The 57,671-nt window shown below is 35.0% G+C and carries 51 protein-coding genes (2 of these 51 cut by a window edge); 35 read left to right on the forward strand and 16 right to left on the reverse strand.

All coding sequences use genetic code 11. The annotated features are described in order from the left end of the window. The 4 genes from recQ to F6U93_RS11625 form a co-directional block, all read left to right on the forward strand. Nucleotides 1-1,529: the 3' portion of a DNA helicase RecQ gene (gene recQ / locus F6U93_RS11610; protein WP_150939987.1), read on the forward strand. The gene continues 676 nt to the left of window position 1, outside the view; only the last 1,529 of its 2,205 coding nucleotides appear in the window; the start codon falls outside the window, past its left edge; its stop codon occupies nucleotides 1,527-1,529. 132 nt (nucleotides 1,530-1,661) lie between these two features. Beyond that, nucleotides 1,662-2,594, forward strand: a complete 933-nt coding sequence (locus F6U93_RS11615) for a peptidylprolyl isomerase (RefSeq protein ID WP_150939989.1) — start codon at nucleotides 1,662-1,664, stop codon at nucleotides 2,592-2,594. Nucleotides 2,595-2,798: 204 nt separating this feature from the next. After that, a complete protein-coding gene (locus F6U93_RS11620; protein ID WP_150939991.1) occupies nucleotides 2,799-3,341 on the forward strand; it encodes a YfiT family bacillithiol transferase in 543 nt (180 codons plus the stop codon). Between the two features lie 5 nt (nucleotides 3,342-3,346). After that, on the forward strand, nucleotides 3,347-3,832 hold the full coding sequence (locus tag F6U93_RS11625) for a GNAT family N-acetyltransferase (protein WP_150939992.1): 486 nt from the start codon (nucleotides 3,347-3,349) through the stop codon (nucleotides 3,830-3,832). Here the strand turns inward: F6U93_RS11625 and F6U93_RS11630 are convergent. After that, nucleotides 3,829-4,386, reverse strand: a complete 558-nt coding sequence (locus F6U93_RS11630) for a thioredoxin family protein (protein WP_150939994.1) — start codon at nucleotides 4,384-4,386, stop codon at nucleotides 3,829-3,831. The two genes, F6U93_RS11625 and F6U93_RS11630, sit on opposite strands and share 4 nt — an antisense overlap. 47 nt (nucleotides 4,387-4,433) lie before the next feature. On the opposite strand from F6U93_RS11630, the gene F6U93_RS11635 reads away from it, so the two are divergent. Both F6U93_RS11635 and F6U93_RS11640 read left to right on the forward strand, forming a co-directional pair. Next, complete coding sequence (locus F6U93_RS11635; RefSeq protein ID WP_150939996.1) at nucleotides 4,434-4,769, forward strand: tRNA-binding protein; 336 nt, start codon at nucleotides 4,434-4,436, stop codon at nucleotides 4,767-4,769. A gap of 52 nt (nucleotides 4,770-4,821) precedes the next feature. Next, on the forward strand, nucleotides 4,822-5,853 hold the full coding sequence (locus F6U93_RS11640) for a lysophospholipid acyltransferase family protein (RefSeq protein WP_150939997.1): 1,032 nt from the start codon (nucleotides 4,822-4,824) through the stop codon (nucleotides 5,851-5,853). A 184-nt stretch (nucleotides 5,854-6,037) separates the two neighbouring features. On the opposite strand, the gene F6U93_RS11645 is transcribed toward F6U93_RS11640, so the two are convergent. Both F6U93_RS11645 and F6U93_RS11650 read right to left on the reverse strand, forming a co-directional pair. Then, the gene (locus F6U93_RS11645; RefSeq protein ID WP_150939999.1) at nucleotides 6,038-6,421 is read right to left on the reverse strand and encodes a PUR family DNA/RNA-binding protein; all 384 of its coding nucleotides are present in this window, start codon (nucleotides 6,419-6,421) and stop codon (nucleotides 6,038-6,040) included. Nucleotides 6,422-6,575: 154 nt separating this feature from the next. Beyond that, on the reverse strand, nucleotides 6,576-8,339 hold the full coding sequence (locus F6U93_RS11650) for an ABC transporter ATP-binding protein (RefSeq protein ID WP_150940001.1): 1,764 nt from the start codon (nucleotides 8,337-8,339) through the stop codon (nucleotides 6,576-6,578). A 237-nt stretch (nucleotides 8,340-8,576) separates the two neighbouring features. Here F6U93_RS11650 and nusB point away from each other — a divergent pair, with 237 nt between their 5' ends. The 7 genes from nusB to proB all read left to right on the forward strand — a co-directional run bounded on the left by nusB (nucleotide 8,577) and on the right by proB (nucleotide 13,056). Then, a complete protein-coding gene (nusB, locus tag F6U93_RS11655; RefSeq protein ID WP_191963514.1) occupies nucleotides 8,577-9,488 on the forward strand; it encodes a transcription antitermination factor NusB in 912 nt (303 codons plus the stop codon). 98 nt (nucleotides 9,489-9,586) lie between these two features. Then, nucleotides 9,587-10,045, forward strand: coding sequence for a DUF1573 domain-containing protein (locus F6U93_RS11660; protein WP_150940005.1), 459 nt, complete (start codon nucleotides 9,587-9,589; stop codon nucleotides 10,043-10,045). Nucleotides 10,046-10,077: 32 nt separating this feature from the next. Then, nucleotides 10,078-10,368: a preprotein translocase subunit YajC gene (gene yajC, locus F6U93_RS11665; RefSeq protein WP_150940006.1), complete on the forward strand. Its 291-nt coding sequence runs from the start codon at nucleotides 10,078-10,080 to the stop codon at nucleotides 10,366-10,368. 380 nt (nucleotides 10,369-10,748) lie between these two features. Continuing rightward, complete coding sequence (locus tag F6U93_RS11670; RefSeq protein ID WP_225312684.1) at nucleotides 10,749-11,186, forward strand: GNAT family N-acetyltransferase; 438 nt, start codon at nucleotides 10,749-10,751, stop codon at nucleotides 11,184-11,186. A 35-nt stretch (nucleotides 11,187-11,221) separates the two neighbouring features. Beyond that, nucleotides 11,222-11,413, forward strand: a complete 192-nt coding sequence (locus F6U93_RS11675) for a hypothetical protein (RefSeq protein WP_150940009.1) — start codon at nucleotides 11,222-11,224, stop codon at nucleotides 11,411-11,413. Between the two features lie 61 nt (nucleotides 11,414-11,474). Next, nucleotides 11,475-12,281 carry a pyrroline-5-carboxylate reductase gene (proC, locus tag F6U93_RS11680; RefSeq protein WP_150940011.1) on the forward strand — a complete coding sequence of 269 codons (807 nt, stop codon included), beginning with the start codon at nucleotides 11,475-11,477 and terminating at the stop codon, nucleotides 12,279-12,281. Between the two features lie 4 nt (nucleotides 12,282-12,285). Further along, nucleotides 12,286-13,056 (forward strand): glutamate 5-kinase, encoded by a 771-nt coding sequence (gene proB, locus F6U93_RS11685; RefSeq protein ID WP_150940013.1) that lies wholly within the window; start codon nucleotides 12,286-12,288, stop codon nucleotides 13,054-13,056. A gap of 82 nt (nucleotides 13,057-13,138) precedes the next feature. Here proB and cysK read toward each other — a convergent pair whose 3' ends face one another. The 4 genes from cysK to pepT all read right to left on the reverse strand — a co-directional run bounded on the left by cysK (nucleotide 13,139) and on the right by pepT (nucleotide 16,493). Further along, a complete protein-coding gene (cysK, locus tag F6U93_RS11690; RefSeq protein ID WP_150940015.1) occupies nucleotides 13,139-14,047 on the reverse strand; it encodes a cysteine synthase A in 909 nt (302 codons plus the stop codon). A 29-nt stretch (nucleotides 14,048-14,076) separates the two neighbouring features. Then, a complete protein-coding gene (locus F6U93_RS11695; RefSeq protein WP_150940017.1) occupies nucleotides 14,077-14,676 on the reverse strand; it encodes a YdeI/OmpD-associated family protein in 600 nt (199 codons plus the stop codon). Nucleotides 14,677-14,682: 6 nt separating this feature from the next. After that, on the reverse strand, nucleotides 14,683-15,192 hold the full coding sequence (gene eco / locus F6U93_RS11700) for a serine protease inhibitor ecotin (RefSeq protein ID WP_150940020.1): 510 nt from the start codon (nucleotides 15,190-15,192) through the stop codon (nucleotides 14,683-14,685). A 62-nt stretch (nucleotides 15,193-15,254) separates the two neighbouring features. Next, nucleotides 15,255-16,493 (reverse strand): peptidase T, encoded by a 1,239-nt coding sequence (pepT, locus tag F6U93_RS11705; RefSeq protein WP_150940022.1) that lies wholly within the window; start codon nucleotides 16,491-16,493, stop codon nucleotides 15,255-15,257. 165 nt (nucleotides 16,494-16,658) lie between these two features. Between pepT and F6U93_RS11710 the strand changes: the two genes are divergently transcribed. The 13 genes from F6U93_RS11710 (at nucleotide 16,659) to secDF (ending at nucleotide 34,701) form a co-directional block, all read left to right on the forward strand. Then, nucleotides 16,659-17,690, forward strand: coding sequence for a quinone-dependent dihydroorotate dehydrogenase (locus F6U93_RS11710; RefSeq protein ID WP_150940024.1), 1,032 nt, complete (start codon nucleotides 16,659-16,661; stop codon nucleotides 17,688-17,690). 76 nt (nucleotides 17,691-17,766) lie between these two features. Then, nucleotides 17,767-18,630, forward strand: coding sequence for a hydroxymethylglutaryl-CoA lyase (locus F6U93_RS11715; protein ID WP_150940026.1), 864 nt, complete (start codon nucleotides 17,767-17,769; stop codon nucleotides 18,628-18,630). A 130-nt stretch (nucleotides 18,631-18,760) separates the two neighbouring features. Next, on the forward strand, nucleotides 18,761-19,960 hold the full coding sequence (locus F6U93_RS11720) for a DUF4856 domain-containing protein (protein ID WP_150940028.1): 1,200 nt from the start codon (nucleotides 18,761-18,763) through the stop codon (nucleotides 19,958-19,960). A gap of 78 nt (nucleotides 19,961-20,038) precedes the next feature. Then, nucleotides 20,039-21,142: an imelysin family protein gene (locus F6U93_RS11725; RefSeq protein ID WP_150940029.1), complete on the forward strand. Its 1,104-nt coding sequence runs from the start codon at nucleotides 20,039-20,041 to the stop codon at nucleotides 21,140-21,142. Between the two features lie 74 nt (nucleotides 21,143-21,216). Next, nucleotides 21,217-22,575: an HTTM domain-containing protein gene (locus F6U93_RS11730; protein ID WP_150940031.1), complete on the forward strand. Its 1,359-nt coding sequence runs from the start codon at nucleotides 21,217-21,219 to the stop codon at nucleotides 22,573-22,575. Then, complete coding sequence (locus F6U93_RS11735; protein ID WP_150940032.1) at nucleotides 22,556-24,979, forward strand: TonB-dependent receptor domain-containing protein; 2,424 nt, start codon at nucleotides 22,556-22,558, stop codon at nucleotides 24,977-24,979. The genes F6U93_RS11730 and F6U93_RS11735 overlap by 20 nt, the downstream gene beginning before the upstream one ends. Nucleotides 24,980-25,016: 37 nt before the next feature. Beyond that, nucleotides 25,017-25,715: an Insecticidal toxin complex protein gene (locus F6U93_RS11740; protein WP_150940034.1), complete on the forward strand. Its 699-nt coding sequence runs from the start codon at nucleotides 25,017-25,019 to the stop codon at nucleotides 25,713-25,715. Between the two features lie 77 nt (nucleotides 25,716-25,792). Beyond that, nucleotides 25,793-27,265, forward strand: coding sequence for an IMP dehydrogenase (gene guaB / locus F6U93_RS11745; RefSeq protein ID WP_150940036.1), 1,473 nt, complete (start codon nucleotides 25,793-25,795; stop codon nucleotides 27,263-27,265). Nucleotides 27,266-27,439: 174 nt separating this feature from the next. Beyond that, nucleotides 27,440-27,907, forward strand: coding sequence for a DUF6495 family protein (locus tag F6U93_RS11750; RefSeq protein WP_150940038.1), 468 nt, complete (start codon nucleotides 27,440-27,442; stop codon nucleotides 27,905-27,907). Between the two features lie 169 nt (nucleotides 27,908-28,076). Then, a complete protein-coding gene (gene hisS / locus F6U93_RS11755; protein ID WP_150940040.1) occupies nucleotides 28,077-29,453 on the forward strand; it encodes a histidine--tRNA ligase in 1,377 nt (458 codons plus the stop codon). A 273-nt stretch (nucleotides 29,454-29,726) separates the two neighbouring features. Further along, nucleotides 29,727-30,806, forward strand: a complete 1,080-nt coding sequence (locus tag F6U93_RS11760; protein ID WP_191963507.1) for an acyltransferase family protein — start codon at nucleotides 29,727-29,729, stop codon at nucleotides 30,804-30,806. A 104-nt stretch (nucleotides 30,807-30,910) separates the two neighbouring features. Then, on the forward strand, nucleotides 30,911-31,534 hold the full coding sequence (locus tag F6U93_RS11765; RefSeq protein WP_150940044.1) for a hypothetical protein: 624 nt from the start codon (nucleotides 30,911-30,913) through the stop codon (nucleotides 31,532-31,534). Nucleotides 31,535-31,707: 173 nt separating this feature from the next. Then, nucleotides 31,708-34,701 (forward strand): protein translocase subunit SecDF, encoded by a 2,994-nt coding sequence (secDF, locus tag F6U93_RS11770; protein WP_150940046.1) that lies wholly within the window; start codon nucleotides 31,708-31,710, stop codon nucleotides 34,699-34,701. A gap of 315 nt (nucleotides 34,702-35,016) precedes the next feature. Here secDF and F6U93_RS11775 read toward each other — a convergent pair whose 3' ends face one another. After that, complete coding sequence (locus F6U93_RS11775) at nucleotides 35,017-35,703, reverse strand: LytR/AlgR family response regulator transcription factor (protein WP_150940048.1); 687 nt, start codon at nucleotides 35,701-35,703, stop codon at nucleotides 35,017-35,019. Beyond that, nucleotides 35,700-36,734 carry a sensor histidine kinase gene (locus tag F6U93_RS11780; protein ID WP_150940050.1) on the reverse strand — a complete coding sequence of 345 codons (1,035 nt, stop codon included), beginning with the start codon at nucleotides 36,732-36,734 and terminating at the stop codon, nucleotides 35,700-35,702. The genes F6U93_RS11775 and F6U93_RS11780 overlap by 4 nt, the downstream gene beginning before the upstream one ends. Before the next feature lie 234 nt (nucleotides 36,735-36,968). On the opposite strand from F6U93_RS11780, the gene F6U93_RS11785 reads away from it, so the two are divergent. The 3 genes from F6U93_RS11785 to F6U93_RS11795 all read left to right on the forward strand — a co-directional run bounded on the left by F6U93_RS11785 (nucleotide 36,969) and on the right by F6U93_RS11795 (nucleotide 42,044). Continuing rightward, nucleotides 36,969-39,347, forward strand: a complete 2,379-nt coding sequence (locus F6U93_RS11785; RefSeq protein ID WP_150940052.1) for an outer membrane beta-barrel family protein — start codon at nucleotides 36,969-36,971, stop codon at nucleotides 39,345-39,347. 94 nt (nucleotides 39,348-39,441) lie between these two features. After that, nucleotides 39,442-40,413, forward strand: a complete 972-nt coding sequence (locus F6U93_RS11790) for a type I phosphomannose isomerase catalytic subunit (protein ID WP_150940054.1) — start codon at nucleotides 39,442-39,444, stop codon at nucleotides 40,411-40,413. Between the two features lie 101 nt (nucleotides 40,414-40,514). After that, nucleotides 40,515-42,044 carry a hypothetical protein gene (locus F6U93_RS11795; RefSeq protein WP_150940055.1) on the forward strand — a complete coding sequence of 510 codons (1,530 nt, stop codon included), beginning with the start codon at nucleotides 40,515-40,517 and terminating at the stop codon, nucleotides 42,042-42,044. A 281-nt stretch (nucleotides 42,045-42,325) separates the two neighbouring features. Here the strand turns inward: F6U93_RS11795 and F6U93_RS11800 are convergent, their stop codons facing one another. From F6U93_RS11800 to F6U93_RS11820, 5 genes are read right to left on the reverse strand one after another with little or no spacing between them, the layout of a single operon-like run. After that, nucleotides 42,326-42,985, reverse strand: coding sequence for an alpha/beta hydrolase (locus tag F6U93_RS11800; RefSeq protein WP_150940056.1), 660 nt, complete (start codon nucleotides 42,983-42,985; stop codon nucleotides 42,326-42,328). Between the two features lies 1 nt (nucleotide 42,986). After that, entirely contained in the window at nucleotides 42,987-43,319 is a 333-nt protein-coding gene (locus tag F6U93_RS11805; RefSeq protein WP_150940057.1) for a hypothetical protein, read from the reverse strand. A gap of 5 nt (nucleotides 43,320-43,324) precedes the next feature. Beyond that, nucleotides 43,325-44,581 (reverse strand): dihydroorotase, encoded by a 1,257-nt coding sequence (locus F6U93_RS11810; RefSeq protein ID WP_150940058.1) that lies wholly within the window; start codon nucleotides 44,579-44,581, stop codon nucleotides 43,325-43,327. Next, on the reverse strand, nucleotides 44,578-46,503 hold the full coding sequence (locus F6U93_RS11815) for a BatA domain-containing protein (protein WP_150940060.1): 1,926 nt from the start codon (nucleotides 46,501-46,503) through the stop codon (nucleotides 44,578-44,580). The genes F6U93_RS11810 and F6U93_RS11815 overlap by 4 nt, the downstream gene beginning before the upstream one ends. Nucleotides 46,504-46,542: 39 nt before the next feature. Beyond that, nucleotides 46,543-47,550, reverse strand: coding sequence for a glycosyltransferase family 2 protein (locus F6U93_RS11820; RefSeq protein WP_150940061.1), 1,008 nt, complete (start codon nucleotides 47,548-47,550; stop codon nucleotides 46,543-46,545). An 82-nt stretch (nucleotides 47,551-47,632) separates the two neighbouring features. On the opposite strand from F6U93_RS11820, the gene F6U93_RS11825 reads away from it, so the two are divergent. Beyond that, entirely contained in the window at nucleotides 47,633-49,525 is a 1,893-nt protein-coding gene (locus tag F6U93_RS11825) for a M61 family metallopeptidase (RefSeq protein ID WP_150940063.1), read from the forward strand. Between the two features lie 265 nt (nucleotides 49,526-49,790). Here the strand turns inward: F6U93_RS11825 and F6U93_RS11830 are convergent, their stop codons facing one another. Continuing rightward, nucleotides 49,791-50,555, reverse strand: coding sequence for a TIGR02757 family protein (locus tag F6U93_RS11830; RefSeq protein WP_150940065.1), 765 nt, complete (start codon nucleotides 50,553-50,555; stop codon nucleotides 49,791-49,793). Between the two features lie 238 nt (nucleotides 50,556-50,793). Here F6U93_RS11830 and F6U93_RS11835 point away from each other — a divergent pair, with 238 nt between their 5' ends. After that, complete coding sequence (locus tag F6U93_RS11835) at nucleotides 50,794-51,606, forward strand: hypothetical protein (protein WP_150940067.1); 813 nt, start codon at nucleotides 50,794-50,796, stop codon at nucleotides 51,604-51,606. A gap of 158 nt (nucleotides 51,607-51,764) precedes the next feature. Beyond that, nucleotides 51,765-52,937 carry an MFS transporter gene (locus F6U93_RS11840; protein WP_150940070.1) on the forward strand — a complete coding sequence of 391 codons (1,173 nt, stop codon included), beginning with the start codon at nucleotides 51,765-51,767 and terminating at the stop codon, nucleotides 52,935-52,937. Here F6U93_RS11840 and F6U93_RS11845 read toward each other — a convergent pair. Beyond that, nucleotides 52,934-53,599 carry an ABC transporter ATP-binding protein gene (locus F6U93_RS11845; RefSeq protein WP_150940072.1) on the reverse strand — a complete coding sequence of 222 codons (666 nt, stop codon included), beginning with the start codon at nucleotides 53,597-53,599 and terminating at the stop codon, nucleotides 52,934-52,936. The two genes, F6U93_RS11840 and F6U93_RS11845, sit on opposite strands and share 4 nt — an antisense overlap. A 299-nt stretch (nucleotides 53,600-53,898) precedes the next feature. Between F6U93_RS11845 and F6U93_RS11855 the strand changes: the two genes are divergently transcribed. The 3 genes from F6U93_RS11855 to yidC form a co-directional block, all read left to right on the forward strand. Next, nucleotides 53,899-54,171 (forward strand): hypothetical protein, encoded by a 273-nt coding sequence (locus F6U93_RS11855; protein ID WP_150940076.1) that lies wholly within the window; start codon nucleotides 53,899-53,901, stop codon nucleotides 54,169-54,171. 204 nt (nucleotides 54,172-54,375) lie between these two features. After that, nucleotides 54,376-56,016 (forward strand): CTP synthase, encoded by a 1,641-nt coding sequence (locus F6U93_RS11860; protein ID WP_150940078.1) that lies wholly within the window; start codon nucleotides 54,376-54,378, stop codon nucleotides 56,014-56,016. A gap of 120 nt (nucleotides 56,017-56,136) precedes the next feature. Beyond that, nucleotides 56,137-57,671, forward strand: the 5' portion of a protein-coding gene (gene yidC / locus F6U93_RS11865; RefSeq protein ID WP_150940080.1) for a membrane protein insertase YidC. The gene runs 361 nt beyond the window's last position; 1,535 of the gene's 1,896 nt are visible here — the first part of the coding sequence; its start codon is at nucleotides 56,137-56,139; the stop codon falls past the right edge of the window.

Raw genomic sequence — 57,671 nt, forward strand, 5'->3', positions numbered from 1 at the left:
ATATCATTCGATTTATCAAACAAAACGATGGGAAATCTGGTATTGTTTACTGTTTAAGTAGAAAACGTGTTGAAGAATTGGCACAAGTTTTACAAGTAAACGGAATCAATGCTGTGCCTTATCATGCGGGGTTAGATGCTAAAACACGCTCTAGTCATCAAGATAAATTCCTTATGGAAGATGTTGATGTGGTTGTAGCTACCATTGCCTTTGGTATGGGTATCGATAAACCCGATGTGCGTTTTGTCATCCACCATGATATTCCAAAAAGTATTGAAAGTTACTACCAGGAAACAGGTCGTGCAGGTAGAGACGGTGGTGAAGGCCATTGTTTGGCTTTTTACGCGTACAAAGACATTGAAAAACTAGAAAAATTCATGTCAGGTAAACCCGTTGCCGAACAGGAAATAGGGCATGCATTACTGCAGGAGGTTGTCGCTTTCGCGGAAACATCCATTTCGCGTAGAAAATTTATTCTTCATTATTTTGGGGAAGACTTTGATAATGCCACCGGTGAAGGTGGTGATATGGATGATAACGTAAGACATCCTAAAAAGAAAACCGAAGCTCAAACGGAAGTTAAATTATTGCTTGAAGTGATTCGTGATACGAACGCCAAGTATAAATCTAAAGATTTAGTAAATGTTATTGTAGGGCAGGAAAATGCCTTGATTAACTCTCATAAAAGTAACGAGCAGCCTTTTTTTGGTACGGGTAAAAACCATGATAAGAAATATTGGATGGCCCTTCTAAGACAAACCTTAGTGGCTGGTTATCTTAAAAAAGACATTGAAACTTACGGCGTGATTAAACTCACAGATGCTGGTCGAGATTTTATTGAAAACCCAGTATCCTTCTTAATGACCGAAGATCATATTTTTGAAGGTGCACAAGAAGATGGAACTGTGATTACTGCTCAAAAAACAGGAGGAGCCGTTTCTGATGCCGCATTAATGAGTTTACTTAAAGATTTACGTAAAAAGAATGCTAAGAAATTAGGCGTGCCACCTTTTGTGATTTTTCAAGACCCATCCTTAGAAGATATGGCTTTAAAATACCCAATTACCTTAGCAGAATTGGCTAATGTACACGGTGTTGGTGAAGGTAAGGCCAAAAAATACGGTAAAAGTTTTATTGAACTGATTGCAACATATGTTGATGAAAATGATATCACACGCCCTGATGATTTGGTAGTGAAATCTACGGGAAGTAACTCGGTTAATAAATTATACATCATTCAAAATATTGATAGAAAACTGCCTCTTGATGACATCGCTGCGGCTAAAGGCTTAAGCATGGAAGAGTTTATTAAAGAAATGGAGGCGATTGTGTACTCTGGTACCAAATTGAATATCGATTATTGGATTGATGATATTTTAGACGAAGACCAACAGGAAGAGATTCACGACTATTTCATGGAATCAGAATCTGATAATATTACCGAAGCTATTGATGAGTTTGATGGCGATTATGATGATGAAGAGTTGAGGTTGTATCGGATTAAGTTTATAAGTGAGGTAGCGAATTGAGGAGTTCAGGAGTTTAGGAGGTAAGTAGTAAAGGAGTTAAGTAGAGGAAGTGCTACGCTTAAAAAAAAGCTTTACTAAATTTATTAATCTTATTGCAATCACTATCTTTGTGCTTTCTTAAAAAATAGAACAATGCAAGACGGATTATACGCAAAATTTAATACTACAAAAGGAGAAATTTTAGTTGCTTTAGAATTTCAAAAAACACCTGGTACAGTTGGTAACTTTGTGGCTTTAGCTGAAGGGAATTTAGAAAATTCTGCTAAGCCTCAAGGCACAAAATACTACGATGGTTTAAAATTCCACAGAGTTATTCCTGATTTTATGATTCAAGGTGGTTGTCCTCAAGGGACTGGTTCTGGAAACCCAGGCTACCAATTTGATGACGAATTTCACCCAGATTTAAAACATGATGGTCCTGGAGTTTTATCTATGGCTAACGCTGGTCCTGGTACAAACGGGAGTCAGTTTTTTATCACCCACGTTGAAACGTCTTGGTTAGATAATAAGCACACTGTTTTTGGTAAAGTTTTAGAAGGACAAGATGTTGTTGATGCTATTGCTCAAGGTGATAAAATTGATTCATTAGAAATTATTCGTGTTGGTGCTGAAGCCGAAGCGTTTAATGCTGTTGAAGCTTTTAGAACTTTTGAAGGTTCTAGAGAAAAACGTATTGCTGAAGCTAAGGCTGCTGCCGAAGCTGAATTGGATAAAATAGCTGCTGGTTTTAGTAAAACTGATAGTGGTTTACGCTACCAAATCATTCAAAAAGGTGAAGGGGCTAAAGCTGAAAAAGGTAAAACCGTTTCTGTACACTATAAAGGGCAGTTATCTGATGGTACTGTTTTTGATTCGTCATACAAGCGTAACGCACCAATTGATTTTCCATTAGGAATGGGACAAGTTATCGCTGGATGGGATGAAGGTATCCAATTATTAAGTATTGGTGATAAAGCACGTTTTGTGATCCCTAGTCACTTAGGATACGGAAGTAGAGGTGCTGGAGGGGTTATACCTGCAGATGCTACTTTAGTTTTTGATGTAGAATTAATGGACGTGAAATAATCGTTTAAATTATAATTTTATAAAGGCTGTTTAAATGTAACTTTAAACAGCCTTTTTTGTTTTTTATGAATTTCTATTTGCGTAATTTTCAGATGTAATACCAATTATGATTTAAAAGGCGCCCTAAATAGTTTGAAATATGAGTTTAATAGAAACAAATTATAGGGCTCATTTTAGGTTATAATTGGTATATAATCAATGCCTATGACCGACGAAACACTTGAGAAATTAAAATATCCAATCGGACATTTTGAATGTCCTGAAAACATTTCAGAAGAAAGTATTAAGAATTGGATTTCTGTTTTAGAAGAATTTCCAAATCGTTTAGAAAAACTAGTAAGCGGTTTAAATGATGACCAATTGGATACCGTATATAGACCAGGTGGGTGGACCATTAGACAGGTTGTTCATCATATTTCTGATAGTCATCATCACAGTTATACACGGTTTAAATGGGCGCTTACAGAAGACACACCTGTGATAAAAGCGTATTTTGAAGACCGCTGGGCTGAGCTTGTAGATTCTAAATCAGCTCCTATAGAAATGTCTCTGCATCATATCAAGGCTATTCATTTTAAATTGGTATACTTATTGAGAACCTTGTCTATAGCAGATTTAAACAAAAGTTTCATTCATCCTGAAACAAACAGTGAAGTGAAGCTTAATTATCAAATAAGTAATTATGCCTGGCATAGTAATCACCACTATGCACACATTGAAAATACTATAAATCGAAAAAGATTATAATTAAAATGATAAGATCCCTCAAAAAAAAAGACACCCAAGCGGTGTTAGATATTTATAATTATTATGTTTTAAATTCTGTGGCTACTTTTGATATTGATGCGTTAACTTTAGAAGCGTTTCAAATCAAAATAGAGCAAATTTATAAAGATTATCCCTTTATAGTTTTTGAAGAAAACAACGAAATTTTAGGCTATGCTTACGGAAGTCGGTTTCGTCCAAAGGCAGCTTACAACGATGTGGTAGAATCTACAGTTTATGTGAAGCATGATGCCCAAGGCAAGGCTATTGGAACCAAGCTATATGCAGAACTCATTGCCCAATTCATTGAGCGTGATTTTCATACGGTTTTAGGGGTGCTTACCATTCCTAACGATTCAAGCATTAAACTTCATGAGAAATTTGGCTTCGAAAAAGTAGCTCACCTAAAAGAAGTGGGTTATAAATTTGATACTTGGCAGCATGTTGGAATTTGGCAATTAAAGCTTAACTAAGATTTCCATTTAATACTACAACCTATACTTGGTTTTTGTGTCGTGGTATTTTCTTTAGCGTCTATCAAACAATCTAGAGCTTGTCTTAAATCATGACCAGTAACGGGTTTACCGTTTCCAGGTCTAGAGTCGTCTAGTTGTCCGCGATAGGTCAATTTTAAATCCCCATCAAACAAGTAAAAATCTGGTGTGCAAGCGGCATCATAGGCTTTTGCAACACTTTGGCTTTCATCGTAAAGATAGGGGAAGGGGTAGTTTTCGTTCTTTGCGTGTAAGATCATTTTCTCCGGACCATCCTGCGGGTATTTAACAGCATCATTACTTGAAATGGCGATAAATCCGATGCCTTTTTCCGCGTAAGCGTTTGCTAGTGCTACGATTTCCTTGTTGATATGAATCACAAACGGACAATGGTTACAAATAAACATGATAACGGTGCCTCGGTCTCCTTTTAAATCATTTAAGTTTAAGTTTTTTTGACTTATGGTATCAAGAAGTTCAAAATAAGGAGCTGTGGTTCCTAAGGGAAGCATATTTGATGGAGTATCTGCCATAATAATAAAGTTTGCTCAAATTTCGTGAATAATTGTATTTTTAAAAAATGAAAGACTTAATAACTTTTGAAGATTTTACAAAAGTAGATTTACGCGTAGGCACTATTATAGAAGTGCATGATTTTCCAGAAGCTAGAAATCCAGCTTATCAATTATATATTGATTTTGGGTCATTAGGGGTTAAAAAAACATCAGCTCAAATTACCACGCTTTATAAAAAAGATGATTTAATTGACAAGCAGGTGGTTGCTGTGGTTAATTTCCCGAAGAAACAAATAGCAAATTTCATGAGTGAATGTTTGCTAATAGGTGCTGTGAATGCTAAAGATGTAGTACTTTTGAACCCTGAAACTAAAGTGAAAAACGGAACAGCTGTAAGTTAATATGAAAACCAGACTGTTTTTGTAAGCGTTATTAATATAAGAAATAAGATCGTTGAAATATATTTTTTTAAGTATTGTAAGAGGTTATATGAAATTAGGAATGTTTTTCTATTTCAAAAAAATCACTGTTTACAATCAGGAGCGTATGCCAAAGGATAAATCTGTCCTTATATTAAGTAATCATCAAAATGGATTGGTAGATCCGTTGTTAATCGCAGTGACCTGCAAGCGCTTCTTTCACTTTCTAACCCGTGCAGGGGTGTTTAAAAAACCAGCATTAGCAAAATTGTTTCATGTGTTTCAAATGCTACCCGTTTATCGTATTCGTGATGGCTGGGGGAATCTCACAAACAACAATGCTATATTTGAAAAATGCACAAAGCTGTTAAGCCAAGATGAGGCTGTGGTAATATTTCCTGAAGGTGGTCATGATTTAAAGCGAACCATTCGTCCGCTAAGCAAAGGCTTTACAAGAATTGTTTTAGACACCTTAAAAAAGCACCCTGAAACCGATTTACAATTGCTTCCTGTAGGTTTAAATTATGAAGACCCCTTAATGTTTCCAGATAGCGTGTCTATTTTTTATGGAGAGCCCATAAAGGCTAGAGCTATTTGTACCGGAGAAAGAAATCAGGATTTGGTACATTTAAAATCTAGAGTTCAAGCGGAATTATCTGAGCTCACAACGGTGGTGCCACTTGAAACATACAGCGAATCTCTTAGTAAACTTGAAGCTTTAAATGTTGATTATCTTAAACCTCAGGCCGTAAATACCTGTATCAAAAATAATTTTCAATCTCCAGTACCAAAACCTAAAGAAACGTTTGTGGGATTGAAAAAGCTGTTCAGAAGGCTGTTAATTATTAACTATATCATGCCTTATTTGGTTTGGAAGCGTTACGCCCAACCAAAAATTAAGGAGCTAGAGTTTGTGGCGACCTTTAGATTTGCGGTTACCATAGTTTTGGGGCCACTTTGGTTATTGCTTACAGCTTTAATTCTTGGGTTGTGTTTTGGTTGGTTGTTGGCCTTGATCTATGTGGCGCTTAGTTTAACCGTGGTATTGTTGGCTGTAAAATTTTAAATTATAGTATAAAACAGAGCCCTTTAAAAAGTAAATTTACTATCGTCGGAACTTGATACAGATCGACAGAATGTGTGGTTATAAGTATGATGAGATTCTGAATCAAGTTCAGAATGACAAACTATAGCATAAAAAAACCGCTAAACTTAAGCTTAACGGTTTATAATTTTATATTCCTTTAATTTTAGATATCATCAAAACTAATATCGGTAAAGCTATCAGGTGTTTTTAATTCATCTTCAGTAACACGACTTGTAGGGTCGTATTCTTTTTTGAAGTCTTTTTGGTGACGCTCGCTAATAACTTCATCACCTTTTTCTTTAATGATATAATTGGTCATTTCAGCTAAAATCTCTTTAAATTCTGAAAAATCTTCCTTGTAGATATAAATTTTATGTTTTTTGTAATGAAATGATCCGTCGTCATTTGTGAACTTCTTACTTTCTGTGATTGTTAAGTAGTAATCATCTGCTTTAGTAGCTCTTACATCAAAAAAATAAGTGCGTCTTCCTGCTCTTAAAACTTTTGAAAATATTTCCTCTTTCTCCATCATACCGTTATTATTCATAGTTCTATTAAAATTTATTTATCATCATAATAATATCAAAAATCTAAAAAAAACAGTTACTAAACAACAAATTTTGAGCTTTCTTTTTGAAATGTCAGGTTTCGTTGCATATAATTAAAAAAAAGGACTTTTGTTGTTGTTTTAGTGTAAAGATTTACAGTGAGTTAGAGCTGTCCTCGCTAAGTTGTTTTAAATAAAGTTCTTTGTAATACCCCTCTTTATTGATGAGATTATTGTGTGTGCCTTCTTGTACAATTTCACCAGCATCTAGAACGATAATTTTATCGGCATTTTGGGCTGAAGAAATACGGTGACTTACAATGATACTCGTTCTGTCTGTAGAGAGTTTATTGATGTTTTTTAATATTTTTTCTTCCGTTTCTGTATCTACAGCAGACAAACAATCGTCAAATAACAATATTTTAGGTGATTTTATAATCGCTCTCGCAATGGAAACGCGCTGTTTTTGTCCGCCAGAAAGCGTAATCCCACGCTCTCCTAAAACGGTATCATAACCTTTATTGAATTTCATGATGTTTTTGTGAACTTGCGCATTTTTAGCAGCTTCAATCACATCGTCATCAGTGGCTTCTTGATTTCCAAATTTGATATTCGTTTTGATGCTATCGGAAAATAAAAAAGCATCCTGTGGCACGTAGCCGATATTGTTTCTTAAATCATTTAAGTTAAGCTGATTGATTTCAGTGTCGCCAACTAAAATAGAACCCTTGTCAATATCATAAAGGCGACCAACCAAATCTAAAATGGTTGATTTTCCAGAACCTGTTTTTCCTAAAATGGCTAATGTTTCACCAGCTTGAATTGAAAAACTGATGCCTTTTAAGGCCTGTATATTGGTGTCGTCATAAGTGAAATAGACATCTTTAAAGGTAATGCCTCCAGTAATTTCGGTGTGACTTGATACATCGTTTTTAATTTCAGGAACCGTTTTTAAAAACTCATTGATACGTTTCTGAGAAGCTTCAGCCTGTTGTACAATAGACGTTACCCAACCTACAGTTGCTACCGGCCAGGTGAGCATGTTAACATATATAATGAATTCGGCAATAGTCCCAATGCTTTCTATTTCCCCATCAATATATTGCATCCCACCTATATAGATAACGAGTAAGTTGCTCACGCCAATAAGTAAAACCATCATAGGGAAAAACCAAGCTTGCACTTTGGTGAGGTCTATTTGCTTATCTTTACTTTCCTTAGCTAAAATGTTGAAATTTTGAGCGGTTTGTGGCTCCATACCATAAGCCTTAATAACTGAAATACCACTAAAAGATTCCTGCGTAAAAGTAGAGAGTTTTGATAAATACTCCTGAACTATGGTGCTGCGTTTGTGTATTTCTTTACTCAGTTTATAGATGATAACTGATAAAATAGGTAAAGGTAAAATGGTGTAAAGGGTCAATTTAGGCGAAGCATTAAACATATAAATAATCACGATCACAAAAAGCGCGATGGTGTTGATGCTATACATTATGGCTGGACCAGCATACATACGAACACGGCCAACATCTTCGGTAATACGGTTCATTAAATCACCTGTTCTATTTTTTTTATAGAAGTTTAAGGAGAGTTTTTGGTATTGCTCGTAAATTTCATTTTTTAAATCGTACTCGATATAACGTGAAACGTTAATGATGGTTTGCCTCATGAAAAAAGTAAGGATACCACCAATTATTGCGGCGCCAATAATGTATAAAATGGCTTCGGTTAAATCGGCTTTAATTGCAGCCTCGGTAACACCACCTTTGAGGTAGTTTTCAATAATTACGAAAATTTGCTTGACATATCGTGGTGTAAAAAGCAGAAAAATTCTAGCAATTATGGTAATTACAATACCAGTAAGGAGGTGGGTTTTATATTTTAAGAAGTATTTATTTAGGTGTTGTAATTCTTTCATTCAATGTTTAAAATAGTAGGGCAAATATAGGGTATAAAAGATAATTAATACGGGCTCGCTTTTATGTGAATTGTTAAATAATCTTAACGCTATTTTCTCATAATAAAACCTATAATACTGTATTTGTTTTTAAATATAGTGTTATTTTTGCGGCGTGAAAACAATGAAACACTTCATCTTTTTTAATTAAAGTTCTTTGTAATGATGTTAAGCAGAAGACATATCCGCGTAAAAGTAATGCAAACCATGTATGCATTTAAAGGTAGTGAAAGTGATGATTTTAGTAAAGATCAGAAGTTTTTAGTCTACAGTATTGAAAATATGTACAATTTGTACCTTTTAATCATCTCTTTATTGATTGAAGTGCAAAAGCGAGCTGAAAGCGATTTACAGAAGAAACAAAACAAACACCTTGCAACCAAGGAAGATAAAGACCCGAATAGAAAGTTTGTAAACAACGAGCTTCTCAAACTTTTAAAAGACAACATTCAATTAGAAGATGAGATTAAGGGTAATGCCCATATCAACTGGGAATTAGATAGTGAGTATGTTGATGTTATTTTTAAGGCCATTACTTCAAGCGAGTTGTATGCCGAATACATGAAAACACGCGTTTCAGATTTTAAAGAAGACCGAAGTTTTATAGTCGATGTTTTTAAAGACATTATTGCACCTAACGAAAAGCTTTACGAGTATATAGAAGATAAAAACTTAACCTGGTTAGACGATTTACCAACGGTAAACACCACCATTTTAAAGTTACTTAGAAAAGCGAAGCTCACATCTCCTGAAAAGCACTTTACACCAAAATTATATAAGGATATTGAAGATAAGCAGTTTGCTGTAACATTGTTTAAGAAAACCTTGTTGAATCGTTCGGCCATTAATAAAGAGATTGAGCAAAAAACAAAAAACTGGGATGCCGATCGTATCGCAAACGTTGATTACGTGCTTTTACAAATGGCTATTTCTGAAATTAAAAATTTTCCGTCAATTCCTGTGAAAGTGACCATGAATGAGTATTTAGAAATTTCTAAAGAATATTCTACACCTAAAAGTAGCATCTTTATTAATGGTATATTAGATAAACTGGTAAAGGAGTATGAAGCTGAAGGGAACTTAAATAAAATTGGACGCGGATTGATGTAATCTGTTCCTGTTAAGAACTGTTAAGAAAATTGCAAAAATTTTTAAAAGCTTAAAATATTACTATTTTTACACACCAAAACTATAAAAAAGAAGGATTTATGAAAAAAGTTATTTTAGGGTTAACCACCTTATGTTTAGTTGCATTTACGTCTTGTAAGGATAACGCAGCAGCGAAAATAGAAGAAACAAATGTAACGGCAGCGGCTGAACGTGACGCAAATGCTTCAAACTTCCCAGTATTAGAATTTGATAAGAAAGAGCATGATTTTGGTGAAATAGTAGCTAAAACACCTGTAGAAACTGTGTTTAATTACACGAATACTGGTGATGCACCTTTGGTGATTACTGATATTAAAAGTTCTTGTGGATGTACAGTACCTCAAAATTGGAGTAGAGAGCCATTAGCGCCAGGGGCCAGTGGAAAATTCACAGTAAAGTTTAACGGTAGTGGATCTAATAAAGTAACAAAATCGATTACGGTTACAGCGAATACTGAAAAAGGTACAGAAGTAGTTAGAATTACTGCATTTGTAAAGCCAGAAGCTGCGAAAAGTTAATTAACAGCTTAACAAGCTAAAACTATAAATAAATGAGTGAAGGTTTAGGCAGTATGTTGCCATTTGTATTAATGTTTGTTGTTGTGTATTTCTTTATGATTGCACCACAAATGAAACGTGCCAAGAAAGAAAAGAAATTTGCAGCCGAGTTAAAACGTGGTGATAAAGTAATCACGAAAAGTGGTTTACACGCTAAGGTTTTAGAATTGAATGATAAAGACCATACCTGTGTGTTAGAAACCTTGTCTGGAAAATTGAAATTCGATAAATCGGCCATTTCAATGGAATTAAGTACAAAACTTAACGCTCCAGAAAAAAAATAATCATTTCTATAAATGATTGATAAAGCTCCCAATTTGGGGGCTTTTTTTTGTTTAGTATTTTTCTTGTTAAAATATCTTAACGTTTCAAATTTGCTTATGGGGCTATATTTACGTAAATTTGGCTAATGAGTAAAGGAATAAATGAAAAAAATTGCAGAATATTTAACTTCAACTTTCTAGTTTTTAGAAACCAGTCTGACAAATTTATTCCACCTTCTCGTTAGCGCTTCGATCCTTATCAAATTTATTTTAAACCCTTACCTTTTAAATAATCCGTACGAGCTTTTGATGGTTATTTAATAGGTAAATTTTATTTTAAATAGCCTCTTGTTCTGTCTAATACATACAAGTAACACTTTTTTATGTCCGAAATCATGTCAATGACCATAAAAACATTTGATGCCTTTACGAGGTTGTCAATTAACGATATTAACCGTACAGCGAATTTTATATATGCGAATTCTGGTGAATTTAGAGATTCTAAAAGCGCCATAAGGAAATCGTTGTTATATGCGGCTAAGGAAATTGCAGGGTTAGGTGGTTTTGTATTTTTAATGGAGCATAAAACTGAAATTGTAGGGGCAGTAGTTGTGAATAAAACGGGGATGAACGAGTATTTGTCAGAAAATATTTTGGTGTATATTGCTGTCAAAGAAGAATTTGCAGACCAAGGCATTGCTTCAGAATTGATTAAACACACCAAATCGTATTGCCGAGGGGCCATTGCGATACATATTAATAAAAACAACCCAATGATTAAGCTTTTTGAAAATGAAGGGTTTGAGGCCAGAAACATTGAAATGCGATTAACCAGATAATAACAGTTAATTGTAATACATTTAAAACAGAAAACATGAAAATTTTATATATTAAACGTCAAACACAATACGAAAAACGATACAGCATTAAAATGGGGCAATTAATCACGAAAGTCACTTCAATTAAGAAGTACCTTTTTGGTTTGCCTGTTCAAACACTTCGAACGAATAAGGAGACTTATTATAAAGAGGTGAAAGATAAAAATAATGCTATGCTATTTGTATAACTGACAAATGATAATTGAAACACAACAATCTATTAACCAAATAAAATAAGTTAAAAAACACATGAAAGTACTAGTAATCGGAGCCGGAAATATGGGATTAACCTATGCCGAGGGCATGTCGAAGTCCAAACTTCTAGAAGGAAATAACATTATGGTTCTTGATAACAGCGAAGAAAAGCTGAAAGAACTTGACGAAATTCCATATTTTGACGCCTATAGAGACTTAAAAGAATGTGTGCCATCGGCAGATGTTATATTTATAGCCGTAAAGCCATTTCACGCCGAAAGCGTATTTGAAAATATTAAGCCTTATACCAACAAAAATCAAATTATAGTATCTGTTATGGCAGGTGTCACTATAGGGGCTATGCAAAAAATGTCTGGTTTAGATAAAGTGGTAAGAGCTATGCCTAATTTACCAGCACAAATTGGAAAAGGATTAACGTCTTTTGTGGCTTCTGCCGAAGTATCGAAAGATGAAGCTTCAGCAGTAGAAACCTTGTTAAGTACTACAGGGAAATCACTTGAGGTATCCAATGAAAATTTTATTGATGCTTCAACAGGTATTTCTGGAAGCGGACCAGCATACGTTTTCTTTTTTATGGAAAGTATGATGAAAGCTGCTGCAGAAATGGGCTTTTCAAAAGAAGACGGAACAACATTAGTAACACAAACTTTTGCCGGTGCCGTTGAGCTTTTTAGTCAATCTGATATCACACCAAGAGAGTGGATGGATCGTGTAGCCTCTAAAGGAGGAACAACAAGAGCAGCATTGAATTCTTTGGAAGACAATAAAGTAGATGTGTTAATTAGGGATGCTGCTTATGCTGCATTTAATCGTGCAATTGAATTAGGAGAAGAACATTAATAAGATGTATAAGGAAAGAGTAGTAATTAAGGTTGGTACCAATGTGATGACCAACAAGGATAACAGAATTGTTAGACCAGTACTAAGAAATTTAGTAAGACAAATAGCCGAACTTTATGATAGAGATGTCATGGTGATTTTAGTTTCTTCAGGATCTGTAATCGCAGGTAAAGAAGTTCTAGGTAAGGCTAAAATTAAAAATAAAGCACAACGCCGTCAGGTGTATTCTTCAATAGGACAACCAAGAATGATGCGTTTGTATTATAATATCTTTTATGATTATGGCATGAAATGTGCTCAGGTATTGCCTACCAAGCGTGATTTTTCACCAGGGGTACACCGTGAGAACATGATTAACTGCGTGGAAGGTTTAATGCAAGAAGGCGTTATTCCAATCGCTAATGAAGATGATGCTGTTTCAGTGAGAAACTCTATGTTCTCTGATAATGATGAATTGGCAAGTTTAATTGCGCAACTGATTCAAGCAGATAAGCTGATTATTTTAACAGATATTGATGGACTTTACTCAGGGCATCCAGAATCTAAAGACAGTAACTTAATTTCTAATGTTGACCCAGAAGATGATTTAGGGCGCTTTATTAAAAGTAGTAACAAAGCTGAAGGTGAAGGCCGAGGTGGTATGGGGTCTAAACTAGACTATGCACAGGCTGCTGCTGCCAAAAATATACCAACCTATATTGCTAATGGTACAAACCCAAATACCATTATCGATATTATAGATGGAAAAGATGTAGGTACTAAAGTATCTCTATAAATAAAGTAGACACTATTTATGTTGTCTAAAATCAAAAAAGCTTCCTGTTTGAGGAAGCTTTTTTAATTTATAAACACAGGTTTTACAGCAAACTTTCTATAGAAAGGTAGCGCTCACCGGTGTCGTAATTCATGGTTAAAACCACATCGTCTTCTTTGAAGTTAGTTAACTGTTTTCTAACAGCTGCTAAAGAAGCTCCGGTAGAAATTCCAACGAGAATTCCTTCTTTTTTAGCAATGTTTTTAACTTCCGCGAAAGCTTCTTCTTTAGTGATTCTAACTGCGCCATCAATCGCTTCTTTGTTAAATACTTCAGGAAAAAAACCTGGCCCGATACCTTGCAAAGGGTGTGGTCCTGGCTCGCCACCAGAAATGATTGGTGAATCATCAGGCTCAACAGCTAGAACTTTTAAGTCGGCATATTTTTCTTTTAAGACTTCTGAAATTCCAGTAATATGACCACCAGTTCCAACACCAGTGATGAAATAATCTAAACCATCAGGGAAATCTTTAGAAATTTCTAAAGCCGTTGTTTTTCTGTGAATTTCAGGGTTTGATGGATTGGTAAATTGTGAAGGCATCCACGCATTTTTTGTAGTTTCAAGTAGTTCATTAGCCTTGGCAATGGTACCACCTAAGCCTTCTTCCTTTGGTGTTAAAACTAAATTAGCGCCGTAAGCCGCCATTAAGGCACGTCTTTCAACTGACATAGATTCTGGCATCACCAAAGTAAGTTGGTAGCCTTTTATAGCACAAACCATGGCTAAACCTACACCTGTGTTTCCAGAAGTAGGCTCAATAATTTGTGTGTCTTTGCTTAAAATGTTTTTCTTTTCTGCATCTTCAATCATTGATAAAGCAATTCTATCTTTGATACTTCCTCCTGGGTTTGCCTTTTCGAGTTTCATCCAAACATTAGCCTCTGGAAAGAGCTTGATTAATCTAACCACAGGCGTGTCGCCTATGTTTTCTAATATGTTATTGATTTTCATGATATGATATATTTGTTAATTCCTTATGGTTAACAGTTTTTGTACTTGTCGTGTAAGCCAACGCCTTTTAAAATCAACGGTTTTATTTTCTCTAATCGCGATTGTTTGGTGGCTTCACGCTTCGCTGAACTAATATGTTCACAGTATTCTCGTTGTTTATAAGGTGTTAAAGCTTGAAAACTTGAATTTAATTCGGAGCTAGAATCAAAAGCTAATTGGAATTCATTTGGAATCAAAAGCTCTTTTTTAACACGCTTTGTCTTTACAATATTACCAAGTTCTTCATTTAGAAAGGCTTCTCTGATATAAGCTAATACTTGAACTTTGTTAATAGCTTCAAGGGAATCAAAACGCATCTGCCGAAGGGCTTTTGTTTTTCCTTCCTGTACGTTAACTAATAAATTATACTTGTCTTTTAACGTTGCGCCGTTATAGAACCAAATACAAAAATGATTTTTAAACGCTGCTATAGATAAAACGTTCTTACCGTTTAAGGTGTAGGTGGGTGCATTCCATTTTATGGTTTCAGTGAGATTTGTGGATAAAACAATATCACGTAAAAGCTCCAAAGCTTCGCGATAAGAACTATGATTATCTATATACTCATCTACGGAATGTACCTTTTCCATTTTAATTTATTTTACAGTAGCTGTTTGTTCTGTATTGTTTCTCGACCAAATCTTATATCGTACTTCATAACCTTTAGGGGTGTAAACCACAATAGGTAATTTGCTGTTATACCTTGCAATTTCACCTGTTGATTTTACAAAGGCTTCGTATTTGGTGTTATCTGGACACATACGTTTGGTGCTTGCAATTTGTCCGTTGGTTTCAAAATTGTAGTAAGAATAGCCCCAACCAGATACATTTTCTGATTTAAAAGCACCGGAAAGCATACTTTGATTACAATCGATTTCAGCCATTTTTCCAACATAAAGCTCGACTTTATAAGCATAGTCATCTTCTGTTTTTGGAAGCTCTATGATGTGTCTAAGTTGATCATCATTAGCTTGTGGGTACATACTAATGTCGTGGGTTACTGTTTCAGTTTTAGACATGCTGCCTTCGTTTTTATTTGTTGTGTTTTGCGCTTTACAGCTAGAAACCAATAAGACTGCGGAAAGCATTAAAATATGAATTTTCATAATTTTTGTTTTTATAGAATGCCAAGCATCCTCGGTTAAAGGTGTTTTTAGTTTTACAAGAACTATTCCTTTATGGCTGTAAGCTCTGCGATTTTACAAATCACCTCGGTGGCTTTAATCATGCTTTCCACAGGAACATACTCGTAACGCCCATGAAAATTATGTCCGCCAGCAAATATATTCGGACAAGGTAAGCCCATATAACTCAGTTGCGCACCATCGGTGCCACCACGAATGGCTTTAACGATAGGGGTTACGTTCACTTGTTTCATAGCTTCTTCAGCAATATCAACAATATGCATTACAGGTTCAATTTTCTCAAGCATGTTAAAGTACTGGTCTTTGATTTCGGTAGAAATCACTTCATAACCGTACTGCGAATTAAGTTCGTTGGTAAGTTTTATCATCACTTCTTTACGGGCTTCAAAATGTCCGCGGTCATGGTCACGAATAATATATTCAAGTACAGTTTCTTCAACTTCACCTTTCATATTATGTAAATGGAAAAAACCTTGGTAACCTTCGGTATGTTCTGGGGTTTCCATTCTTGGTAAGGAATTGATGAATTCCGTAGCAATATACATCGAGTTTATAAGCTTACCTTTAGCATAACCAGGGTGTACAATTTTTCCTTTTACGGTGACTACAGCCCCTGCAGCATTGAAGTTTTCATATTCTAGTTCCCCAATTTGACTTCCATCCATGGTGTAAGCCCAATCGGCACCAAATTTTTTAACATCAAACTTATGAGCGCCTCTACCAATTTCTTCATCTGGTGTAAAACCGATTTTAATGGTGCCATGTTTAATTTCAGGATGATTGATAAGGTATTCCATGGACGAAACGATTTCACAAATACCAGCCTTATCATCGGCACCTAAAAGCGTCGTGCCGTCGGTTGTGATTAATGTTTGGCCCACGTATTGGTTTAAATCTTCAAAATATTCTGGGGATAACACGATGTTTTCAGCTTCATTTAAAACGATGTCTTTACCGTCATATTCTTCTATAATTTGAGGGTTTACGTTAGCGCCTGTAAAATCTGGAGAGGTATCAAAATGTGATACAAAGCCAATCGTTGGAACCTCATGGTCAACATTACTAGGAAGGGTCGCCACGATATAGGCGTTCTCGTCGATACTCACATCAGATAGGCCTATGGCTTTTAATTCTTCAACCAATTTATTGGCTAAATCCCATTGTTTTTTGGTGCTCGGTGTGGTGTTTGAGGTTGGGTCAGATTCGGTGTCAACGGTTACATAACTCACAAATCGCTTTATGATGTGTTCTTTTGCTATCATTCTAAAAAAATATTAATCAAATTAAGATTTAAACCCTTTGACTTTTAAGAGTTTATTTGTTTTTGGATTTATCTTCTAAATTACGAATATTAATTTTTTTGTGCTTAACAATTGGTTGATTTTTTATTTAGATTATTTAGCGGTATTTTTGCACAAATAATAAAGATGTACAAACTATTACTTCGCCCTTTATTTTTCTTGTTCGATCCTGAAAAAATTCACCATTTCACTTTTTCATTAATTAAAATCACCTCTAAAATCCCTGGCGTTTCAGCGATTTTTAGAAGTCTGTATGTGATTAATGATCAGCGTCTGGAACGAAAATTATTCGGATTAACATTTAAAAACCCGGTGGGATTAGCTGCGGGATTTGATAAAAACGCCGTGCTTTATAATGAATTGGCTAATTTCGGATTTGGTTTCATTGAAATAGGAACCGTAACACCAAAAGGTCAAGCCGGAAATCCGAAAAAACGTTTGTTCAGATTAAAAGAAGACCAGGGGATTATCAACCGAATGGGTTTTAATAATGAAGGTTTAGAGGCTGCCATTTCTCAGTTGAAAAAGAATCAAGGCAAACTCATTATTGGAGGAAACATTGGCAAAAATACCACTACAAAACCTGAAGATTATACCAAGGATTATTTAGAGTGTTTTAATGCCTTACATCCTTATGTAGATTATTTTGTGCTTAATGTAAGCTGTCCGAATGTAGGGAGTCACGCTAAATTAAACGACAAAGATTATTTGTTAGAATTAATTGGCGCGGTGCAAACAGCTAATAAAAATTTCGATAAACAAAAACCTATTGTACTTAAAATTGCCCCAGATTTAAATAACATGCAGTTAGATGAAATCATTGAATTGGTTAATGAAACCAATTTAGATGGTGTAATCGCTAGTAATACATCAACCGATAGAAGTGATTTAAAGGCTTCAGATGAATTATTAGAATCTATAGGAAACGGAGGTTTGAGCGGACAACCAGTAAAAGATAAAAGTACAGCGGTTATCAAATACCTTTCAGAAAAAAGCAATAAAGCCTTTCCAATCATTGGAGTTGGAGGTATTCACTCTGGAAAAGATGCTCTTGATAAGCTAGATGCTGGCGCAGATTTGGTGCAGATTTATACCGGTTTTATTTACGAAGGGCCTGGTTTGATTAAGGAAATTAATAAGGCCATTCTAAATAAATAAGGCTTGAATTTTCCGATACACGCATATTCTGAATACTTAAAAATAAATATTACTTTTAGCTTTCATTTAGAAGTTTATGTCTGCACCCATAAAAATTATTGAATGTCCTAGAGATGCTATGCAGGGTATAAAGCAATTTATTCCTACGGCTCAAAAGGTTCAATATATACAGTCTTTACTTCGTGTTGGTTATGATACCATCGATTTTGGGAGTTTTGTGTCGCCAAAGGCCATTCCGCAAATGGCAGATACAGCCGAAGTTTTAGCACAATTAGATTTAAGCAAGACAAGCAGTAAACTTTTAGCTATTATTGCTAATACGCGTGGTGCTTCAGACGCGAGTCAGCATAAAGAGATTCAGTATTTAGGCTATCCCTTTTCGATTTCAGAAAATTTTCAAATGCGAAATACGCATAAAACTATCGCTCAATCTGTGGTAACCCTTTCAGAAATTTTAGAAATCGCCGATAAAGCCAATAAAGAGGTGGTTGTTTATATTTCTATGGGCTTTGGAAATCCCTATGGTGACCCGTGGAATGTAGATATTGTAGGGGAGTGGACAGAAAAATTAGCCCAAATGGGGGTTAAAATAGTGTCTTTAAGTGATACGGTAGGGACTTCTACACCAGAAACTATTGATTATTTGTTTTCTAACCTTATTCCTGAGTATGCTCACATTGAATTTGGTGCCCATTTACATACCACGCCCAGCAGTTGGTTTGAAAAAATAGACGCGGCCTATAAAGCAGGTTGTACACGCTTTGATGGTGCTATTCAAGGTTTTGGTGGCTGTCCCATGGCGAAAGATGAACTCATTGGCAACATGCCAACCGAAAAATTACTCTCTTATTTTACTACAAAGCAGAAAAACAACTTGAATGCGCTTAGTTTTGAAAGCGCTTTTAATGAAGCTTCAAAAATATTCAAGGTTTATTATTAATTCAATATTTATTTAAATCTAATCTAAATTAATTTTGTGTGATTGAAATGTAGTTATATATTTGTGGCCGAAAACGGACGGCTATTACAAGTCAGTCTAAATAAGAATAAAAACCAAATATTAATTAGTAATGAAAAAATTAGTTTTAAGTCTCTTTGTAGTATCTGCTTTATTTCAATCATGTTCAAGTGATGATGACGGAGGAAGCAATGAAAAAAATGTTGAAGCTCCTGCAACTTATGTATTTACAAGAGATGGAAATTCAACCGTAAGTTTCTCAGGTCAAACCACTAGAATTCAAATGGCAGATGAAATTGTTTCTGCTTTAAAAGATAACGGTTCTACTGAAGCGCAAATAGACGATATGTTTGCTCATGTTGAAAATGGCGATGACTTCTTAGAATCTGGTTTAAATAGTTCAAATAAAAATGTAAGAAGTAAAGTTGCAGCTTCTACTGATTATTATTCTGCAAATAGTACTGATTCTAATGCAATAAAAGGAGATTTTGATGCTTGGATTGCGGCACAAGTTGACGAAGTATTCCCAAGTTGGGGTGATATTGCTTCTGAAGGTGCTGCTGGTGCGATTCAACAAGCAAGTGGTACTGTTCGTTATGTTAACGCTAAAGGTTTAGAGTATAACCAAGCGTTTGCTAAAGGACTTATTGGTGGTTTAATGATAGACCAAATTTTAAACAACTACTTAAGTGATGCTGTTTTAGATGCTGGTTCTAATATTGAAAATAACGATGCTGAAATTTTAGATGGTAGCAATGCTTATACGACTATGGAACACAAATGGGATGAAGCTTACGGTTACTTATATGGTAACGAAGAGAATCCTGATGTACCAGAATTAAACGCTGATCAATTTTTAAACAAATACTTAGCGAGTGTAGATGGTGATTCAGATTTTTCAGGAATTGCTGATGATATTTATGACGCTTTTAAATTAGGTAGAGCAGCAATCACAGAAGGTGAATACTCAGTGCGTGATGAGCAGGTTGAAATTTTAAGAGAAAAAATCTCTTTAGTACCTGCAGTACGTGCCGTTTATTATTTACAAGCTGGTAAAGCTGGTTTAGCTTCTGGTGATAATGGTGCTGCATTCCATTCTTTATCTGAGGGTTACGGGTTTATCTATAGCTTACAGTTCACAAGAAATAATGATACAGGAGAAGCTTATTTTTCTAAGTCTGAAGTTGAGGTGATGTTAGATACTTTAATGGCTGGTGAAGGATTTTGGAGTGTTCCAGATACGACTTTAGACACTATGTCTGGGAATATTGCAGCTGCATTTGGCTTTACAGTTGAAGAAGCGGCAAACTAAAAAAAGATTTTTTTAAGCAGCAAATGTATTTAAGTGATACATTTGCTGTTTTTGCTATTTTATACAAATCATAAAGACATGCGTACATTGAGAAACGTTTTTTTAGCCTTATTAACCGCGACATTTTTATATGCCTGTAGTTCATCGTCATCAGATGATAGTCCTTCGGGTGTTACAGATGCTTTCGATAGAGGGGCCTTGTTAGAAAACCTTGCTGATAATATCATTATTCCAGCTTTTCAAGACCTAAACACTAAACTTAAAACTCTCAAAACCGATAAAGATCATTTTATTGCGACTCCAGATCAAACCAATTTGGAAGCTTTAAGAGGTTCTTGGTTAACAGCCTATAAAGCTTGGCAGTCTGTTGAAATGTATAACATTGGTAAAGCAGAAGCATTACTTTATGGTTTTCAAATGAATGTGTATCCAACTTCAGTGCAAGAAGTTGAAGACAATATAGCCAATGGTTCATATAATTTGTCGCACCCAGAAAATAATGACGCTGTTGGTTTTCCTGCGGTAGATTATTTGTTATATGGTGTTGCGGCCGATGATGCCACTATTGTTTCAAAATACACAGATGCGAAATACCAAGCCTATTTATCTGAGGTTATTGATCAGATGCAAGCTTTAACCGAAACCGTATTAAACGATTGGACATCTTCTTACCGTGATACTTTTGTAAGTGAAACAGGCAATACAGCAACCAGTGCTTTGAATAAAATGACTAATGATTATGTGTTTTATTTTGAAAAAGGACTACGCGCTAACAAAATAGGAATTCCTGCAGGAAATTTTTCAAGCACGCCCTTACCTGATACCGTAGAAGGTTTATACAGTAAAATTTATTCTCAAGACCTAGCGTTAGAGGCCCTTTCTGCATCTTTCGATATGTTTAACGGAAAGGCCTATGCTACTAGTACAACTGGAGAAAGCTTTAAAACTTATTTAGAGTATTTGGATCGTAATGACTTAGTTTCAAAAATCACGACACAATTTAGTGATGCTGAAACACAATTAAGCGGTTTAAATGCCAATTTTTATGAACAAGTTAATACGGACAATACAAAGATGACCCAAGCCTATGACGCTTTACAACTACTTGTAGTATCTTTTAAGGTGGATATGCTACAGGCCTTCGATATTAGCGTAGACTATGTTGATGCCGATGGTGATTAGTCCATTATAAAATTCATATTTAAAGCTATCTGTAAAGTTTTTAACTTTGTAGATAGCTTTTTCACATTAAAGCCATGACCTTAAAATCATATTTTAGTCAAAATACAAATGCGGCGCCACTGGCGGTCTTCCGTGTGTTATTTGGGCTTATGATGTGTTATGGCATGATTCGATTTTGGTATCACGGATGGATTGAAACCTTATACATTCAGCCAAAATTTCACTTTTCTTATTATGGTTTTGAATGGGTAAAACCCCTTGGTAATTATACCTATCTACTTTTTATAATATGCGCAGTTTCGGCTATTTTTGTAGCTATTGGTTTGAAATACAGAATCGCGATTATCACCTTTTTTCTCAGTTTCACTTACATTGAACTGATGGATAAAACCACTTATCTGAATCATTACTACTTTATTAGTTTAATGGGGTTTTTAATGATTTTTTTACCTGCTAATGCGCAGTTCTCGGTAGATAATCTCATAAGAAAACAATCTTATCAAAACATTCCAAAATGGACTATTGATGCGGTAAAACTTCTGTTAGGCATCGTGTATTTTTATGCGGGATTGGCCAAATTAAACAGCGATTGGCTTTTTAGGGCCATGCCTTTAAAAATATGGTTGCCCTCAAAATATGACTTACCACTTATAGGCGATACGCTCATGCATCAAACCTGGTTTCAGTATGCCATGAGTTGGAGCGGAATGCTTTATGATTTAGCGATTCCGTTTTTATTGCTATATAAACGTACACGTGGTTTTGCTTTTTTATTAGTGGTTGTTTTCCACGTATTTACACGCGTGCTTTTTCCTATTGGCATGTTTCCTTTTGTGATGATTGCTTCTGCTTTAATTTTCTTTGATGCTAGCTTTCATAAAAAAATCATCAACTTAATAAAGGACTTGTTTCAGAACATAAGACCTTCAACTTTAGTTTCTACTCAAAGCAAATATAAATTCAGATTTAAAAAGCCAATTATTGCATTTCTTGGTTTATTCTTTGTGTTTCAGTTAGCTTTTCCGTTTCGGTATCTATTATATCCGGGAGAACTGTTTTGGACTGAAGAGGGCTACCGCTTTTCATGGCGCGTGATGCTTATGGAAAAACTGGGGATGTCTACTTTCAAAATTGTTGATGCTAAAACAGGAAACTTTTTTTATGTAGATAATAAAGATTTTTTAACCCCTTTTCAGGAAAAGCAAATGGGGTCTCAGCCTGATTTTATTTTAGAGTATGCCCATTATTTAGGTGATCACTTTACATCGCAAGGGCATAAAAATGTACAAGTTTTTGTTGAAAGTTATGTGGCATTAAATGGCCGATTAAGTGCGCCATATATAGATAAAACAGTAGATTTGTACCAAGAAAAAGAATCATTTAAACCCAAGCACTGGATCTTACCTTTTAACGATGACATTAAAGGCTTATAAAGTATTAATAGCGCTACTTTTTAGCGTTTCCATTTATGCACAAAACCCTGTAAATGGTGTGGTTGTGTTTTCAGAAACTCAAAAACCAATAGCCAATGTTCAGGTGTATGAAAAGGCATCAGGAATCGTGGCAGAAACCAATACTGCAGGGCAGTTTCAGTTTGAAACCGCAAAAGACGAAATGATTTTAGTGTTTTTTTCTTTTGAATATGAAACTCAAGAAATCACAATTAATACTGCGGAAGCCAAAAAATTAAAGATTGAATTACAGGATTTAACGACCAAACTTTCTGAAGTTGAAATTACAGCCAGAAAGGAAAAGGTTTTTGAAATGCAGCGTTTAAATGATGTTGAAGAAACCGCCATTTACGCTGGTAAAAAGACCGAAGTTATTTTAGTAGATCAGTCTATGGCGAATCTAGCGTCTAATAATGCACGTCAAATTTTTAGTCAGGTGGCAGGCTTGAATATTTATCAGAATGATGATGCCGGTTTGCAGTTAAATGTTGGTGGGCGTGGTTTAGACCCGAATCGTACGGCAAATTTTAATACCCGCCAAAACGGTTATGATATCAGTGCCGATGTTCTGGGCTACCCAGAGAGTTATTATACGCCTGCTTCAGAAGGCATTGCCGAAATTCAAGTCGTTCGTGGTGCCGCTTCTTTGCAATACGGGACCCAATTTGGTGGTTTGATTAACTTTAAAATGAAAGAAGCTAATCCGAATAAACCAATTGAAGTGATTACAAGAAACACTTTAGGGAGTTTCGGACTATATACGAATTTTACAAGCTTAAGTGGCACCAAAGATAAATGGAGCTATTATACGTATTTCAATTACAAAAAAGGTGATGGGTTTAGACCAAATTCAGAGTTTGAGTCTAAAAACATCTTTGCTCAAATTGGTTATCAGTTTAATGATAAGACTTCACTGACTGGAGATATTACTTATATGGATTATTTGGCGCAACAAGCTGGTGGTTTGACTGATGATATGTTTGAGGATGATCCTTATCAAAGTAATCGTGCAAGAAACTGGTTTGACGTAGATTGGTTCTTATATAATTTGAAATTGGCTCACGAGTTTTCAGAAAATACGAACTTTACGTTTAACTTTTTTGGCCTGCAAGCTTCTAGGAAGGCTTTAGGGTTTCGTACCAATCGGGTGAATCAAGTAGATCCTGGTGGCGAACGCGATTTAATTATTGGTGATTTTAGTAATTTCGGATTTGAATCACGTTTATTATCTAAATACAAGGTTTTAGATAAAGACGCCACCTTTTTAATAGGGACTAAGTTTTATAAAGCCAATAATTTTCAAGAACAAGGTCCCGGTAGTGATGGCATCGGTCCTGATTTCGAAATGGCTACAGACGACTATCCTTATTATGCCAACCAATCACAGTTTGATTTGCCTAATTTAAATGTTTCGGTATTTGGTGAAAATATCTTTTACTTGAACGATCAGTTTTCGGTGACACCTGGTTTCCGATTTGAATATATTAAAACCCAAAGTGACGGCTATTACAAGAACTTTAATTTAGACGGGGCTGGTAATGTGATTTTTGAAGAAACCGTTGAAGAAGATCAAAATTTTGAGCGTGCCTTTGTTTTGTTAGGTCTTGGTCTAAGTTATAAGCCCAATACGAATTTTGAACTTTATGGGAATATTTCACAGAATTACCGATCGGTAACTTTTTCTGATATTAATATTACAAATCCAGCCTTTACTATCAACCCCGATATCACAGATGAAAGTGGTTTTACAGCTGACATGGGCCTTCGAGGGACCTACAGACGCTTTTTATCTTATGATTTAGGGTTATTCGGGCTCTTTTATGATAATCGTATTGGTTTTGCTCAAAAGCAACTTCCCGATGGTCGTATTGTAGCCGAGCGCGGTAATATTGGTGATGCCGTAATGTATGGCGTAGAATCCTTATTCGATTTTAATTTAAAAGCTATTATAGGTTTAAATAACAACTTCAAGCTTAATTATTTTGTAAATACTTCTTTTATTGCTTCAGAATACACGCATTCTGACCAGTCTGGTGTTGAAGGTAATCAAGTGGAATTTGTGCCAGATGTAAACCTGAAAACGGGTTTGCGTGGTGGTTATAAAAACCTATTAGGGAGTATTCAGTACACGTATATGGGAAGCCAGTTTACCGATGCTACAAATTCGGTAACCCCAGGAATAAGTGGCGTTATTGGTGAAATTCCGTCTTATGATGTTTTAGATATCTCATTATCATATAGCTATAAAAGGTTTAAGCTTGAAACAGGAATTAATAACCTTTTGGATAATAGTTATTTTACAAGACGTGCTACAGGATACCCTGGTCCTGGAATCATTCCATCGGCACCCAGAAACTGGTATGCGACTTTAGAAATTAAGTTTTAAATAATTCCCGTACTTTTAAGTTTTAAACCGAAGTTCAATGCGCGTATTCTTTTTTGTGGGGTTTCTTTTTACTGCAGCCTTCGGGCATGCTAAAGAGTGGTCTTCTTTAAACGCTTTTGAAAAAACTACAGGAAAAACAGAGCTAAACGCTTCCGATTGGTTAAAGTCCGATCGACGAAAAAACAACAGTGTTTGGCATGATGCCAATGTCTATAATCTAAATAACAATCGCTTTCTAGAGTATGAAACCATTAAACAGCGTCGTGATTTTTATTTGTGGTTTGATGCCATCATGGAAGAAAGAGGCTGTGAAGTGATTTGGCCTAAAATGGCCTCGTTTATTTCGAATAAATTACGGTTAATTGATGCGTTTCCCTTTTGCATGTTCACGAAAAAAAGTGTGAAATCCTATGCCTATCAAGGTAGTGAAACAGTGTTCAATCAAGCTTTTGAATGGTTGCAGGCCTTGTATTTAAATGAACGTGTTTTAAAAGCAGACTCAGCTTTAACTTGGGATGAATTCATAATTCATAAAGAACAATATCTTTGGCTAAATCCAATATATAAAGATATCGACGAAGCCGGGCTGCGTACCATAGAACGCATGGCAAAAGGCAAAGGATTCTATAAAGTTATGGTTCCTAAGGAGGTACGTTTTGAGGAAGATATTAGTGTTACAGAAAATCGGTATGAATATGCGCTTAACGTTTTACGCACATACTGCGAAAATCATTAGTAATATTTTAACGTTGCATCAAAGTTTAATGAGATTAATTAACGTATATTTGCACGCAATTAAACTGTAATTGCATCATGATTTCACATCAAAACAAAATTCTAGGAGAAGGTCTTACTTACGATGACGTACTTTTAGTTCCTGCTTATTCAGAAGTGTTACCAAATACGGTAAATATCACTTCAAAATTTTCAAGAAACATTCCTTTAAACACACCTATCATATCTGCAGCAATGGATACGGTAACAGAAGCGGCAATGGCAATAGCTATGGCTCGTGAAGGTGGAATTGGTGTTTTACACAAAAACATGTCTATTGAAGAACAGGCCTTAGAAGTAAGAAAGGTAAAACGTTCTGAAGCAGGGATGATTTTAGAACCTGTAACAATCAAGGCAACTGATACTGTTCTAGACGCCAATAATTTGATGGCTGAACATAAAATTGGTGGTATTCCGGTAATCGATTCTGAAAATGAATTGGTTGGAATTGTTACAAATCGTGATTTAAGATTCGAAAGAAATGAAAAGCGATTAATCTCTGAAGTGATGACTTCGGAAGATTTAATTACAGTTAAAGAAGGGACTTCATTAAAACAAGCTGAAGATATTTTGCAAGACAATAAAGTTGAAAAACTTCCTGTTGTTAATGCAAACAATAAGTTAGTAGGTTTAATCACTTTTAGAGATATTATAAAAGTTAGAGAAAACCCTAGCGCCAATAAAGATGAATACGGAAGGTTAAGAGTGGCAGCCGCGATTGGTGTGACACCAGACTGTTTAGATCGTGTAAAAGCCTTAGTGTCTGCCGGTGTTGATGCTGTAGTTTTAGATTCTGCACACGGACATTCTATTAACATTTTAACGAAATTAAAAGAAGTTAAAGCTGAATTTCCAGATTTAGATGTGGTTGCTGGTAATATCGTAACTGAAAAAGCTGCTTTAGATTTAGTAGCAGCTGGAGCTGATGCTGTAAAGGTAGGGATTGGTCCTGGATCAATTTGTACAACACGTGTGGTTGCAGGTGTAGGATATCCGCAATTATCTGCTGTAATGAACGTAGCTTCAGCCTTAAAAGGTTCTGGAGTACCTGTAATTGCAGATGGTGGTATTCGTTTTACTGGAGATATTCCTAAAGCCATTGCCGCTGGAGCAGATTCTATTATGTTAGGGTCTCTGTTAGCTGGAACAAAAGAAGCGCCAGGTGAGGTGATTCTTTTTAACGGACGTCGTTTTAAATCGTATCGTGGTATGGGGTCTGTTGAGGCTATGAAAAATGGTTCAAAAGACCGTTACTTCCAAGGAAAAGAAGATGACAGCTTAAAATTAGTTCCAGAAGGTATTGAAGGTCGTGTACCTTATAAAGGCGAATTATACGCAACAATGCATCAATTTATTGGTGGATTAAGAGCGGGAATGGGATACTGTGGTTCTGCAACAATTGAAGATCAGAAAAACAATTCAGAATTTGTGAAAATTACAGCTTCTGGTATTGCTGAAAGTCACCCACATGATGTAACAATTACGAAAGAAGCACCTAACTATTCTCGATAGGTTTTAGTTTTCTTAAAAATTATAAAAGGAAGGCTGTCTGTTTTAGATGGCCTTTTTTATGGACTATAAGTACAGAGAACTAAGAGATATTTTATAAATTTGCAAGCTGTTTTAATAGGGTTTTTTCTATGAAATACACCTCAATTAAAGCATTTTATCTATAGATTTTATTACATGAAATATTCAAGACTTACAAAAGAACAATTCGAAGAATTGGAACAAGAATTCATAAATTTTTTAGCTACGCAGTCTATTACCGGCGAGGAGTGGGCAAATCTAAAAGAAAACAAACCTGATTTAGCAGAAATGGAATTGGATGTGTTTAGTGATTTAATTTGGGAAGGTGTTCTAAATAAAGCGGAATATATGGAGCATATTTCAGCACAACACATGTATTTATTTCGATTGGGAGAAGCCAATATGCAAGCCATTGTAGTAAATATTAAAAATGATCAAGATATTACTACGCCTGAAGGTTATGAGTGGCTTCGTAATAACCTAATGGACGATCAAGTTGAGTTTTTACAAGCTGATAAAGATTATACAGACGATAAAAATCTTGATAAATTTAAAATGATTGAACAAGGTGCTGTAATTACAAAAGGCGATTTGTTTAAGTATTTTAATAAGATAATTAATTAGAAACCGTTGATTTGTCACGCTTAGCGTGTTTTTATGGCTCTCTATAAGTATAGAATGGTCTAACTGTGAAAATGTGATGCTGAAACAAGTTCAGCATGACGAACATGATTTGGCGTATTAAAAAATAATATTAATAATTAAAAAGATACCTGCCTTTGCAGGCGTTTATATGGCTCAAAAACCAAGCATACCAAAAGGTACCAGAGATTTTAATCCAGAGCAAGTCGCTAAGAGAAACTATATTTTTAACACCATAAGAGGTGCTTTTCAAACCTTCGGGTTTCAGCCTATTGAAACACCAAGTTTTGAGAATTCAAACACCTTAATGGGGAAGTATGGCGATGAAGGGGATCGTTTAATCTTTAAAATTTTAAATTCTGGAGATTTTTTAGCCAAAGCCAATGCTGAAGCTTACGCTGAAAAAGATTCTACTAAAATCACAGCTTCGATTTCAGAAAAAGCTTTACGTTATGATTTAACCGTGCCCTTCGCGCGTTACGTGGTACAACACCAAAACGAGATTGAGTTTCCGTTTAAGCGTTATCAAATTCAACCAGTTTGGCGTGCCGATCGTCCGCAAAAAGGACGTTTTAGAGAGTTTTTTCAATGTGATGCCGATGTAGTTGGTTCTAAGTCATTGTGGCAAGAAGTGGAATTTATTCAACTTTACGATACGGTGTTTTCAGCTTTAAAATTAGAGGGCGTAACCATTAAAATCAATAACAGAAAAATTCTTTCTGGAATTGCTGAAGTTATTGGTGCTAGTGATAAGCTAATCGATTTCACTGTAGCTTTAGATAAGCTTGATAAAATAGGTGAGGAGAAAGTAAAAGAAGAAATGCTAGGTAAAGGAATTTCAGAAGAAGGGATTTCAAAACTTCAGCCTTTATTTACACTTTCAGGTTCTTTTGAATCTCAAATAGACAGTTTAAAAAGTATTTTAAGTACTTCCGAAGAAGGTTTAAAAGGTATTGAAGAGCTTGCTTTTATTGACGCGGCAATTTCTGAATTAGGACTTTCTACAGCTAAATTACAATTGGATGTGACTTTGGCAAGAGGTTTAAACTACTATACAGGAGCTATTTTTGAAGTCTCTGCTCCAGAAAACGTGAAAATGGGATCAATCGGTGGCGGTGGTCGTTACGATGATTTAACGGGGATATTCGGGTTGAAAGATGTGAGTGGTGTTGGTATAAGCTTCGGACTAGATCGTATTTATCTGGTTTTAGAAGAATTAGGCTTATTTCCTGAAACCGTTAACAAAAATGTAGAGGTTTTATTCATAAACTTTGGAGATAAAGAAGCTTTATTCAGCTTGAAAGCTATTAAAGTCCTACGAAAAAATGATGTGAATGCCGAGTTGTATCCTGATGCAGCTAAAATGAAAAAGCAAATGAATCATGCCAATAAGCGTGAAATTCCGTTTGTGGTTTTAGTAGGTGAACAAGAAATTGAAGCCAATCAGTTTACCTTAAAAAATATGATTACAGGAGATCAAGATAAAGTCTCGATTGACGAATTGATATTAAAAGTAATAGGAAGTTAGTTTAAAGGTGCTTAGTGTGGTCATGCTATTATGCTTGAAATTTCATTATGGCTTTACGATGGGTGCCAAAAATTAATGCCAATCAATATATTTTTAAAAAGTTCTGAATTAATGTTCAGGACTTTTTTTATTCAATTTATTGAATATTAAGAGGTTTAGGTGTAGTAATTAGCCTGTTTTTTCATGTTATCGTGTTTTTTGGGAGTAAGTCCATTAAATAAATTGCTTAGGTGCTTATCAATTATATTTAATCTAACCTTTTTAATGCCATTGATGACCTTTATAAATTCAATTAACCATTATAGAGCCTTAGCTATTGTTTTAATAGTTTCAGCACATGCCTTTGATATTTCCTTAGTGACCATTGATACTTTTTTTGAAAGCGTCATTAAGAATTTAATTTCTGGCGGAACCATTAATTTTGTGTTCATTTCAGGGTTTCTTTTTTACACGGTTTTTTACCATCGCTTTGATTTTAAAAAGTTTTTAAACAATAAAGTTAAGCGGCTTTTATTGCCTTATTTGTTTTTGTCGGTGGTTCCAATATTTTTATACCTTTATGCAAAACCTGATTTTTGGGAGGTTTCCATTCTAAATTATGATCTTACACAAGGGTCTGTTGCACATTATTTCATATCAATTTTTAAATTTTTAATAAGTGGTGCTCATATGGTGGCATATTGGTATATACCATTTGCTATGCTACTATTTTTATTTTCGCCATTACATGTTAAATTTATTGAGTTGAAATTGAATTATCAAGTGTTTATAGTCAGTGGTTTACTGCTTATAGCTTTGTTTGTGCATAGGCCTCATGAGAAAATTAGAGCCTATCAAGTGATACATTCGTTGTTCTATTTTATGCCGGTATATTTATTGGGTATCCTGTGTGCGCAACAAAGAAATAATATTTATAAGATGCTGAAAAATAAAGAGTTGGTTTTGTTAGGCGCTGTGTTAGGTTTAGCTGTATTTCAGTCGTATTTGGGCTATGTTGGAAATTACCACTATGATATTGATAAAATTGATGGATCTATAGATCTTATTTTATTACAAAAAATAATCATGTGCTTTTTCTTTATGGTTTGGTTAAATAGGTTTGAAGATAGAAAGCACCCTTGGATAGATACCTTAGCAAAATTTAGCTTCCCTATATTTTTCTTACACGCTTATGTTCTTAACTTTTTATTTGTAATTCATGACCATTTCAAACATTATATTACTTCACCTTGGTTAGCGTACTTGTTTTTTACGTTTTTACTAGTTGCTTTTAGTATCGTGTTGGCCAAAATTACGACTAGATTGTTTCCTAAGTACGCTTTCATGCTTATTGGTTATGGAAGTAAAAAATAAGATTCTAGTAAGTATAGAATCCTAGGGTCGTTTGATATTCAATTAAAATCATAATTTCACTAAGACAGTAGTAATAAAGTCTTTATTTTTATATATTTGGCGCCATGATAGCAAGATGGTGTCTTAGTACTTTTATTTTAAGCTTAACTTTATTTGGCGTTGTTTCTCAACACCAAGTACAGGCACCTAACCAAGAAATTGTATTGCAGTTTACAGATGTTGAATTAACATCTCAAGACGTTCAAAATACCATTGAAGGGGTTAAAAATCAATTGCTAACCGTAGGCGGAAGCCATATTAAGGTTAAGACACAGAGCCATGGCAAATTAAAAATAAGCTATTACAGTGATGCCGATGTTTCTAGTATAAAAGCGGCCTTATCTAAATCTGAATATATCGCATTGGCTTTAGCTGACGATGATTCTTCTTCTGAGCAGTTCCCTGTTTCAGATGCTCCAATTAAATATGACCTTGACGTTTACGAAATACAATCTGCAAGCCATGCCGATTGGGGTTTTGAAGGCACTCTAGCTTTACAAATAGATACCAAGAGTGACCGTTTTGTGAGTCCGAGTACCAGCATGTCAGTTGGAGATTTAGCACATTTAAAATCAAATACTTCATATAAAACAACTTTTAAAGTTTGCAAAAATGTAATGCTAACCATTGGTGAAGCTTTACATGCGATTCCAGAAGTTCGTGCAGGCCCCTTAGCTTTAGAAGCGTAATATGGTTTATAATAATCTTCAATAAACCGAGTGCTTTACAATTCATAAACAATCAAATTAAGCTTCATAATTATTAGAAAAATGAAGCCACAATCTTAATTCACAAAACATTGTCAATTTTGAAGGTAAATTCTATATTTGCCCGATTCAAAAATTGACGTAAAAAATATATAATGCAAAACAAAGGACTAGTAAAATTGTTTGCCCTTTTGTTTGGTTTGGTAAGTATTTATCAGTTATCATTCACATTCAAGGCAAATCAAATTGAAAAAGAAGCTGTAGAACTAGCAGCTCAAAAGATTCCATCTTCTGAAGAGAATTATCATGCAAAACGCAGCCAAGAAGAGGCAGACTACTTGCAATCTATTGCAACAGATACCGTTTATAACATGGGTGTTGCAAAATTCACTTTCAATGAAGTGAAACAAAAGGCCATGAATTTAGGTCTTGATTTAAAAGGAGGTATTAACGTAATTCTTCAGGTATCTGTAAAAGATATCTTAAAAGGATTAGCAAATAATACAGCCGATCCTACTTTTAATAAAGCTTTAGAAGATGCTACAGAGCTTCAAAGAAATGGTCAAAACACCTATTTAGAAGATTTCTTTACCGCTTTTGATGCGATTAAAGGTGATAAGAAATTAGCCTCTCCAGATATTTTCTATACGAAAGCCTTAGATGGTGAAATTGACGGAAGCATGTCTGATGACGATGTAAAAGTAGTTATCGAAAGAAAAATTGATGAGTCTATCGTATCGGCTTTTGAAGTATTACGTAAACGTATTGATGAGTTTGGTGTAACGTCACCTAACATTCAACGTTTAGGGACTTCAGGACGTATCTTAGTTGAGTTACCAGGCGTTAAAGATGTTGAACGTGCTACAAGTTTATTACAAAGTACAGCGCAATTAGAGTTTTGGGATGCTTATAAAGGTGAACAATTTGGTCAATTTATAGCACAAGCTAATGAAGTAATAAGAGCTTCTACTGAAGCTAAATCAGATGCTTCGGAAGCAACAGCAGAAACTGAAGAAGATGCTAAATCTTCTCAAATTGATGATTTATTAGGGGATGCAGAAACAGATTCTACGGCTGTAGCTGCGGTTAACCCAATTTTCGACTTAATTAGAGGTGTTGGTTACCCAGGTGGACCAATCATTGCAAAATTTGAAAGTAAAGATAAAGCCACTGTTCTTGATTATTTAAACAGAAAGGAAGTTAGAGCTTTATTACCATCAGAACAACGTTACGCAAAGTTTGCTTTTGGTAAGCCAGAAAAAGATAGCGACTTAATTGATTTATATGCCTTAGTTGGTAACAGAGAAAATATTCCACCATTAAGTGGTGATGTCGTAACAGACGCTAGAAACCAATTTAGCGCTGTAGGAAAGTCTGAAGTATCTATGCAAATGAATGCAAAAGGTGCTAAGATTTGGGAAGAAATGACTGGAAATGCTTACGCTCAAGGAAGTCAGATTGCCATTGTTTTAGATAACATTGTTTATTCTGCTCCAGGTGTGACTACAGGTGCTATCTCAGGAGGAAGTTCTTCTATTTCTGGTGATTTTTCTTTAAACGAAGCTATCGATTTAGCAAACGTATTACGTGCTGGTAAATTACCTGCTTCTGCAGATATCATCTCTAGTGAGGTTGTAGGACCTTCTTTAGGTAAAGAAGCTATTGAAAGTGGTACCATGTCTTTCATGATTGCCTTGGCTTTAGTGTTATTATGGATGATTTTCTATTACGGAAAATCTGGTTTATTTGCTGATATCGCGATGTTATTAAACATCTTATTAATCTTTGGTGTGTTATCAGGGTTAGGAGCAGTACTAACTTTACCTGGTATTGCCGGTATTGTATTAACCATTGGTATGTCTGTGGATGCCAATGTACTTATATTTGAGCGTATTCGTGAAGAATTAGCCAAAGGAAAGAGTCAAGTGGAAGCGATTAAAGACGGATTTGGAAATGCCTTATCTTCGATTTTAGATGCGAATATTACAACTGGTTTAACGGCCTTAATCTTATTTGTATTCGGTACAGGACCAATTAAAGGTTTCGCAACAACTTTATTAATTGGTATCGCAACCTCTTTATTTACAGCAATCTTTATTACTAGATTATTAATTGACTGGTATGCAAATAAAGGTGGTAAATTAGATTTCTCTACGAGTCTTACAAAAAACCTTTTCAGAAACATTAATATTGAATTCTTAAAGAAACGTAAGATTGCTTACATCATTTCTGGATTATTAATCGTATTATCTATTGGTTCATTATTAACTAATGGATTAGATCAAGGTGTTGATTTTGTTGGAGGTAGAACTTACCAAGTTCGTTTTGCTCAGTCGGTTTCTTCTTCTGAAGTGACTAATGTTTTATCTGATCCTGCTGTATTTGGTAGTGCAGATGCTAAAACCTTTGGTTCTTCTAATCAGTTGAAAATCACAACAAAATATAAAGTAAACGAAACAGGAACAGAAGCTGATGAAGAAATTAGAAAGAAACTTTACGATGCTTTAGTACCTTACTTAGAAGGGATTTCATATGAAGAATTCATCGATTTAAATGATGAAGACAAGCAAGTTGGTTTATTAGAAACTTATAAAGTATCTCCAACGATTGCTGATGATATAAAACAAGCTTCTTTATGGGCCGTAATCGGATCTTTAATTGTAGTATTCTTATACATCTTATTCCGTTTCAAGAAATGGCAATTCTCTTTAGGAGCTGTATTAGCTGTATTCCATGATGTTGTGATTGTATTAGGGGTATTCTCTTTAACATACAAATTCATGCCATTCAACATGGAAATCAACCAAGCATTTATCGCAGCCATATTAACAGTGATTGGTTACTCATTAAATGATACCGTGGTAGTGTTTGATAGAGTACGTGAATACCTTAACGAGCATACCTCTTGGGATTTTGATAAAGTGGTAGATGTATCGTTAAGTAGCACATTAAGTAGAACCTTAAATACCTCTTTAACAACTTTAGTGGTATTATTATCAATCTTTATTTTCGGTGGAGATTCTATTAGAGGATTCATGTTCGCCTTAATTGTAGGTGTTATTGTTGGTACTTATTCTTCTTTATTCATAGCAACGCCTGCGATGTATGAAACAGTAGATAAGTCAAACAAAAAGAAAGTAAACGCTTAAGAAAGCTAGAAATTAGCTTATTGACATAAAAAAAGCCTGTTAGCATTAGTTAACAGGCTTTTTTATGGTTTTTTAACAACCAACAAGCAAAATAATTTCTCGCCAAGGGGCTAAGTGAAATAATTAATAATGAAAAATTAATAATTAAAAACGGTCAACTCTATTTAGGGAAGTTCAAATGGTCAAGATTATTTAGGCATTTCAATTTGTTCTGAGGTGCGAAAAAACTCAGTGCAACTCTGTGAAACCTCAGTGTAGCTCTGTGTAATAGCCACGCAAGAGTAAGCATACGAAAACCAATAACCAACAACTAGTTTACAACTTTAAAATATTTTTAGTAAAGTGCTCTTTATAAGCACGTCCCATAGGAACCTCAAATCCTCCTTGCAGGTACACTAAATTACTCACCAGTTTCTCTATTTTATGAATGTTTAAAATATAAGATTTATGAATGCGGTAAAACTGATGTTGAGGGAGGACCTCATTCCAATGGCGTAAAGGTTCGTTTGATAAGTATTTTTTTTCTGCTGTGATAATTTCGGTGTAATCAGAATCTGATGCGATAAATACAATGTCATCAATGTTGATTTTAATATGCTCATAGCCTGACTTGATAAAGATTTCTTTGGTTTCTTCGGAAGGGTTTGCGTGTATTGTCGTGTTCACTTTTGAAACAGCTTGAAAGAACCGCTGAAAGGAAAAGGGCTTCAGTAAATAATCAACCACATTAAGCTCATAACTCTCCAAAGCATATTCTGAAAAAGCTGTGGTTAATATCACCTGCGGAATGTTTTTAGCACTTTTTAAAAACTCAATACCTGATATTTTAGGTAAATGAATGTCTAAAAACATCAAATCAATAGCTTCTGTTTTTAGAAATTCCATGGCTTGTACAGCATCTGAAAACACGCCTTTCAAACTTAAAAAATCCACCTCACCAATGTATCGTTTTAAAATACGCTGTGCTGGCGGTTGATCTTCTATAATTATACAGGTTATCATTCGGCTATTTTATGAAGCTTTAAAGTTAATTTAATATCGTAAATGTTATCAGAATCATTAATGCTTAATTCATGCGCATCGGGATACAGTAAATCTAAACGTTTTTTGACGTTTTTTAAACCAATACCATGGGTTAAGTTATCTGGTTTATTAAAAGGCATGAAATTGTTTCTACAGTGAAACTTCAGCGTGTCAACTTCCATGGAAATGGTAATGTCAATTTTAATGTCTTCCGATTGTGCTGATTGGCTATGCTTAAAGGCGTTTTCAATAAAAACTACTAGAATGAGCGGTGCAATCTCGTACTGTCCATTGATGCCTTCCGAAGAGAAATTGATCAGTCCACGCTCCTCTATCTGAAGTTCATTGAGTTGCGTGAAGTTTTTTAAATGTTCAATTTCTTTAATTATAGATACGAATCTGGCTTTACATTCATAAAGCATATAGCGTAAAACAGAACTCAATTCTAATATAATCACCGGTGTTTTTGGTGAGGATTCAATCGCGTATGAATATAAATTATTCAAGTTGTTAAACAGAAAATGCGGATTGATTTGTGATTTTAAAAACTGAAGCTCACTCTCTTGAATGTGTGAGGTAAGTTTTTCCACTTGGCGCTGTTTTACAATAGCATCCCAGGTAAACTTAAAACCCGATAAAATGGTAATGATTGGTAGAATATCAGCTAACATATAAAACCAACCAGGGAAGGTGCTGGAGCGTTTGGTGTTCGGGAAAAATACTTTTTCGAGGAAATATTCTTCCGTAAGAATCACAACAACAATCACTAAAATGAGACTCGCTGTAAACATCAGGTATTTTTTCTTGTAGAAAAAAACAGGAATTAAAACATAACTAATAACCAAAGCAGTTAAGGCATAGTTTATAAATGAAAAAATACGATACGGTTCAAAATCAAAGGCTCTGGTTTTTCCGTTGTAAGCGTAAAAGACAAAGACGAGTAGGTGTAAAAAAATCTGGAATAATAATTCTTTCCAGTTGATTTTGTTAAAAGTTTTTGCTCTGGACATGCTTCGAATTTACAATATAAAGCACAATAATAAAAAGCCCTTCTGTAAACAACAAGATTAAGCATGCAAACGTATGTTGTAAGGACTTTTACTTGGGTTTAACGCTTCATTGTGGTCCTTAAAAGCCCCTATTTTAGCTTTGCTTGTTGTTTGGTGGAGAGTTATTGTCGTTTACAGAATACAATCGTTTTTTTGTGAAAAATTGAACATTTTTGTAAAAACGAAACTGAAGTAATGAATCATATCAAAACCTATTTTACCGCATTTATTTGGATTTTACCGCTGTTATTTGGCTTTACAGGTGCTGCCCAAAATATTGAAATCAAAGGGCAAGTCGTAGAAGAAAATAGTAAACAGCCCTTAGCTTTTGCTACGGTGGCCATCGTTGAAAAAACGACCAATAAAGCGTTAAGTGGTTCGATTACTGATGATAACGGACATTTTAATTTAGAAACTGAATCAACTAATTTTTACGTGCAGGTCAGTTATATGGGTTTTATAACGAAGTCTATTAAAACCTTTGAGGTTAAGAAAAATAAGGTAGATCTTGACGTTATTCTATTAACTGAAGATGCTGAGCAGTTAAACGAAGTGTTGGTTCGTGCAGAGGTGTCTAGAAACGAATTTAAGTTAGATAAGCGTGTTTTTAATGTAGGAAGAGATATTAGTAACACAGGGGCCAGTGCTTTAGAAGTGCTAGGTAATGTGCCTTCAGTAAGTGTGAATATTGATGGCGATATAAGTTTACGTGGCAGTCAAGGGGTTCAGGTGTTAATCAATGGAAAACCTTCTATTTTAACCGAAGACTCTGGGTCTTTGGGAAGTATTACTTCTGATATGATTGAAAAAATTGAAGTGATTACCAATCCTTCTGCTAAATATGAAGCTGAAGGAACTTCTGGGATTATCAATATTATCATCAAAAAAGAAGAGCGTAAAGGGGTTAATGGCTCCGTGAGTTTGAACGCTGGTGTGCCAGATAATAATAGTGTAGGTGTGAGTTTAAATAAACGTTCAGAAAAATTCAACCTGTTTACTCAAATGGGCTTAGGTCGTCGTTCAAGACCACAAGATAATGAGTATATCAATGAAGATTTAATAAACAATACAACCCTTTATAATATTGGTGAGGAATACAGAAACGAGAAATTTTATACCATTACTTTAGGAACCGATTATTACCTGAATGATAATAATGTGTTCACCCTTTCGGGGAATTATGCCTTTGAAGATGAAGACCAGCCTTCTGATAATAACTACCAGTTATTTGATGTGAATGATAATTTAGATTCAGAGTGGACACGTTCTGAAACTACCGAAGCTTCAAATCCAAAGTGGCAATACGAATTGCAATACAAACGCGATTTTGAAGATCATGAAGATCATGATTTATTAATTAGTGCAACGGGGCGTTCGTTTAGTAAAGATCAAAATTCTACCTTCCATGATGAAACTATTTCTGGTGACGATAGAGATGCTTCTCAGAAAACCAGAACTGATTTTGGTGAAAACACTTATACCTTTAAAATTGATTATACCAAACCATTTTCTGAAAAATGGAGCATGGAAACCGGTGCTCAATATGTCATCAATGATGTGAGTAATGATTATGAAGTTCAGGATTTAATAAATGGAAATTATGAAACAAATGTAGGGCTTACTAATATTTTTGAATTTGATCAAAATGTATTAGGTGTTTATGCTACAGGCGCCTTTAAAGATGGTAAATGGGGGATTAAACCTGGTTTAAGATACGAGTACACTCAGGTAGATACCTATTTAGTAGATACCGATGAGGACAATAGTCAGGATTACTCCAACCTGTTTCCTAGTATTCATACCTCTTACAAGGTTTCAGATGCTATTTCTTTGCAAGCCGGATACTCTAACCGTATTTACCGACCAAGACTATGGGATTTAAATCCATTTTTCAACATTAGAAATAATTTTAATATCCGTCAGGGAAATCCAGACTTACAGCCTGAGTTTACAGATTCTTATGAAATCACTAGTATTTTTGATGTAGGAGGCACATCACTAAACTTTGGTTTGTTTCATAGATACACGACAGAGGTAATTGAACGCGTACAAACATCGGTAGATAATGTGATTGTAACACGACCAGAAAATATTGGAACCAATAGTACGGTTGGTATCGAGTTTAATACCAAATATACGCCAGTAAATTGGTTGAGCTTTAATGTCGATTTCAATTACAACCACTTTGTTCGTGAAGGGAGTTATGAGTCAACAGTATTCGATTTTAAGGGAAACCAATGGAACTATAAAATCTTAGCCAAATTTAAGTTGCCTGCTGATATAGATTTTGAAGCGACTTCTAATTACAATTCGGCTTACCGTACCTTGCAGAGTGAAGTGAGTGCTATTGCTTTTTTAGATTTAGGTGTGCGTAAAAAGATTTTAAAAGGTAAAGGTGTTGTGAGCATGAGTGTACGTGATTTATTTGCATCCCGATACAATGAAGCGGTGACCATTCAAGATGATTTTGAAGCCTATAGCCATAGGCAACGCGGTCGCTTTGTAACATTCGGATTTAGTTATGGCTTCGGTAAAGGAGATGCCATGGAGTATTCTGGTGGAAGAAGACGTTAGTTTTTTGTGAAACTGAAGGTATTCCTGCTAAAACACATGAAATTATTTTTTTAAAATATGTAGATTTGTGTAAACAACTACTATTTTAATTTTTATGACTTTATATCCTTTACAATTTTCACCTTTATTTAAATACAGAATTTGGGGCGGCGAGAAACTTAAAACGCAGCTTAATAAAAATTATTCAGAAGAAAATATAGGTGAATCCTGGGAGATTTCAGATGTTGAAGGTGATGAAACCAAAGTCGTTAGCGGTGCTTTACAAGGCAAAACCCTAAAAGACTTAATTTCTGAATACAAAGGCGCCTTTGTTGGGGAGAAGGTTTACAAGGAATTTGGAAGTGATTTTCCGTTACTTATAAAATTCATAGACGCCAAAACACCGCTATCTATTCAAGTACATCCTAGTAATGAAATTGCCAGAGAACGTCATAATTCCTTCGGAAAGAATGAAATGTGGTACGTGATGCAAGCCGATAATGATGCCGAGCTTATTGTAGGTTTTGATGAAGAAGTTTCTCAAGCAGATTATAAAAAACACCTAGAAAATAACACGGTTTTAGATGTGATGCACCATGAAACTGTAAAAAGTGGTGATACCTTCTATATACCAACGGGTCGTGTACATGCCATTGGTGCCGGGGTTTTATTAGCCGAAATACAACAAACTTCAGATATTACCTATCGTATTTATGATTACGACCGCGTTGATGCTAAAACAGGCCAAAAACGTGACCTTCATAACGACTTAGCGATTGATGTTTTAGATTATACCGTACACGACAATTACAAAACAGACTATAATATTGGGAAAAACGAAGCCCATATTTTAGTCAATTCACCTTATTTTAAAACCAATATCATTGAGGTTGAGGGCACACTAAAACGTGACCATACGGCATTAGATTCCTTCGTAATTTACATGTGCGTAGAAGGTGATTTAGAGCTTCAATATGATGATGTAAATTACACAGTTAAAACAGGTGAAACCATTTTATTACCAGCTGCGATTCCTTCAGTTGAGCTTAAATCTTCAGGAGCTAAATGTATTGAGGTTTTTATGTGATTTATAAAAACTATACGGTCTTCTAGGAGAGTTTAGTACATTTATGAATAAAGAATTGATTTCTTCTTGTATGTTGTATATTTGATAGTTGTACGCAATTTATGAAAACCGTAATTCACATAATAATTTTGACATTTATAACAGCTTCTTGCCAACCTCAAGAACTGAATGTGAATATCAAAAATGTTGAAATTAATATTCCTGGAAGTCCAGGACCTTGGTTGAAATACAACGATAATTTTTATTGTTACTTTAAAACTGACAATGACAAATTTAGTTCAGGTTCTAATCATCAATTTTACGTTCTTGATAAAGACGGTAAAATCAAATCTCAAATTGATGTTCCCAAAAAAATTCAAACCGTCTATTACGATTTATACATTAAGAACGACACAATATTTACGACTGAATATTATGACCATAACACTTTTTATCTTGACCAAACAAACAACACTTGGGTAGAAACAAAAAAAGGAATTGATTTATATTATGATGATAAAGAATATTCAGTTTATTCTCTCGATTTTGGAGAATGGGGTGGCGTTACTTGGTTCAAAGACAAACAAACGGGACAACAATTTGAGATTGGTGCTACTACACCAGTTATAAATCGATTAGGAGATTCATACTATTTAACAACAGGAAAATCTGTTTTAAAAATTGACAATCCTAAAAAGCTGGATAAAGGCGATGAGCCTTACGACTATCAAAAAGCGGTAATTGATGAAAGATACCATAGAGAAGGTAATTATTCTACAAACGGAGCAGAAACAGCGTTTGAATATGAAAATGACGATTATTTCAATCCGACATTTTCATTAGCAACATCATTCATTGCGAATGAAAAACTTTACCATTTATACAAAGACAGTATTTCTACCAAAATTGGCACTGTAGAAAATAAAAAGTTGGTTCCATTTTACGAATTTAAATCTGAAGTCAGACCTTTTCAATGGTATTATGACACAAGAAACCCAATTCAAAACAATAACTTTCAATCTGTTCAATTCCAGACAGACAAGAATTCTGTTTACGGAATTATAGAGATTAACAAAAATGATTTTAAAGTTACCCAATTCAAGAATATTTATATAGAACCTGTTTTTGGTGAAAAGAAAATGAATAGATGGCTTGAAAATACCTTTGACAATTATTATTCAAATTTTAGCGCATTGACTTTAAACCAAATAGATAAAGTTGAGCAGGAGTTAAATGCAACGGATATTACCCAAAAACATAAAATTTCAACTTATCGACTTGATGGACGAAATGTTGAGACACCAAGAATTTACCGAAAAATTGAGAGTGATAAGTTGAGGCTAATAGGAATGTATTACTATTCGGAAAATGACAAAAAAATACAGCTAATAAATTTTGAGTGGGGAAAAAACAGAAACAAAAATCAAAGCATAGAGGATGTTGTTGCTTCAATGTCCAATAAAGAAAAAGTAGAAACAATATATAAAGAGAAATTTGATTACATATCAAACTATCTAAAAAGAAAATTGGGAGAACCTGATAGTTCTAAATCGGAAAAAAATGGCGTTGAACAAAAATGGACAAAAGACAATAAAATTGTTGTTTTGGAATATAGCCAGAGAGATGTTGAACTAACAATTTACAACGAATAAAAAACTGCGTACAACACAGTATATAGCTCACAGCTAGCTAGTTGCTTAATCGAAATTAAGACATATTTGCAAAGTCGCCAAATTTTTAAATTTGACGATTTTCAATAAAAAAGATAAATAGTTAAAATTTAAAAATCTGGCTTGTGCTTAATCCAAAAATGATTTTCTAATTTGCACGCTACGAGCCATATACATAAACGTTGTGTACAATGTTGACCCGTCCTGAATAAAGGTATGAAGTGATTAAAGTACCAGTGAAAATTATTTTTGTAATGCGGTATTTACATCATCCTACTAGATAACCACTCCTTAAACTCAAAAAAGTTTTGTGGAGCCACACCATGACCTACAGGGAATTCAGAATACTGATTTTTAATGTTTAATTGATTTAAAAAGGGTTGGGTTTGTCTCGCCCAGTCAATTGAAATGACTTGGTCTACACTACCATGAGAGCAATAAAAATCTAAGTTTGAATAGTCTTTACTTTCTATGTCTTCAGGGAAAATGTCGTGAACTAAGTAGCCACTTAACGCCACAATATTTTTAACTTTTTCAGGGTAGGTTAGAGCGACACCATAGCTTAAAATACTACCTTGACTGAAACCTAAAAGCGACACATTATCTTTATTCACTGGGTAAGTTGCTACCGCTTCATCAATAAATTTAGCAATTAAATCACGCGATTGTGAAGCTTGCTCGATGTCATTCCATTTACCTTTTTCGGCATCAAAATTAATGGCGTACCAAGCGTTTCCGTAAGGTTCCATAGGGTAAGGCGCTTTTACAGAAATAATAAAAAGTTCTTCTGGCAGTTCAGTAGCAAAAGAAAATAAATCATTTTCATCACTACCATAACCATGCATCATGATTAATAAAGGCGCATTTTCGGTTAAACTTGATTTTCTAACGAGGTGTTCTAAAGAAAGTGATGTGTTTGTCATGTTATTTTCCAAGGTTTGAAAATATTTTTTGGTAAAAGGCACCAACTAAAGGTGCAGGTTGTGCTTTTCGTGTTAAGGCATTTGAAAAGCCAAAAATAAAAAGTATAGCGAAAAATAAGTAGAACGCTGTTGTGATTAGCCAGCTATCAAAAGCCCCAATGATGTAACCTAAGGCAAAGAATGTTAGCCAAAGTCCCAACGATTGTCTGATGTGAAAACTTGCAAAATCGGTTTTGTTTTCAGCATTTAAATAATAGGCAATGATAACACCAAAAATTGTAATATAACTGATGATGGCGTTTTTTCGGCCCGTTTCAATATCTTGTTCTGTCATGTTATTTATGATTTTAAAACCACTTGATTGTTAGAAACAATACCGTAAACTTGGCCTTTTAGAGTTTCGTTTTCAAAAATCGCATTCTTCGATTTTGAAACGATATCTGCTGTGCTAAAGGTGTATTTTTTATCTGGGTTGAAAAGCGTGAGGTTGGCTGTTTTGCCTTCCTCTATAATAGAAGATTCAATACCAAAACGACTTTTTCCTTTGGTTAAAATATCAATGGTTTTTTTAGTGGTGAACAGCTTCTGTAAAGCGCCAAAAGCACTTTCTAAACCAATGGTACCGTTATCGGCATAATCAAATTCTATTTTCTTAAGCTCGATGTTTAACGGGTTGTGATCTGAAGTCACCATATCAATCGTGCCATCTTTAACTCCTTCTATTAAGGCATCGGCATCACTTTGTGTGCGTAATGGCGGTAACACTTTAAAGCTGGTGTTGAAATCGTTTAGGGTTTCATCGGTGAAATATAAATTATGAATGGCCACACTACAGGTCACGTCCAGTTTTTTGTTTTTGGCTTCACGAATAAGTGCCACCGAATTTTTAGTAGAAATCGTTGGAATATGAAGTTTTCCGCCGGTATATTCTAATAAAAACAAGTCACGCGCAATTTGCATCTCTTCCGCAAGAGCGGGAATCCCTTTTAAACCTAAGCGGGTACTGGCAATATGTTCATGAACCACGCCTTTTCCTGCAATGCGGTTTTCTTGCGGATATGAAAATACCAATCCGTCGAAATTTGCAGCGTATTGCAAGGCAATTTTCATAAGATTTGGGTTCTCAATAGGTCTTTTGTAATCGTAAAAAGCTACGGCTCCAGCGCTATTCATATCATAAAGTTCAGCTAAATCAACACCTTGGCTCGATACCGTTAAAGCCCCAATAGGTAAAAGGTCTACCGCATGGTTAAAGGCTTTAGATTTTATAAAAGTAATGTTGGAATTAGAATCAATTACAGGGCTGCTATTTGCATTTAAGGCTACCGAAGTAAAGCCTGAAAATGCCGCAGTTTTTAATCCGTTTGCAATGGTTTCTCGTTCCTCCCAACCAGGTTCTCCAAAACTTACACCGCTATCAAACCAGCCTTGTGAAATATGCAGGTTGTCAAGGGTGATTTCTTGATAATTTTTAGGATTTTTAATGTTTGGGGCAATCTTAGTAATCACGCCATTTTCAATTAATAAATCCTGCGTAGAATTGTGAAATTCGCTTTTAGAATCTATAATCGTGGCCGATTTTATAAGTATGTTCATTTAAAGAATTTTAAGATGAGCATTTCAATAATCAATAACGCTAGTGCAAAAATAACAAACCATTTCCACAGGGCATTAATTTTTGTGTCACTTTTTATGGTGTCGAATATTTTGGTAATCGAATCACTTTGTGAAATGCCTTCTAAATAGGATAAGTCACGATAGTTCAACTGACTTTCGTTTCGGTTGAAATTGAAACTTACATTTTTAAGGGCTTCAGTTTTGTTCATCACTGTGTATATTCCGGCTTCTGAAGGTTCTTCCGAAGTTTTAATGACCACCTTATTCTCAAAATATTGCTGCCTCGGAATCAAGTTAACACTTTCTTTTACTAAAGATAAAACCGCATCCTGCTGCATTTGGGTTTCAACATCAAAGCTGTTTTCTTCGCCTATAGTATAATACAATTGAGGCGTTTTAAAACTTTGTTTTCCTATATTAAATAGGGTAGGGACGATAAGTGGCGAACTTTTAAAGCTAGAATTTTCACTATTTAAGGGAGATGTGAACACAAAAGTACGATGACTCTGTGCTAAAAAGGCTTTACCGTCTTCCAATTGTAAGGCTTTTGAGGCTCGGTTTGAACGCAATCCGTAATAACTACTCACTTTTGGGTATTGAAAATTTTTAACTTGCTTTTCAAAAACACCATTGCTATAAAGCGGGTGACTGTAATTGATAGTTGTGATGCGCTTTTCTAGTGTTATGAGTTTTGAAAATTGGGCACCAAACTGATTTAAAAATTGATTGTAGCTGTTTAGTTGAATGGCTTCTGAAGGAATAACAATAAGCGAACCACCTTGATTTGTAAATTGCTTTAAAGCTGAAGCCAAGGCCGTAGACACCGCATCCAATTCATTTAAAACAATAAGGTGCTGTTTGTTAATGAGGTTGAAGTTTAATTGTTTTTCCTGAGTTGAAAGGTAATTGAACTCATCTTCAGTGTAAATGCGTTTTAGGAAATCATCATCAGTAGCATTTATAGCTAAAACATTAATTTTTGAAGCTTTATTGATGTTGAAAAATAAGCTGTTGTCAAATTGTAAACTGGCGTCTTCAATGGTGATTTTTCCGTTGATAACTTGGTTTGTGGGTAGCGTAAAGGCCGTTTCTGCTTCGTCTTTTATAGTGACTGAAGTTTTGGCAATTAAAGTGTCGTTGTTAAAAAGGGAAATAGGTAAGTTGTCTATAGCATCTCCACTATTTTTTAGAGTCACAGAAAGCGTCATTTTATTGGCCGTTGTTTCCGATAGGTACCCTTTCTCTAGCGTGATATTGTTTTTGTTGACCGCCTGTAGTTTTACCAAATGGACCTGAGTAAGCGAGTCGGTTTCTATGTTGAATTCATCTTCATCTTGCTGAAAATCTGATATAAAAACCAAATTTTTCAAGCTACTTTGGTCTTTGCTAAAAAACGTTTTACTTTTTAATAAAGCGGCCTGTGATGTCAGTGAAGTAGCACTATAATTTAGTTTTAGTAAATCGTTTTTAATGGCCTGAATTGTCGTGTTTTTAAAAACGTGATTATTGGTTACAAGACTTATGTTTTCTGCTTCAGGAATGTTAGATATGACATCCTGCACGGCACGTTTTAATAGAGCACCTTGAGGGCCTTTGGCCTGCATGCTAAAGGAATTATCTAAGTAAATGACGGTTTCCTTTTCGGTTTTAAAACTACTTTTCTTTGAGGTATAGGGTTGGGCAAATGCAAATACTAAGGCTGCTAATAGAAGCATACGCGTTAGCAGAATAAGCCATTTTTTTATTTGTGAACTTTTTCGCGTTTGTAAAATAGCTTCTTTTAAAAAAGCCACATTGGTGAAGGCTTCACGCTGAAATTTACGCAGTTGAAATAAGTGAACAATGATGGGGATAAGCAGTAAAAATAGGGCGTAAAGAAGTTCGGGGTGTTTAAACTGCATAGTATTGGTAATTAGTCAAACGTACATAATTTTTAGTCATTAACAAAAGAAAACATAATCTTCAATAGCTTTTAATTTCAGCTGTTCCATGTAGTCTAAAATAACTTTTTGTTCTTCTTTATTGGCAACGCTGATAATGCTTTGTGGGTTTTTAATGGCTTCTAAACTGCGGAAGGGTTTCAAAACCGTACCATAAATATCTTTACCTATTTTTTTAGGATTATCGCAAATCCATTCAAACGGAATATTTAAAGCTGTTAGTTTTTTAGCAATGGTTTTGCCTTTGTTTCCAGCGCCCCAAACGACTAAAGTTTTGTCTTTTTTATAGTCTAATTCTAGAAAATATTTCAGTTTAATATCTATAAAATGATATTCGGCATAATGTTCATGGGTTCTGGATGTACGGTCACTGTAATCACGCCAATCGTGTAAAACCGCATCACAAGGAATACACTTAAAACCATACTTATAAAACCTGAAAGCTAAGTCGTAATCTTCCGGGTAAGTATTGGGGGTAAAGGCCTTACAAGCTATCAAATCCTCACGGTGCACCATCCAACATGGTGAAGGGATAACACATTCTTTATAGATTTCGGTGTAATTTGTGCCTTTTTCCGTTAAGGCATTTAGCCAAAGTTCATAACTTTTATAACCTGCTTTTATACCTGTTTCAGCAAAATAATGGACTTTTCCGAGGGCTACATGCTGTCTTCCGTAGGTCAATAAATTTTCAGTTAAAACTTCAATTTTATTTTCACGCATCACATCATCACTATCCATACGGGTAATGAAATCACCTTGACAATTTTCAAAAGCGAGTGCTAAGGCATCAATAATTCCGCTTCCAGAGTTTTTTAAAAGTTTGATGCGCTGGTCTTGTTTGGCAAAGCTTTCAACAATACTATAACTGTTATCTGTAGAATGGTCATCTACAATGAGCACTTCCCAATGGGGATAACTTTGTTTAATAATAGAAGTCAGACAATTCGTAATATAATTTTCTGTATTTTTAAACGGAATTAAAATACTAACAAGCGGATTTTGCATACGGCGAATTTAACAAAACCTTAGCGAATGCTCCCGTTAGTTAATAGTATTTTGCACATCATTTTAACATAAATTAAATTACATGAAAAACAGATTTTTAGCCTTGTCCCTTGCAGGCTTAATGTTAGCCAGTTGTGGTACCAAAAAAACATCAACCAATGATTTGGCTGTAAATACACCCATTGAAACGACCTTAGACTTAGTTAATATTAACGAAGACCGTGTGCCAGTAACCATTGATCCAGGACGTTTTACAGTTGATAAAGTGACTTACAGACTGCCTAAAGTCGTTCAGGGTACTTACGCTGTTAGTGATTTTGGAAAGTATGTTGATGATATCAAAGCTTACGACTATGACGGTAAGGAAATGGCTATTAACCATGTAGATACCAATACTTGGACGATTTCAAACGCCAAAGAATTAGATAAAATCACTTATTTGGTCAATGATACTTTTGATATTGAAGAAAATGGAGGTATTGGTCACGAAACGCCTTTTTCACCTTCCGGAACGAATATAGAAGAAAATAATTATGTGCTTAATTTACATGGTTTTATCGGGTATTTTGATTCTTTAAAAACCAATCAATACAAAGTTGATATTACGAGTCCGTCTGAATTTGTGCGTACAGGAGCACTTCAAGAAATAAGTTCTAAAACAAGCGAAGATGGTAGTACAACCACAACAAGCTATTTAGCACATAAATATTTTGAAGTTACCGATAACCCATTAATGTTTGGTGATTTAGACGTTGAAACTTTTCAAGTAGGTGATATTAAAATAGTATTAAGTGTGTATTCGCCAAGTAAAACGCATTCGGCTAAAACCTTAAAAGAAACGGTTTTCAAAATGATGGAAGCTCAAAAAGCCTACCTTGGAGATGTTAACAGCACACCGCGCTATGATATTTTCTTATACTTATCTGAAGGGAAAGAAGATTCACCTAAAGGTTTCGGAGCCTTAGAACATCATACCTCTACTGTAGTGGTTTTTCCAGATGATATGTCTGCCAGTTTTTTAAATAAAAATATGATTGATGTGGTGTCGCATGAATTTTTTCATATTGTAACACCATTAAGTGTACACTCTGAAGATGTGCAGTATTTTGACTATAACAACCCGACGTTTTCTAAGCATTTATGGATGTATGAAGGGGTTACTGAATATTTTGCAACCTTATTTCAAGTAAACCAAGGTTTGGTTGATGACAGTAGTTTTTATAGTACGATAATGGAAAAAATAAATGGTTCAAGACAAATGGATGATTCCATGAGTTTTACCATTATGAGTGAAAACGTTATTAAAGAACCTTACAAAGATCAGTACTTAAATGTTTACCAAAAAGGAGCTTTAATTGGAATGTGCATTGATATTTTAATGCGTGAAGAAAGTGACGGAAATCGTGGTGTTTTATCATTGATGAAAGAACTATCTAATAAATATGGTAAAGAAAAACCTTTTGAAGATGATAAGTTAATTGACGAAATTGTAGCGATGACTTATCCGTCTTTAGGGGACTTTTTTGAAATGCATGTTATAGGTGATGTACCAATTGATTACAATGCGTTTTTTGCTAAAGTCGGACTAGAAATAGGTGAAGGTAAAGTAGAAGGGAACTACATTATTATGGATGAAGCGCCTATCGTTGATGGTGATCCTGAAAAACAAGTTATCTTTTTTACCGAAAAGGTTGCTGAAAATAGTTTTTGGGTAGAACAAGGTGTGAAACCTAATGATATTCTAAAAAGTGTTGGCGGAAAACCTATGAACTTCCAAAATGCCAATGTTATTTTACAAGAAATTTATACTTGGACTCCTGGACAGGATATTGATGTGGTTGTTGTTCGTGATGGAGAAGAGATTAATATAAAAACTAAAGTGACCAAAACCTATGTTAGCGGTATGGGGATTTTAGAGAAGAAAGATGCTACTGATGCTGAGAAGGCCTTGCGTGAGGCTTGGTTGCGTGGGTAGTTTTTTTAGGAGTTAAGAAGTTAAGGAGTTTGCGCTTCGCGGGCTCAGCGGCTAGGAGTTAAGTAGGTTTCGCTTCGAAGGCTCAGCTCTTAGGAGTTAAGTAGGTTTGGCTTCGCAGGCTCAGCGGCTAGGAGTTGAGGAGTTTGTACTTCGCAAGCTCAGTACTTGGAATTTTTACTTCGCGGGCTCAGGTTGAGTGGAATTTAAAAAAGCGATTATGAACGAGTTCATAATCGCTTTTTTTGTTTTACTAAATGTTTTTTTGTTAAAATCCTTCAAAAACGCCTAAACCAAATAAGGCAAAGTCATATTTTACAGGGTCTTTAGGGTCTAAGGTTCTTAAAGCGGTGTCTAATTCTAATAAGGCTTTGGCGTCGTTTTGCTTACGGGTTAGTACGCCTAATTTTCTAGCTACATTTCCAGAATGCACATCTAAAGGGCAAGATAATGCAGAGGGGGAAATTGTTTTCCAAATACCAAAATCAACACCCGCTTGGTCGCTTCTCACGAGCCAGCGTAACATCATGTTCAATCTTTTAGCTGCCGAACCTTTTTTAGGGTCACCAACATGTTTTAAGGTTCTAGAAGGGTGATTTATAGAAAAAAAGGTCTTTTTAAACTCATGAATGGCAGTTTGCATGCCGTTTTCTGAAGCATGTTTTTCAAAAACAGCTTCCAAGCCACCATGGTTTACATAAATGTTCTGCAATGATTTTACAAAATAACTTAAATCTTCAGCATTAAAAGTGCGATGCACAAAACCTTTAAAAGCTTCTAAGTCACTTTCTTTGTGGTTGATGATGAAATCATAAGGCGAATTCCCTAGTAATTGCATCATACGGTCTGCATTTTTTATAATCATTTTGCGATTTCCCCAGGCTATGGTGGCCGTTAAAAAAGAAGCGATTTCAATATCTTCCTTTAAGGAAAATCGATGCGGAATTTGAATGGGGTCACTTTCAATAAACTTGGGGTTATTGTACGCTATGACTTTAGAGTCTAAAAACTCTTTTAATTCTGATGTGTTCAAGCTTAATAAATTGAGATTCAACATTGATTTAGCTTATCAAAAGTACTGTTTATTATGTGATTTGGGAAGCAGATTGTGGTATGTATAATTGAAATAAAATGGTTTTCATATCTTTGAATGGTAAAAATCACCGATAAACGGTAGTTGTTTGTCTGAAATTTGAGTTTTTAACTGGTAAAATGAACTAAATTTTAGAAGCAATACGTTATTTCGCTAAACATTAAAAACACAGAAACTTATGAAAAAACTATTTGTACCTATTTTAGCCTTATTTTTTATAGCCTGTGATCAGGAAGATGTAGACGATGTAAAAAATTCAGCAAATCCAGAGGCCAGTATTGAGGCTGTTAGAGAGTATGCTTTAGTCAATCAAATTTTTCAGGATATAGGGAACAATACAGGTGATGCCGTATTAACCTCTGAAAATTCGCAAACTTCTAAAATTTCTGGCGCTAAAAACGAACCTAATATTACCATAGAACCTTTTGATTTAACAAGCTTTCCAAAAACCATAACTGTTGATTTTGGTGACGGACTTCTATGTAAAGATGGTATCACGCGTAGTGGAGTCGTAACTATTGTATCTTCCAACTGGTATAGAGTAGAAGGGAGTGTGCATACTACGACTTTCGATAATTACTATCATGAAGATTATAAAGTTGAAGGCACGCATGTTTCTGAAAACCTTGGAGAAAATGCAGATGGTTTCTTGGAATATGGAGTTACTATTAATGAAGGAAAAATTGCAACAGAAGCTGGGGCAGGCATTCAGTACAAAGAAAATTCTACACGTACTTGGATTTCTGGTTTTGATACGCCTCTAAATATTTGGGATGATGAATATTTGTTAGATGGTAAACAATCTGGTGAAAGTTCAAAAGGTGTAGAATATACTTTAACTATTGATGAATCGCTTCACTTTGTGTTATTACCACGCCAAGTGAAATCTGGTATTCTATCTCTTGAAGTTGGGTTTTTTAAAGACATCAAATTAAATTATGGAGAAAAAACCATCACTGTTTTAGGTGTGACTTATCCTTTAGTGGATTAAATAATACCAATTCTTGTTTAAAATGAGAATTGGAATAAATTATATAAGTATAAGTTTGAATCGTGTACCCGCGGTTCAAACTTTACTTTTATAATTGTTCGGTTTTTAATGTTAACTTTGGAATTAAACCACGACAAAACATTCCCAACCCCATTAATTTGAACCACTCCAAAGTTATTTTACCCACTATTGTCGTTTCTCAGTTCTGCTGTACCTCATTATGGTTTGCTGGAAATGGTGTGATTACCGATTTAATTTCCACCTTTAATTTAGAACCTTCGGCATTAGGACTTTTAACTTCAGCAGTCCAGTTTGGGTTTATCATGGGTACTTTGCTATTTGCTTTTTTTACAATTACAGACAGGTTTTCGCCTTCAAAGGTCTTTTTTGTGAGTGCGCTTTTAGCCGCTTTTTTTAATGGTTTGGTTGTTTTGAAGGGTCATAGTATTCATACTTTAATATTGCTCAGGTTTTTAACGGGCTTTTTCTTGGCGGGTATTTATCCTGTGGGCATGAAAATAGCAGCCGATTATTATCAAAAAGGCTTAGGGAAATCTCTCGGATTTTTAGTTGGTGCCCTTGTTTTAGGGACCGCATTTCCACACCTATTAAAAGGGTTTAATCAATTTATGGGCTGGGAAAATATTGTGTACACAACTTCAGCTTTAGCGGTGCTAGGTGGTGTTTTAATTTTAGTTTTTGTTCCCGACGGGCCTTTTAGAAAATCCGCGAAAGCGATGGATTTATCCGTGATGTATAAAATATTTAGAAATGCAGATTTTCGTTCTGCTGCTTTTGGGTATTTTGGTCACATGTGGGAACTTTATGCGTTTTGGGCATTTGTACCCTTACTTTTAACCACTTATGTTAAGATACATCCTAATGCAGGGTTTAATATTTCGGTGTTAAGTTTTAGTGTTATCGCTCTAGGCGGAATTGCTTGCGTGATTTCAGGCTATTTGTCACAAAAGTTTCAAACGAAACGTGTGGCCTTAACAGCTCTAATTTTATCGGGGATATGTTGCTTGGGCTCGCCGTTGTTTTTCGGAATCACTTCCGAAGTCATTTTTATAGGGATTATCGTCTTTTGGGGTATGGTGGTTATTGCCGATTCACCTTTGTTTTCAACACTAATCGCACAAACTGTAAATCCAGAATTTAAGGGCACAGCCTTAACCATTGTGAATTGTATAGGTTACTGCATCACAATAGTGAGCATAATGCTTTTAAATAGTTTAAGCGCTTATGTTGCTATAGAATATCTTTTTGTGGTACTAGCAGTCGGCCCCCTTTTGGGGGTTCTTGCTTTATTAAAAAAACGACAGGTTTAATTATTCGTTATTTTTCCATCAACCATCGTTAGTTTTCTATCCGCCATATTGGCTAAATCTTCATTGTGCGTTACAATCACGAATGTTTGTCCGAATTCATCACGAAGTTTAAAAAATAAATTATGAAGGTTTTCAGCAGATTCACTATCTAAGTTACCAGAAGGTTCATCGGCAAAAATTAAAGCTGGGCTATTAATTAAAGCACGAGCTACAGCAACACGTTGTTGTTCACCGCCCGAAAGTTCATTGGGCTTATGGGAGTATCGATGTGATAAGCCTAAAAAGTCTAAAAGTTCTTTACCTCGTTTTTCTGCATCGGCCTTATTGGTGCCTTTGATGAAAGCGGGTAAGCACACGTTTTCTAAAGCGGTAAATTCAGGAAGTAATTGATGAAACTGAAAAATAAACCCGATATGTTCATTTCTAAATTTCGCTAAGGCTTTATCCTTTAAATCGTTGATTTTAGTATTATTTATGCGTAAATCAAATTTTTCGCGTGAAGAAGCACGGTCTAAAGTGCCAAGAATCTGTAACAAGGTTGTTTTTCCAGCGCCCGAAGCCCCAACAATTGAAACCACTTCACCTTTTTTAATATGCATATCAACGCCTTTTAATACTTCTAAGTCGCCGTAATATTTATGAATGTTTTTTGCTTTAATCATCGATAAAAAATAATAGGGGTGAATTTACCACTTTAAAGCGTTATGGACAATTAAGAATGCTTTTTATTGTCATATCTATTTTTAAGGCTATATTTAAGGGGAGAATTAAAGTAAAAAATGAAAAGTGAATAATTAAAAATGGTCAACTCTATTTTGGAAGTTCAGTTAATAATGTTTAATAAGTAATTTTTCTTGCATATAAATAAAGTATTAGTTTCCAACAACCAACAACCAACAACCAACAACCAACAACCAACATCCAACAACCAACAACCAACAACCAACAACCAAAATTACAAATGAATAAAAATAAAAAACTCATACTAGGCATTATCTTCGATGCTATTGGTTGTCTCTCATATTTTTTTCCAGGAGCAGGGGAGTTATCTGATATTGTTTGGGCGCCAATTTCAGGTTGGCTGATGACAAAAATGTACAAAGGAAAAGCAGGAAAAATTGCTGGAGTTATTGCTTTTGTAGAAGAAGCAATGCCGGGGCTAGATATTATTCCAACTTTTACAATCATGTGGTTTTATACCTATGTTATTAAAAAAGATAAAAAGCCTAGCTAGAACGCCCTAAAAATTACCATGATTTATAGAGCTTTTTTCTCTAAGAACAGCTTAATTCATATCTTTTATATCGTTTTTATGGTTTTGAGTTATGTGAATTTTAACTAAGCGAGCGCTGCAAAAAGACTTCTGAAATAATGTTTGTAAATACCACTCAAATAACTATTAAAATTTCGTAAATTTGCCTGCGTTTAAAAGCGCAACATGACAAGTACTACAAAATACATCTTTGTAACCGGTGGAGTTACATCATCCTTAGGTAAAGGAATTATAGCAGCATCTCTTGCTAAACTGTTACAAGCTCAGGGTTACCGAGTTACTATTCAAAAGTTAGATCCGTATATCAACGTTGATCCAGGAACCTTAAATCCTTATGAACATGGGGAATGTTATGTGACTGAAGATGGCGCAGAAACCGATTTAGATTTAGGACACTACGAGCGTTTTTTAAACCGTGCAACTAGTCAGGCGAATAACGTGACTACAGGTAGAATTTACCAAAGTGTTATTGAAAAAGAGCGTCGTGGTGAGTTTTTAGGAAAAACCGTTCAGGTGGTTCCTCATATTACAGATGAAATTAAAGAGCGTATCCAAATTTTAGGTAAATCTGGCGATTATGATATCGTGATTACTGAAATTGGTGGTACCGTTGGTGATATCGAGTCTTTACCATATATCGAAGCTGTACGTCAGTTACGTTGGGATTTAGGTGAAAATAACGGTATCGTAATTCATTTAACGCTTGTACCATTTTTATCTGCTGCTGGCGAATTAAAAACGAAACCAACACAGCACAGTGTTAAAACCTTAATGGAAAGTGGAGTTCAAGCTGATATTTTAGTATGTAGAACCGAGCACAACTTACCAAAAGATTTACGTCGTAAATTGGCTTTATTCTGTAACGTAAAAGAAAATGCAGTCATTCAGTCTATTGATGCGTCAACCATTTATGATGTACCTAACTTAATGCTAGACGAAGGTTTAGATAAAGTGGTTCTTGAGAAGTTAGCACTTCAAAGTGATGTGCCGGATATTGAAAAATGGAATCAATTTGTTCACCGTCATAAAAATCCGAAATCTGAAATTACTATCGGATTAATTGGTAAATACGTTGAGTTACAAGATTCATATAAATCTATTTTAGAAGCTTTTATTCACGCTGGCGCGGAAAATGAAGTAAAAGTAAATGTAGAATCTGTACATTCAGAATACATCAATAAAGATAACGCGAAGTTGAAATTAGGTCATTTAGATGCTGTTTTAGTAGCACCTGGTTTTGGAGAGCGTGGTATTGATGGTAAAATTGATGCAGTGCAATATGTGCGTGAGAACAATGTGCCTTTCTTAGGTATTTGTCTTGGTATGCAAATGGCAGTTATTGAATTTGCTAGAAACGTATTGGGTATTAAAGATGCCGCTTCTTCAGAAATGAATTCTACATCAAAGAATCCTGTAATTGATTTGATGGAAGACCAAAAAACAATTACCGATAAAGGCGGAACGATGCGTTTAGGAGCTTGGGCTTGTGATTTAAAACTAGGTTCTGCTATTCGTGATATTTATAAAGCAGAAAGCATTAGCGAACGTCACAGGCACCGTTACGAGTTTAATGGTAAATATAAAGACCAATTGGAAGCTGCAGGTATGAAAGCAACTGGATTAAACCCAGATACAGGTTTGGTTGAGATTGTTGAAATCCCAGAACACCCTTGGTTTGTTGGTGTACAATACCATCCTGAATATAAGAGTACAGTGGCTAACCCACACCCTTTATTTGTGGCTTTCGTAAAAGCAGCCTTAACAAACAGCAGAGGAAAAAGAAGTGCCAGTATGGCAAAAAAATAAAACTGGAGCGTTTATTGAATAACCCATTCAGATTATAACAAATACCTTGTCATTTTAAATCATAAACAATCTTTTATATAAAGAAAGGTTTCAATAAGTTAAAATGACTTCAATTAAAATATGGAAGAAAAAAAATTAGATCTTAATTCGATTATAGGTTTTGTCCTTATTTTCGGAATTTTAGGCTACATGCTGTGGCAAAATCAGCCAACACCTGAAGAAATTGAAGCACAGCAAAAAGCAAAAGAAGAACAAGTTGCTGCTGAAAAGAAAGCGAACTCAGACAGTGAAACTGCGGTAACTACAGCTTCAGATTATACTACAGGTTCAGGCCTTGATTCGTTACAGCAAATAGCATTAAAAAATAAATTAGGGGCTTTCGCTTATTCAGCGATGCAATCTAAAGGTGGAGAAACTACGGTTGAAACCGATTTGTTTGAATTGAAATTCAACAGCAAAGGGGGGTATCTTTCAGAAGTGCGCTTAAAGCAATTTGTAGATTATGATTCACTTCCTATTTATTTGCTTCAAGATAAAAATTCATCTTTCAATATTAATTTTGGAACTTCAGATAGTCGCAACTTAAACACAAAAGATTTACCATTTGTTCCTGAAGTAACTAAAAACGGTGATGAGACTGTGGTTTCTATGAAGCTTAAAGTTTCTGAAAGCAAGTTTTTAGAGTACCGTTACGCCATTAAGGAAGGCGATTACATGATTGACTTTGCGGTGCGTTCGCAAGGATTGGGTAATGTTATCAATAGTGCTTCTGAAATTAATTTAGATTGGAAAATTAAAGGATTCCGTCATGCAAAAAGTATCACTTATGAAAACAGGTATACTGATGTGCATTATGAATATGAAGGAGGAAAAGATAACTATACAGGGGCAAGTGATGCCGATAAAGACATTGAAGATGTCACTTGGATTGGTTTTAAACAACACTTCTTTTCATCAGTTTTATTAACCGATAAGGCCTTTAAAACGGCTAATATCAAAACAGAAAATCTTGTTGATGATGAGGTTGTAGATACGGTTTATACTAAAGATTTTGCGGCTAAAATGCCTTTGGAATTACAAGGCGGTGAGTTTAACGAGTCGATGGATTGGTATTTTGGTCCGAATGACTTCGATATCTTAAATGCTTATGATAGAAATCTTGATGAGTTAGTACCTTTTGGATGGGGTATTTTTGGGTGGATTAACCGTTATGTGTTCATGCCCTTATTTAGCTTTCTTGGGGCTTATATGTCTTATGGTATTGCCATTGTAGTTATGACTATTTTGGTTAAAATATTATTGTCTTTTGTACAATACAAACAATTCTTATCACAGGCTAAAATGAAAATTTTAAAGCCGGAATTGGATGAAATTCGCGAAAAACATAAGAATAACAAAATGAAAGCGCAGCAAGAAACTATGGCCTTGCAAAATAAAGCAGGGGCAAGCCCAATGGCGGGTTGTTTGCCAGCTTTAATACAATTGCCAGTATTCTATGCTTTATTCCAATTTTTCCCTTCAGCTTTCGATTTAAGACAGAAACCGTTCCTTTGGGTAGATGATTTATCGTCTTATGATGTTATTGCAGAATTGCCGTTTAATATTCCGTTTTATGGAAGTCACGTGAGTTTGTTCCCAATCTTGGCATCTATAGC

Source organism: Pseudotamlana haliotis (assembly GCF_008806375.1).
Classification (GTDB): Bacteria; Bacteroidota; Bacteroidia; order Flavobacteriales; family Flavobacteriaceae; genus Pseudotamlana; species Pseudotamlana haliotis.

Excerpts from the sequence above, each read along its gene's own strand:
- proC (WP_150940011.1), top strand. The coding sequence starts at position 11,475 with ATGAAAGTACTAGTAATCGGAGCCGGAAATATGGGATTAACCTATGCC.
- eco (WP_150940020.1), bottom strand. The coding sequence starts at position 15,192 with ATGAAAATTCATATTTTAATGCTTTCCGCAGTCTTATTGGTTTCTAGC.
- F6U93_RS11625 (WP_150939992.1), top strand. The coding sequence starts at position 3,347 with ATGATAAGATCCCTCAAAAAAAAAGACACCCAAGCGGTGTTAGATATT.
- F6U93_RS11800 (WP_150940056.1), bottom strand. The coding sequence starts at position 42,985 with ATGACAAACACATCACTTTCTTTAGAACACCTCGTTAGAAAATCAAGT.
- F6U93_RS11735 (WP_150940032.1), top strand. The coding sequence starts at position 22,556 with ATGACATTAAAGGCTTATAAAGTATTAATAGCGCTACTTTTTAGCGTT.
- F6U93_RS11860 (WP_150940078.1), top strand. The coding sequence starts at position 54,376 with ATGACAAGTACTACAAAATACATCTTTGTAACCGGTGGAGTTACATCA.
- F6U93_RS11740 (WP_150940034.1), top strand. The coding sequence starts at position 25,017 with ATGCGCGTATTCTTTTTTGTGGGGTTTCTTTTTACTGCAGCCTTCGGG.
- F6U93_RS11805 (WP_150940057.1), bottom strand. The coding sequence starts at position 43,319 with ATGACAGAACAAGATATTGAAACGGGCCGAAAAAACGCCATCATCAGT.
- F6U93_RS11795 (WP_150940055.1), top strand. The coding sequence starts at position 40,515 with ATGAAAACCGTAATTCACATAATAATTTTGACATTTATAACAGCTTCT.
- F6U93_RS11825 (WP_150940063.1), top strand. The coding sequence starts at position 47,633 with ATGAAAAACAGATTTTTAGCCTTGTCCCTTGCAGGCTTAATGTTAGCC.
- F6U93_RS11820 (WP_150940061.1), bottom strand. The coding sequence starts at position 47,550 with ATGCAAAATCCGCTTGTTAGTATTTTAATTCCGTTTAAAAATACAGAA.
- F6U93_RS11615 (WP_150939989.1), top strand. The coding sequence starts at position 1,662 with ATGCAAGACGGATTATACGCAAAATTTAATACTACAAAAGGAGAAATT.
- F6U93_RS11635 (WP_150939996.1), top strand. The coding sequence starts at position 4,434 with ATGAAAGACTTAATAACTTTTGAAGATTTTACAAAAGTAGATTTACGC.
- F6U93_RS11845 (WP_150940072.1), bottom strand. The coding sequence starts at position 53,599 with ATGATTAAAGCAAAAAACATTCATAAATATTACGGCGACTTAGAAGTA.
- F6U93_RS11815 (WP_150940060.1), bottom strand. The coding sequence starts at position 46,503 with ATGCAGTTTAAACACCCCGAACTTCTTTACGCCCTATTTTTACTGCTT.
- F6U93_RS11670 (WP_225312684.1), top strand. The coding sequence starts at position 10,749 with ATGACCATAAAAACATTTGATGCCTTTACGAGGTTGTCAATTAACGAT.
- F6U93_RS11775 (WP_150940048.1), bottom strand. The coding sequence starts at position 35,703 with ATGATAACCTGTATAATTATAGAAGATCAACCGCCAGCACAGCGTATT.
- F6U93_RS11790 (WP_150940054.1), top strand. The coding sequence starts at position 39,442 with ATGACTTTATATCCTTTACAATTTTCACCTTTATTTAAATACAGAATT.
- F6U93_RS11760 (WP_191963507.1), top strand. The coding sequence starts at position 29,727 with ATGACCTTTATAAATTCAATTAACCATTATAGAGCCTTAGCTATTGTT.
- guaB (WP_150940036.1), top strand. The coding sequence starts at position 25,793 with ATGATTTCACATCAAAACAAAATTCTAGGAGAAGGTCTTACTTACGAT.
- F6U93_RS11645 (WP_150939999.1), bottom strand. The coding sequence starts at position 6,421 with ATGAATAATAACGGTATGATGGAGAAAGAGGAAATATTTTCAAAAGTT.
- F6U93_RS11720 (WP_150940028.1), top strand. The coding sequence starts at position 18,761 with ATGAAAAAATTAGTTTTAAGTCTCTTTGTAGTATCTGCTTTATTTCAA.
- F6U93_RS11765 (WP_150940044.1), top strand. The coding sequence starts at position 30,911 with ATGATAGCAAGATGGTGTCTTAGTACTTTTATTTTAAGCTTAACTTTA.
- F6U93_RS11695 (WP_150940017.1), bottom strand. The coding sequence starts at position 14,676 with ATGGAAAAGGTACATTCCGTAGATGAGTATATAGATAATCATAGTTCT.
- F6U93_RS11715 (WP_150940026.1), top strand. The coding sequence starts at position 17,767 with ATGTCTGCACCCATAAAAATTATTGAATGTCCTAGAGATGCTATGCAG.
- F6U93_RS11675 (WP_150940009.1), top strand. The coding sequence starts at position 11,222 with ATGAAAATTTTATATATTAAACGTCAAACACAATACGAAAAACGATAC.
- F6U93_RS11835 (WP_150940067.1), top strand. The coding sequence starts at position 50,794 with ATGAAAAAACTATTTGTACCTATTTTAGCCTTATTTTTTATAGCCTGT.
- F6U93_RS11780 (WP_150940050.1), bottom strand. The coding sequence starts at position 36,734 with ATGTCCAGAGCAAAAACTTTTAACAAAATCAACTGGAAAGAATTATTA.
- cysK (WP_150940015.1), bottom strand. The coding sequence starts at position 14,047 with ATGAAAATCAATAACATATTAGAAAACATAGGCGACACGCCTGTGGTT.
- F6U93_RS11630 (WP_150939994.1), bottom strand. The coding sequence starts at position 4,386 with ATGGCAGATACTCCATCAAATATGCTTCCCTTAGGAACCACAGCTCCT.
- F6U93_RS11855 (WP_150940076.1), top strand. The coding sequence starts at position 53,899 with ATGAATAAAAATAAAAAACTCATACTAGGCATTATCTTCGATGCTATT.
- F6U93_RS11785 (WP_150940052.1), top strand. The coding sequence starts at position 36,969 with ATGAATCATATCAAAACCTATTTTACCGCATTTATTTGGATTTTACCG.
- F6U93_RS11810 (WP_150940058.1), bottom strand. The coding sequence starts at position 44,581 with ATGAACATACTTATAAAATCGGCCACGATTATAGATTCTAAAAGCGAA.
- yajC (WP_150940006.1), top strand. The coding sequence starts at position 10,078 with ATGAGTGAAGGTTTAGGCAGTATGTTGCCATTTGTATTAATGTTTGTT.
- hisS (WP_150940040.1), top strand. The coding sequence starts at position 28,077 with ATGGCTCAAAAACCAAGCATACCAAAAGGTACCAGAGATTTTAATCCA.
- F6U93_RS11725 (WP_150940029.1), top strand. The coding sequence starts at position 20,039 with ATGCGTACATTGAGAAACGTTTTTTTAGCCTTATTAACCGCGACATTT.
- F6U93_RS11710 (WP_150940024.1), top strand. The coding sequence starts at position 16,659 with ATGTACAAACTATTACTTCGCCCTTTATTTTTCTTGTTCGATCCTGAA.
- pepT (WP_150940022.1), bottom strand. The coding sequence starts at position 16,493 with ATGATAGCAAAAGAACACATCATAAAGCGATTTGTGAGTTATGTAACC.
- F6U93_RS11730 (WP_150940031.1), top strand. The coding sequence starts at position 21,217 with ATGACCTTAAAATCATATTTTAGTCAAAATACAAATGCGGCGCCACTG.
- F6U93_RS11750 (WP_150940038.1), top strand. The coding sequence starts at position 27,440 with ATGAAATATTCAAGACTTACAAAAGAACAATTCGAAGAATTGGAACAA.
- F6U93_RS11660 (WP_150940005.1), top strand. The coding sequence starts at position 9,587 with ATGAAAAAAGTTATTTTAGGGTTAACCACCTTATGTTTAGTTGCATTT.
- F6U93_RS11620 (WP_150939991.1), top strand. The coding sequence starts at position 2,799 with ATGACCGACGAAACACTTGAGAAATTAAAATATCCAATCGGACATTTT.
- proB (WP_150940013.1), top strand. The coding sequence starts at position 12,286 with ATGTATAAGGAAAGAGTAGTAATTAAGGTTGGTACCAATGTGATGACC.
- nusB (WP_191963514.1), top strand. The coding sequence starts at position 8,577 with ATGCAAACCATGTATGCATTTAAAGGTAGTGAAAGTGATGATTTTAGT.
- F6U93_RS11650 (WP_150940001.1), bottom strand. The coding sequence starts at position 8,339 with ATGAAAGAATTACAACACCTAAATAAATACTTCTTAAAATATAAAACC.
- secDF (WP_150940046.1), top strand. The coding sequence starts at position 31,708 with ATGCAAAACAAAGGACTAGTAAAATTGTTTGCCCTTTTGTTTGGTTTG.